The organism is Pedococcus sp. P2_E5, assembly GCF_056403895.1.
Genome location: NZ_JBFUEP010000020.1, coordinates 1 through 57,671 on the forward strand (window position 1 = coordinate 1; position 57,671 = coordinate 57,671).

Genomic DNA, 57,671 nt, shown 5'->3' on the forward strand with positions numbered 1-57,671 from the left:
GGACAGGGCGTCGAGCACCTCGTCGAGGTCGCCGTCGTCGGCAGCGRCACGGACGCGTTCCACGAGGGCGCCGCCGGCACGGACGAGGACGTGGATACCGCCGACCGACACAGTGGACCAACCCGGCTCGTCGGGCAGCTCGATGGGGACTGCCGTCATCCGTGTCCGCCCGCCGCTCCCGCGCTGCCGCGGGGAGCGGTGTCGACGTCGTCGAGGTCCTCGTCGCCGGAGTCGAGCGCGACCACGACGACCGACACGTTGTCGCGGCCGCCGGACTCGACGCCCGCGGCGACGAGGGCTTCGGCGCAGGCCTGCGGGTCGTCGTGCTCGGCGACGATCTGGCGGATGCGGTCCGTGCTCAGCTCGTTGGACAGGCCGTCGGAACAGATGACGAAGCGTTCACCCGCGTGCGGCGGGAAGACCCAGATGTCAGGCGTCGGCAGTGCCTCGGACCCCATGGAACGCGTGACGACGTTGCGCAGCGGGTGCCGCGCCGACTCCTCCTCGGTGATCAGCCCGGCGTCGATGAGCTCGCGGACCTCGGAGTGGTCCACGGTCACGAGCCGGAGCTGGCCGTCGAGGAAGCGGTAGACCCGGGAGTCGCCGACGTTGAAGACTGCCCAGTGGTCGGAGCCACCGGCCCTGACGACGGCCAGGCCCGCCGCCGTGGTGCCCATGCCGGTCTGCTCGGGGTGCTGGGCCACCGACTCGAGGATGCGACGGTTGGCCAGGGCCAGGGCTGCGACGAGGTCCTCGCGGCGCAGGGTCGGCGCCGCGGCGAGCTCACCCAGGGTGGCGGTCACGATGCCACTGGCGATCTCACCGGCGGCGTGTCCGCCCATGCCGTCCGCGACCACGAAGATCGTGCGGTCGGCCAGGAGGCTGTCCTCGTTGTGATGTCGCACGCGTCCGACGTCCGTGGCCGCACCGGCCCGGACGGTCAGGCCACCGCCCGGAGGCGCCGCGGGCGTGGTCACCGGGTGATCCGGACGGTCTGCATGAGCTCCTGCAGGGACTCGTACTCGACGTCCACCTGTTCGCCGCCGACCGACCCGGTCACCTGCAGCAGGTCGACGACCTGCCCCCGCCGGGCCCCGGCGAACAGGTGCGCCTGCACCACGTCACCGACCGCCTTGTCGGTCCACGAGACGTTGACCCCGACGAACGGCACGGACTCGATCTCGAGGGTGAAGGGCGCGTCCATCTCGCCATCGGTGCGCTCCCCGACGTAGGCCTTGAGCTCCGCGAGCGCCCGACCGATGGTGAAGTCGCCCGAGCGGGTGAAGCCACGGACCACGACGTTGGGGGCGAAGCGGCCGCCGGTGTCGCTGCGGCGGGCGGCGAGCAGGGTGCCTGGCACGCGCACGGGGGACCAGCCCTCGGGGATGTCGACGGTGACCGACGGCGGGCCGGGGAACTGCTCGCTGGGGTACTTCAGGGTGGGCATCGGGACCTTTCGGGGAACCTCACGACAACCGGGGGTTGCACCGACGAAGGCTAGGCCGGATGGTGACCGCGACCAATGGGGAGCACTCCCCTACGCCCACCCCGCCAACCCCCTGGCCGGCACAGTCAGGGCAACACTCCCACAGGTGGGCAAACGGGCGAAACCCCACCTCTGCGGATCAATCCGCCACCTCGTGGAGGAGCGCACCACACCACTCCACGACTTCTGGCCACCCATGCGCCTGCCAGGGTCCCGCATGGCCTCCCAGTGGGCCACCGGTGGCCAGGAGTGCGGCCTACTGCGACTCGGGCTGCTGCGCCCACCACTCGCGCAGCTCCTGCTCGGCGGCCTCGCGGCCGATCATCCCCCGGTCGAGACGCACCTCGAGCAGGTGGGCGTAGGCCCGGCCGAGGACGGGGCCCGGCTTGATGTCCAGGACCGCCGCGATCTCGTTGCCGTCGAGCTCGGGCCGCACCTTGGCCAGCTCCTCGGCCTCCATCAGCGCCTCGATGCGGACCTCGAGGGCGTCGTAGGTCTGCGAGAGCCGCGCCGCCTTGCGCGCGTTGCGGGTCGTCGAGTCGGATCGGGTGAGCCGGTGGAGGCGCTGGAGCAGCGGCCCGGCGTCGGTGACGTAGCGACGGACGGCCGAGTCGGTCCAGGCGCCGTCGCCGTAGCCGTGGAACCGCAGGTGCAGCTCGACGAGGCGCGACACCGCCTTGACGGTGTCCTTGTCGTAGCGCAGGGCCTTGAGCCGCTTGCCGGTGAGCTTGGCGCCGACCACCTCGTGGTGGTGGAACGAGACCCCGCCACCGGCCTCGAACCTGCGGGTCGCCGGCTTGCCGATGTCGTGCAGCAGGGCGGCCAGGCGCAGCACCAGGTCGGGTCCGGGCACCGAGGACTCCGGCCCGTCGGGTGGTCCCTCGAGCGCGATCGCCTGGTCGAGGACGGTCAGGGAGTGCTCGTAGACGTCCTTGTGGCGGTGGTGCTCGTCGACCTCGAGCTTGAGCGCCGGGAGCTCGGGCAGCACGTGGTCGGCCAGGCCGCTCTCGACCAGGAGCCGCAGTCCAGCCCGCGGCGACGGAGCGAGCAGCAGCTTGCTCAGCTCGTCGCGGACCCGCTCGGCCGACACGATCTCGATCGATCCTGCCATCGCGGTCATGGCCTCGCGCACCTCCGGGGCGACGTCGACGCCGAGCTGCGCCGCGAACCGGCAGGCCCGCATCATCCGCAGGGGGTCGTCGCCGAACGACACCTCGGGCGGCCCCGGCGTGCGCAGGCGACGCGCCGCGAGGTCGGCCAACCCGGCATACGGATCGACGAACTCCATCGAGGGGAGCCGCATCGCCATCGCGTTGACGGTGAAGTCGCGCCGCACGAGGTCGTCCTCGAGGTTGTCGCCGAAGGCGACGACGGGCTTGCGGGTCTGGCCGTCGTAGGCGTCCGCCCGGTAGCTCGTCACCTCGACCGTGTGCTCGCCGTGACGCGCTCCGATGGTGCCGAACTCGCGTCCGATGTCCCAGTGGGCATCGGCCCAGGGCTTGAGGATCGCCAGGGTCTGGTCGGGTGTGGCGCTGGTCGTGAAGTCCAGGTCCGGCGAGAGGCGGCCGAGGAAGGCGTCGCGCACCGGGCCCCCGACCAGGGCCAGCTCGTGACCCTGCGCCACGAACAGGTCACCGAGCTCGGTCAGCAGCGGCACCACCGGCGCGAGGTGGGCGGCGGCCCGGCGCATGAGCTCGGGGAGCAGCGGCGCCCGGGTCTCGGAGGTAGGGCCGGTCTGCGGCTCGCGGGGATCGGCGGTGGACACGGAGAACAAGGGTAGGCGCTCGTTAGAGTGGCACGGTGACCTCCCCCGCTCGCGACCCCGAGAGGCTGGTGCCCCACCGGCCCCGGCTGCCCGCGGTCGAGGAGCGCTCCGCAGGCGGGATCGTCGTCGACGTGCACGAGGGCGTCGCCCGGATCGCCGTCATCGCGCGGCGCAACCGGGCCGGCCGCATCGAGTGGTGCCTGCCCAAGGGGCACCTCGAGAACGACGAGACCCTCCAGCAGGCCGCCGCGCGCGAGGTCGAGGAGGAGACCGGCATCGAGGGCCGGGTCCTCACCGAGCTCGGCACCATCGACTACTGGTTCGCGACCGACCAGCGCCGGATCCACAAGTTCGTCCACCACTACCTCCTCGAAGCCACCGGCGGTCACCTCACCATCGAGAACGACCCTGACCACGAGGCCATCGACGTCGCCTGGCTGCCCCTGCGCGAGGCCCACGAGCACCTCACCTTCCCGAACGAGCGACGCATCGCGAGGCAGGCCTGGGCGCGTCTGGCCGGAGACGGGTGATGCACCGCGCATCCGTATGCCGCGTGCTCGCCGCGGCCGCGCTCGCGCTGCCCGCGTGGGCGGCCGGGTCGGGGCCGGCGTCGGCCGCGGGCGTCGACCTCGCCCTGTCGGCCGTGACACCCGCCGTCGTGATGGCCGGCCAGGACCTCGTCGTCACCGGCACGGTGCACAACGACGGCACCGGGCCGCTGAACCGGCCGACCGTGGCCGTCGTCATGCCCACCGCCGAGACCGCCCTCAGGTCGACCCGCGAAGCGGTCCAGAGCTGGGCGACGGCGACCGGCCCGGCAGAAGGCACGGTCGTCGGCCAGACCCGGCTCGCGGGGGCCGTCCCGCCGGGCGGCACGGCGTCGTTCTCGATCAGGGTGCCGAGACTGGCCTCGCTGGGAGGTGCGGCCTACGGCGCCATCCCGCTCAGCATCCAGACCGGCACGTCCAGCGTGCGGACCTTCGCCGGCTACCAGCGGACCAAGCAGTACGAACCGATGTCGATCAGCTGGGCCGTGCCGCTCACCCTCGACCCCGACCCGAACCTGTTCGGCGGCCGGGGCACGAGCCGCGAGACCGCCTGGGGCGAGGCCCTGGCAGAGGGCTCCCGGGTGAACCGGGTCCTCGACGCCACCCAGGACGCGCCGGTGACCTGGGCCATCGACCCGACCCTCCTGCCCGGCCTGCTGCCCGAGGGCGTCGACCTCGGTGACGGTTCCACCCAGGGTGACCAGGAGACGGCGGTGCGCGCCGCGACCCAGGCCCGCATCACCGACGCGGCCACGCGGCATACCCCGTGGGTGTTGCCCGACACCGACGCAGACCTCGCGGCAGTCGCCGGGGCCAGCACGGGCCAGTCCCTGATGCGCACCCTGGTGGGGCGCTCGCAGGCCGTGGCCGAGAAGGTCGGTGGGCGCGCGGACGTGGCGTGGCCGGCCGACGGCGGCTACACCGCGACCCGCGAGACGGCCCTGCGCAGGCTCTTCCGCGTGCCCGCGCTCGCCGGGCAGGTCACCTCCGCCGCGGTGCTCGGCACCCCGGGGGCCGCCACGACCCCGGGGTCGGCGCAACGCAGCACGACCGGGCTGCCGCTGCTGGCCTACGACGACGCCTTGAGCACGCTGTTGCGGCGGACCACCTCGGCCCCCGAAGGGGTCCTGAGCACCCAGCAGTTCGTCGCCGACTCGGTGGCGCTCCTCAACGAGCTCCCCGGCACGCAGGGGCGCAGCGTCTTCGTGGCGGCGCCCCGCTCCTTCAACCCCGACCCGACGGCCGCCCGGGCCTTCTTCGCCGCAGCGGGCAGCATCCCGTGGCTCACCCCGACCACGACCGACGCCGTGCTGGCCAGGGCAAGGCGGGCGGTGGGCACGGCCGCCGCCCCGGTGACCCGTCCCACGGTCGCGCCCAGCGGCGGGCGGGCAGTCCTCACCACTGCCCGGATCCGGCAGCTGGAGCAGACCGTGCGCACCGTCCGTGGGGTCGCCCAGATCCGCGACGACGGCGACGAGTTCCTGCGCACCTGGACCCGGGCCGCCGAACAGCTCGCCTCCACCCGCTGGCGCGCCGCCCCCACCGCCTGGGACACCCTGAGCGGCCGCGTCACCGAGGCCGCCAGGCAGACGACCACGTCGGTGAAGGTGTCGGCCAGCACGATCAACTTCCTCGCCGACTCCGGTCGCCTGCAGATCACCGTGACGAACGACCTGGCCGTGCCGGTCGAGAACGTCAAGCTCACGGTGGAGGCGTCCAACCCACGCCTGCGCATCGACAGCCAGCCGCCCATCCTGCGGATCGGCCCCAAGAGCAGGGCGACCGTGTCGGTGAGCGTCACGGCCCTCGCCGCCGGCTCGGTGCCGCTGCGGACCACGCTGACCACGCCGGACGGCACGGTCATCGGACAGGGCGCCGACGTGCAGGTCCGCGTCACGCCCACGGGCAACTGGGTCTACTGGGGGCTCGCCGGCGTGGGCGGCCTCATCCTGTTGGTCGGTATCGTGCGCACGGTCCGACGTCGCCCCGGCGCCCGGCTCCCCCGAGAGGCCATCCCCCCCATGACCACCACGGCATGAGCGACGCCACCACCGGAAGCGAGCGCAGCCTTGCCCGGTCCAGCGCCGTCATGGCCGCTGGCACGGTCGCCTCACGGCTGCTCGGGTTCGCGCGGGCCTCGATGCTCGCGGCGACCGTGGGCATCGCCCTGGCCGCCGACACCTTCCAGGTCGCCAACACCCTGCCCAACCAGTTCTACCTGCTGCTGGCCGGCGGGGTCCTGAACGCCGTCCTGGTTCCCCAGATCACGAAGGCCGCGAGCCACGACGACGGCGGTCACGAGTTCGTCAACCGGCTGCTCACCCTCTCGATCGCCCTGCTGCTCGGCGCCACCGTGATCGTCACGGCGGCCGCGCCACTGCTCGTCCGGCTGTTCTCCAACCGCTGGGACGACACGACCCTGGGGCTGGCCACCGCGTTCGCCTTCATCTGCCTTCCCCAGGTCTTCTTCTACGGCATCTACACCCTGTTCGGACAGGTGCTCAACGCGCGAGGTCAGTTCGCGGCATACATGTGGGCGCCTGCCCTGGCCAACGTGGTCGCCATCGGCGGCCTGCTCTGGTTCGGCGCGGCCTACGGCAAGGACATCCGCGTCGAGAACTGGTCGGGCACGATGGTCTGGCTGCTGGCGGGCACCGCGACCCTCGGCGTCGCCGCCCAGGCCCTGGCGCTGTGGTTCCCGCTGCACCGCAGCGGCTTCCGCTACCGGCCTGTGTGGGGCTTTCGCGGGGTCGGGCTGCGGTCGGCCTCCAAGGTCGCGCTGTGGACCTTCGCGGCCGTGGCCGTCAGCCAGCTCGGGTTCATCGTCACCTCGAAGGTCATGACCCGGGCCGGTGACCTGCTCGACGAGCGCGGCCAGGTCGGCGCGGGGGTCACGGCCTACGGACTGGCCTTCCTGCTGTTCATGCTCCCCCACTCCCTCATCACGGTGTCGCTTGTGACCGCCCTGTTCACCCGGCTCTCGCAGGCCGCACACCGCGATGACACGGTCGAGGTGGTCGCCGACCTCGGCCGGGGCATCCGGATGCCCGCGGTACTCCTTGTCCCGGGCACCTTCCTCGCCCTCGTCCTCGGCGCCCAGGCCGTCCGCGTCGCCTTCCCCGGCAACGACCACGCCGAGAGCCTGGCGATCGCGCACGTGATGATGGCGATGATGCTGGGACTGGTGCCGTTCGGCTGGCTGTACCTCGTCCAACGCGTGTTCTACGCCTACGAGGACGCCAGGACCCCGTTCCTGCTGCAGGTGGTCGTGACCGTCGTCGCCACCGCGGTGAATGTCACGGCCCTCACCGTGGATCCGGGCCGGGCCGGGATCGTCGTCGGCATCGGCCAGACGCTGAGCAACCTCGCCGCGGCGCTGCTGGGGTTCCTGCTGCTGCGCAGGCGGCTGGGCCAGCTCCGGCTCGGATCGAGCATCCGCACCTACGTCAGGCTCGCGCTGGCCGCGATGATCGCCGCCGCGGCCACAGCCTTCATGCTCGTCGGCCTCGAGGGTTTCGGCATCGACGGCGAACGCTGGTCCGGGGCCCTGGCCGAGATGGTGCTGGGTGGCATGGTGTTCCTCGTCCTGTGCTTCGGGACCGCCCACCTCCTGCGCGTCGAGGAGGTCGGCCAGCTGTTCGACCCCGTGGTGCGGCGTCTGCGGCGCCGCCCCTCCTGACCGGGCACGCCCTAGGATGAGCCCGCACCGTGCTGGTGCAACAGGGGCGACGCGTCCATCGACCGTAGGAGGCAGCGTGCACGGGGTAGGCCCATCGACGGTGCTGGGCGGCCGGTATGCCGTGCAGCGTCGGCTCGAGCAGCTGCCGAAGGCCGAACGCTGGTCGGCCCACGACACGACGCTCGAGCGCGACGTCGTCATCGTGTGCTTCTCGGAGCACGAGACGCACGCCGATGCCACCCTCGATGCCGCCCGTCGCGTCGCCGGCCTCGACAACCACCGCCTCGTCCGCGTGCTCGACGTCGGCCGGTCCGACGGCATCGCGTTCTTCGTCGAGGAAGCCATCCACGACGCCCACTCCCTCGCCCAGATCCTCGAGCAGGGCGGACTGCCCGCCGAAGAGGTCCGCCGCATCGTCGGCGAGACCGCCACGGGCCTCGAAGCGGCCCGCGGCCGGGGACTGCACCACCTGCGCCTCACCCCGCACTCGATCCTGCGCGCCCACGACGGCACCATCAAGGTGCGAGGGGTGGCCACCCTCGCGGCGATGGCCACCGAGGACGACCTCGACGCCACGCAGGCGGCTCGCCTCGACGCCGTGGGCGTCGTGGCCCTCACGTATGCCGCGTTGACCAGCCGGTGGCCGCTGCCCGGTTCGGTGGCCGGCCTGGAGTCCGCGCCGCACGTCGTCGGCGGCGTTCCCGCGCCGTCCGAGATCGCGGCCGGTGTCCCCGGGGACCTCGACGCCCTGTGCCGCCTCACCCTCAACGAGGACCAGGGCCCGCTCACGCCCGGCGACTTCGCCTCCCAGATCGCACCCTGGGCCATGGCGCAGGTCAGTGGCCTCGGCGGGACGACGCCGGTCGACGACGGCACGACCCGGACCATTCCGCTGGCCATGGACCAGCTGCGTGCGGAGCTCGCCGCGGTGCCCACACCCCCTGTACCCCCGCCTCCCGTGCCCCCGACGGGCCAGGACGAACCGGCGGACGCACCGGATGCGCCGGCAGACCCCCAGGACACACCCGACGAGCACCCCTCGACCGGTGCGGACGTGGCCACGGCGCTGCTCCCGGCCGCCGGTGGTCCTCGGGCCGCAGGTGGCGCCAGCCCGGCGACGAGCCCGACCACCACGCGGTTCGACCCGGCTCCCGCAGCCTCGCCCGCAGAGGGATCTGCCGACCCTGGTGAGCCGGGCGCCGGTGCTGCGGCAGCCGCCCAGGCCGCGGCGGCCGCGAGCGCGGTGGGATCCGCCCTCGGCACCGCCGGTCAGGCGGCCGGTCAGGCGGCCGGCGCCGCCGCCCACAAGGTGGGCAGCTTCGCCCGTGCCGCGGCGGACAAGGCCGCCGAGCGGCGGGCGCAGCGCCAGGCTGCCGAGGAGCGGGCCGAACAACGCCGGATCTCCCTCGACCAGGCCCTGGTCGAGGGCCAGGAGCCACTGGGCCCTCCCCTGCCCATGCTCCCGGCCGACACCGGCGCGGCACCCACCCGCGACCAGTCCAAGTTCGTCCTGGCCGTCGTGGCGGCGTTCCTCATCGTGGCCATCGTGGTCGGCTTCTACGGAGCGTCGAAGATCGGCTCCAACACCGACCTCGGTCTCGGCAACCCCCCCACGCCGAAGGGCACCGTCAAGGTGACGGCGCCTGCCGTGACCGTCACCCCGACCCAGCCGGACGACACCGGGAACCAGTCCTTCGCCGTCCTCAGCGCCACCGGTTTCGACCCCGAGGGCGACGGTGCGGAGCGCAACGGCGAGGCCGCCCGGGTGTTCGACGGCAAGGACAACACCTTCTGGAGCTCCGAGGGCTACGCGTCGGCCAACCTCGGTGGCCTCAAGAAGGGCGTCGGCGTGCGGCTCGACCTGGGCCAGAACCGCGAGGTGTCGACGGTCAAGCTGGTCCTGCCCAACGCCTCCGACGTGACCGTCTACGTCGGCGACGACCGCGACAGCCTGGGCGCTGCGCAGCAGGTCGGCTCCTCGAAGGGCAAGGAGGGCGCCATCACCCTGACCGCCCCCGCCCCCGTCAAGGGCCAGTTCGTGTTCGTCTGGTTCACCAGCGTGACGCAGGTCAGCGACGGGCGTTTCCGCGCCACGCTGGCCGAGGTCACGGTCAGCTGACCCGGAAGGTCGGCAGGCCGGCATACCCATGAGCACCCTCCCGCTGCGCGAGCGTGACGACCGCGACCTGCTCCGCGCCCACATCGCGGGCGATCCCGACGCCTTCGGCGAGCTGTTCCGCAGGCACCGAGACCGGATGTGGGCGGTCGCGCTGCGGACGACGCGCAACCGCGAACTGGCCTCGGACTGCGTGCAGGACGCCTTCATCTCGGCGTTCCGGCGGGCCGAGTCCTACCGGGGCGACGCGGCCGTGACGACCTGGCTGCACCGCATCGTCGTCAACGCCTGCCTCGACCGGCTGCGGCGCGACAAGCCGACCAGCCAGCTGCCCGAGTACGAGCTGTCCGACAAGCGCGACGCGCAGGCCTCGGTCGACACCAGGCTCGACGTGCGGGAGGCCCTCGACCGGCTGCCGGAAGGCCAGCGGATGGCGCTCATCCTCGTCGACATGCACGGCCTGTCCGTGGCCGAGGCCGCTGCGGTCCTGGAGGTCGCCGAGGGCACCGTGAAGTCGCGCTGCAGCCGCGGCCGTGACGCCATGGCGGAGCTGCTCAGGGAACCATCGGGGCAGCCGTGACGTCGTACACATGTCGCCCCTGCCGTGTGTCCACCGGCATTCGCGCGTCCCGAAAGCTGGTCCCCGACGTCTGGAGGTTCTCGTGGTGAGCACCCCACCCGTGCCCCCCGCAGACAAGGGCGCCCCCGAGCACGACCCCACCGGCATCCGCGAGCTGCTCTCGGCCCTGCCGGACCCCGGCCCCATGCCTGCCGACCTCGTCTCCCGGATCAACGCCTCGATCGCCGCCGAGCAGTCCGCTCGCGAGGGCGCCGCCGTCCTGCCCCTGCGACCGCGCCGCTGGGGCTGGCAGCACGTGGGAGTCGCCGCCGCTGCGGCCGCGATCCTCGGCTTCGGCCTCCCCGCCCTGCTCACCGGCACCGGGCCCGGCGACGTGATGGCCTCCCTGAGCGGCGGATCCGCCGCAGACAGCGCCAGCGGTGCGGCGGCCAGTCGCGAGAGCGGGTCGGACACGAACTCGGGGGCAGGCGTGGCGCCACGCACCCAGCCGTCCACCAACGCCGACCAGCGGGCCAGCGGGTCGCTCGGCCAGGTGTCGCTGGCGGCCAGCGGCACGGCATACACCGCGGCAGCGCTGGCCACCCAGGCGCGCTCCGTGCCCCACAGCGCCGGCGACAGCGCCGCTGCCCCCAAGGCGAGCCGCGGGGCCGCCGACACCGAGAGCGGACTGCGCGCCTGCCTCACCGCGATCGGCGTGCAGGCCTGGATGCCCGTCCGGGGCGACCTCGCGACCCTCGACGGCGCCCCTGCGGTGGTCGCCGTGGTGAGCAGCGACACCGGACAGACCGTGTATGCCGTGTCCCCGGCCTGCGACGCCACGCACCCCCTCGTGCTGGCCGGCCCCGTCGCCGTCCCCTGAGCGTGCGTGCAGCACCTCACGGCGCGTCGTGGCACACCGCACCGGTGGGGAACATCGAGGGCCTACGATCGGTTGCAGACACAGGCACCGTATGTAGCGGTGCACCGCCTTCTCGACCACAAGGGGCTGTAACCGCGTGAGCACCTCCGCACCTGCCGACATCCGCAGTCTGATCATCATCGGCTCCGGTCCAGCGGGCTACACCGCCGCCGTCTACGCGGCCCGGGCCAACCTCAAGCCGTTGCTGTTCGAGGGTGCCGTCACCGCTGGTGGCGCGCTGATGAACACCACCGAGGTCGAGAACTTCCCCGGCTTCCGCGAGGGCATCATGGGCCCTGACCTGATGGAGAACATGCGGGCCCAGGCCGAGCGGTTCGGCGCCGAGATCATCACCGACGACGTCGAGTCGGTCGACCTCGAGGGTGAGGTCAAGACGGTCGTCGACGCCGAGGGCAACACCTACCGTGCGCACGCCGTGATCCTCGCGATGGGTTCGGCCTACCGCGAGCTCGGGCTGCCCGACGAGAAGCGCCTCTCCGGCCACGGGGTCTCGTGGTGTGCGACCTGTGACGGTTTCTTCTTCCGTGACCAGGACATCGCCGTCGTGGGCGGTGGGGACTCGGCCGTCGAGGAGGCGACCTTCCTCACCAAGTTCGCCCGCTCGGTGACGATCGTGCACCGCCGCGACGAACTGCGGGCCTCCAAGATCATGGCCGAGCGCGCCCTGTCCAACGACAAGATCAGGTTCGCCTGGAACTCCGCCGTCGAGGAGATCCACGGCGACGCCAAGCTGACCGGCATCACGCTGCGCGACACCGAGACCGGTGAGACCCGCGAACTCCCCGTCACGGGCCTGTTCGTCGCGATCGGGCACGACCCCCGCAACGAGCTGGTCAAGGGCGTCGTCGAGCTCGACGACGAGGGCTACGTCCTCGTCCAGGGCCGGACCACGCTCACCAACCTGCCCGGCGTCTTCGCCTCGGGTGACCTGGTCGACCACACCTACCGCCAGGCCATCACCGCGGCCGGCTCAGGGTGTGCCGCGGCACTCGATGCCGAGCGCTACCTCGCCGACCGCGAGCACGCGGGCGCGCCCGCCAAAGAGGACGCCCTGACCCACTGACCTGCTGCTCCGCCTGTCAGACCCCGCTGGGATCCTGACACCCAGACCCAGCCACACGGCATACCCCCGCCCCACACCTGTCCAGCCCCAACCGCAGCACCACCGAAAGGAGCCCCCGAGTGGGAGCCATCAAGGACACCACGGACGCCACCTTCGAGGTCGACGTCCTCCAGAACGACAAGCCGGTCCTGGTGGACTTCTGGGCGCCCTGGTGCGGCCCGTGCCGCGCCGTCGCCCCGGTCCTCGAGGAGCTGGCGATCGCTCACGCCGACAAGATCGACATCGTCAAGCTCAACACCGACGAGAACCTCGCGGTGAGCAGCCGCTACGGCATCACCGGCATCCCGACCCTCAACGTCTACGTCGGCGGCGAGGTCGTCAAGACGCTCGTGGGTGCGATGCCGAAGCCCAAGCTGGTGCGCGAGCTCGCCGACTACCTCGGCTGAGCGACGCCGTGACCGTATGCCGGTCGCGCCCCGGTGTGGGCGCGGCCGGCATCGTCGTCTCGGGCTCGCGAGGGCGCCGACGTCGGTGCCCGAGCCGCTCAGCCGGCCGCATCCGGGCCGGGTGGTGTGCTCGGAAGCCGGGTTGGTCCACAGCCCGTTTCTGACTTAGGCTCAGTCGGCGGCGCAGATGGTCCCTGAKCCACCGACACCTCGCTGACCTGCACAAACGCCAGCTGTTTCCGGTTCGACGAACCGGCTGCCACACCCGGATTGCCGTCCCGGACCAGTCCGCGAACCAGTCGAAGCACCAGAGGAGGCCGAGTGTCCGACAGCAAGAGCGGCCTGCTCGGCCTCGGCAGCCACGGGCCGGCCGTCGTCGACGTACGAGCCCGGCTGGCGGCCCTCCCGCTCGACCAGCTGCCCGAGCCTCCCCACCTGGGTGCCCCCGGGGGCGAGGCCGATGCCGGCATGGACGCCGGCGACCGGGGCGACTTCGACCCTGCCCTGTTCGACGCGTCCCTCGAGCGCGCGGTGCGGGCCTTCCAGCAGCACAAGGGCCTGATCGTCGACGGGGTCGTCGGGGTCGAGACGTTCACGGCCATCGACGGCGCCCGCTGGGCCCTCGGCGACCGGATCCTCATGCACACGCCCGGCCACCTCCTGCGCGGCGAGGACGTCGTGACGCTGCAGGAGCGGCTCAACACGCTCGGCTTCGCGGCCGGCCGCGTCGACGGCCGGTTCGGGCCGGAGACGGAACGGGCGGTACGCAGCTTCCAGCGTGCCTACGGGCTCTCGGGTGACGGGTCGGTCGGTCCCGACACCCTGCGGGCCTTCAAGGACCTGCGTCGCTCGGTGTCCGGTGGCTCGGCCAACGTGCTCCGCGAGCAGGAGCTGGTCCGCCGCTCCGGGCACAGCCTGAGCGGTCGCACCGTCGTGCTCGACCCGGGCCACGGTGGCACCAACAAGGGCGCGGTGGCCCACGGGCTGGTCGAGTCCGAGCTGGTCATGGACCTCGCCCGGCGGATCGAGGGTCGGCTGACTGCCATCGGCGTCTCGGTCGTCTACACCCGCACCGAGCACACCTGCCCCACCGAGGACGAGCGGGCGGCGCTGGCCAACGACGCCGGCGCAGACCTCGTGCTCTCGCTGCACTGCGACTCCCACGACGCTGCCGGGGCCAGCGGCGTCGCCACCTTCTTCTTCGGCCGCGACCGCAAGACGTCGTGGTCGGCGGTCGGGGAGCACCTCGCCGACCTCGTGCTGCGCGAGGTCGTGGCCCGCACCGGCCTGGAGAACTGCCGCTCGCACGGCCGCTCCTGGGCCCTCCTCCAGCAGACCCGGATGCCCGCCGTGCGCATCGAGGCGGGCTACCTGTCGCACCCCAGCGACGCCGCACGCCTGACCGACCCGGCGTTCCGCGACACCCTCGCCGAGGCCGTGCTGGTCAGCCTGCAGCGGCTCTACCTGGGCGATGACGACACGGCCACCACCGGTGTCCTGCGGCTCGGCGACCTGCGCGCCTACCTCGCTTCGCACAGCTGAGCCACGCGGCGAATCAGTTACTCCCCCAACGCAATTCGCCTGCCCTGCGGTTTCCCCAACCTCTGCTAGCAGACCTTGGCTCGCTCAGCAGAGGTTGCACCGTCTGCTGAGCGAGCCAACCTGTGCTGAGTCGCGTGCTGAGCTCAGGCCCGGCGATCGAGGCCGAGCATGTCGACGATCCGGTTGAGGTCCTCGACCGAGGCGAACTCCACCGTCAGCTTGCCCTTGCGCTGACCCAGGGCGATGTTCACCCGGGTGTCGAACCGGTCGGACAGCCGGGCCGCCAGGTCGTCGAGCTGGGGGTGCCGGTTGCCGGCGCGCGGGCGACGCGGCTTGGCCACGTCGTCCGGGCCGCCCACCGCGACGATCTCCTCGACGTTACGGACACTCAGGCCCTCCGCCACGATCCGTTGCGCGACGCGCTCCATCGCGGCACCGTCGGGCAGGGACAGCAGGGCCCGCGCGTGGCCGGCCGACAGCACGCCGGCGGCGACGCGGCGAGCCACGAGCGGTGGAAGCTTGAGCAGCCGCAGTGTGTTGGAGATCTGCGGCCGTGACCGGCCGATCCGGGAGGCGAGCTCGTCGTGGGTGCAGCCGAAGTCCTCGAGCAGCTGCTGGTATGCCGCGGCCTCCTCGAGGGCGTTCAGCTGACTGCGGTGGAGGTTCTCCAGGAGGGCATCCCGCAGGAGGTCGTCGTCCTCGGTCTCCTTCACGATCGCGGGCACCGTGGCGCGACCGGCCTCCTGGGAGGCGCGCCAGCGGCGCTCACCCATGATGAGTTCGTAGAGGACGCCCTCGGGGGCATTGTCGAGCTGGTCAGGCCCCTGACCTGCGGGAATGGGCCTGATGACGATGGGCTGGAGCACGCCGATCTCGCTGATGGAGTGCACCAGCTCGGCCATGTCGTCCTCGTCGAACACCGACCGGGGCTGGCGCGGGTTGGGGCGGATCTGCTCGACGGGAATCTCGCCGTAGGAGACTCCCGGCACCGGCGCCAGGCCGTGCGGGTTGTCCGTCGCTGCCGAGTCCTCCGAGCCGCTCGCGTGACCGGAGCTGCTGGCACCATCGGTGCCGTTCTGCCCGGTGCCCGAGGCGACGTCTGAGTCGGTCGCAGACACCCCGTCCTCACGGCCCCTCGCGTCGGTGGTCGGCTCCATCGTGGTGGTGGCCGTTCCGCCCCCTTTAGCGGCGTCGGCGGCCCCGTCACGCCCGGCCGGTGACCCACCGGCATACGCGGTCGCGCCGGGGCGCTGGTCCGGGAAGAAGACGTCCACGGGACGGCCGTTGGGGGAGGTCGGTGCGTTGGGGATGAGGGCTCCCAGGCCCCGGCCGAGTGCGCGGCGCTTCTCGCTCATGGTGTCTTCTCTCAGTTCTGCGTGGACGCGGTCGAGTGGTCGGCGGTGGCGGCGCCGCGATCGGCAAGCTCGGCAGCGGCACCGAGGTAGGACAGTGCGCCGCTGGAGTTCGGGTCGTAGGTCATCACGGTCTGGCCGTGACTGGGCGCCTCGGAGATCCGCACGGAGCGCGGCACCGTGTTGCGCAGGACCTGCTCCGGGAAGTGGTTGCGCACCTCGTCGGCCACTTGGGCCGACAGGCGGGTCCGTCCGTCGTACATGGTCAGCAGGATGGTCGACACGTGCAACGTCGGGTTGAGGTGGTTGCGGATCAGCTCGATGTTCTTGAGGAGCTGCGACAGGCCCTCGAGCGCGTAGTACTCGCACTGGATCGGGATGAAGACCTCCTGGGCAGCGACGAACGCGTTGACCGTCAGCAGTCCCAGGCTCGGGGGGCAGTCGATCAGGACGTAGTCGGGGGCCGGGTGCTCACTGGTGGGCGCCTCCTGCAGGTACGCCGAGATCGCCTTCTGCAGGCGGGTCTCCCGAGCCACCAGCGAGACGAGTTCGATCTCGGCTCCGGCGAGGTCGATCGTGGCCGGAGCACACCACAGTCCCGGGATGTCGGGGCACTCCTGGACGACGTCCACCATCGGCGTCCCCTCGACGAGCACGTCGTAGATGCTGGGCACCTCCGCGTGGTGGTCGATGCCGAGGGCCGTGCTCGCATTGCCCTGGGGGTCGATGTCGATGACCAGCACGGTTAACCCTGCCTGAGCCAGCGCGGCGGCCACATTCACGGTGGTCGTCGTCTTGCCGACGCCGCCCTTCTGGTTGGCCACGGTGAGCACGCGCGTCGCCGGCGGCTTCGGGAAGACGCGACCCGTGAGGGCAATCCGCTTGCGTGCATCAGCCGCGACGGCCTGGGCCAGTGGGGTGTCCCGGTCGGCGGTCGGCAGCGAGGAGACCAGCTCGTCGCGCTCGTCCGTTTCACGTGAAACGACGGCGGCCAAGGCCTCCTCCGCGGCCGCGGCGTCGGCCAGGTGCATGGCCGGACGGGCGGGTTCTGGCTGGGCGCCCACCGGCTCGGCGCCCACCGGCTCGGTCTCGCCCTGTGTGAGCTCGTCGGTTTCACGTGAAACAGCGGCTGTGTCGTCAGCCGCTTCAATAGTGCCGGTCACGGCCGCGTCCCCTGTCATGAGCGTCGTACCGTTCACTGACGGCTTGTCCTCGTCCTGCGCCGTGGTGGCCGTGGTCGAGGAGAACTGTTCGGTTTCACGTGAAACAGACTGGCTGGGCGACGTCCCGTCACCGGTCGGCCATCCGAGAGCACTGCTGGGCCGGCCCAGCCGTTGTGGCCACCCGAGTCCCCTGGTCAGTTGCAGCGTTGCCGTGCTCACGCAGTCTCCTCGTTGGCCATGGGCATCATCCAACCCTAGTTCGCGCGGGTGTCACAACGCGGGAGGCGGCGCCCTGTGGACACGCTCCGATCAGGACCGGTTCTTGCCTCGTCGCGCAGCAGCGCGCTTGGCCGCCGGGCGAGCGCCCACCGTGATCTGCAGCGTGGTGGTGGCGACGGGGAGCAGCTCCGCTCCGTAGACCACGACCTGCGCCGAGGTCATCCCCAACCTGCGCAGGACCTTCTCCTCGGTGGCCAGCTCCTGGGCGGCTGATTCGCCCTTGAGGGCGACGAGCGTGCCGCCGTCGGCGAGGAGGGGAAACGTCCACCGGGCGAGCTTGTCGATGCGGGCGACCGCTCGTGCGGTGGCATAGGGCGCCGTCAGTACGCCGTCGAACTCCTCGGCCCGTCCCCGGTGGACCGTGCAGTTGGCGAGGCCGAGCTCGGCGACCGTGGTCGAGAGCCAGGTGGTCCGTCGCAACATCGGCTCGACCAGGTGCAGGTGCAGGTCCGGCCGCACGATCGCCAGCGCCAGGCCCGGCAGCCCTGCGCCCGAACCCACGTCAACGACGGCCGCCCCCACAGGGAACGCCTCGTGCGCCACCGCACAGTTCAGAATGTGCCGGTCCCACAGAATGGGAACCTCACGCGGACCGATCAGGCCGTGGGACACCCCGGTGTCAGCCAGGATCGCGGCGAACCGCTCGGCCTGGGCGAGGTGCGGGCCGAAGACCTCAGCGGCCGAGAGCGGAGCTGGGGGCGCGGCCGGGCCGGTGGACGACGCGACGGGCGCGGTCCCGGTCTCCCCGGTCCCGCGCCCGTCGTCAGTGCGTTCGTGCGGCGTCATGCGCTCTGTTTCACGTGAAACACGGCCGTCTGTGGCTCGATCACGCCGGCAGGACGACGACGAAGCGCCGAGGCTCGACGCCATCGGACTCGGACGTGAGACCGGCAGCGATCACCTCGTCGTGCACGACCTTGCGCTCGAAGGCCGTCATGGGCTCGAGGGAGGCCTGCTCGCCCGTCGCCTTGACCTGCTCGATGACGCCGCGCGCCACCTCGACCAGCGCTGCCCGACGTTCGGCCCGGTGGCCGGCCACGTCCAGCATCAGTCGGCTGCGTTCTCCGGTGGCCGCCTGGACGGCCAGCCGGGTGAGCTCCTGGAGGGCGTCGAGCACCTTGCCGTCCTGGCCGACCAGGCGCCGCGGCACCCGGCCCTCGTCGGAGTCGACGATGGACACGGCGGCGCGGTCGCCGTCAACGTCGACGTCGATGTCGCCGTCGAGGTCGGCGATGTCGAGCAGCGTCTCCAGGAAGTCCGCAGCCACCTCGCCCTCACGCTCGAGGTCGGCCACCTTGGCGGGGCGACGCCGAAGCGACCCCTGCTCGTGGCCAGCCGTCCCGTGGTCGGCCACCGCGTCGTCAGATGCCGCGTCGTCCGCGAGGTCCGCTGCGTCTTCGTCGTCGCCCGAGGTGGCAATGGACACGTCGGCCGCACGGCCAACGGAGTCACTCGCCTCGGAGCCGCCCGCCTCGGAACCACTGTCCGCGGCGTGAGTGCTCTGGTCGCTGCCCTGGTCAAGGCCCGCGTCGGTGGACGGCTCAGTGGTCTGGGTGTCGTCCACGACGGTGTTGTTGTGCTCGGTCATGGTGGTCACTCTCAGTTGTCGGTCTGGGGCTTGGGGTCTGTGGGGGAACCGGGCGCCGACTTCTTGGCCGGGCCTGCAGCGCCCTTCTTCTTCTTGTTCCGCGTCGGCTGCACGCGCTGGCCGCTCGCCTTGGGCGCCTCGGTGTCGTCCACCTTGTCGAGCCCCTTGACGGTGAACTCCTCGACTGGCTTGCCCTTCTTGCGGCGCCGGTCCTGCATGGCCTTCTCGGCCAGGGACCCCGGGGCGGGCATCTTGCGGATCACGTAGAACTGCTGGCACATCGACCACACGTTGGTCGTCAGCCAGTAGAGCAGGACACCGATCGGGAAGTTGACACCGGAGATGGCGAAGAAGATCGGCATCAGGTAGAGCAGCATCTTCTGCTGCTTGGCGAACGGGTTGTCCAGGGCCGAGGCCGGCATGTTCTTCATCATCAGCTGGCGCTGGGTGGTGAACGTGCTGGCAGACATCGCGATGATGAGCACGACCGTCACGATCTGGACGGTCAGGTTGTCGGCACCGATGAACCTGTCGGACAGCTGGGCACCGAAGAAGGTGGACTTCTCCGCCTCGGCCGCGAGCTTGGCGCTGATGGGGCCGATCGGCCGGTTCTCGCCCGTGGCGATCTTCTGGAGCCCGTTGAGCACGCGGAACAGGCCGAAGAAGAACGGCGACTGCAGCAGGATCGGCAGGCACGAGCTGAACGGGTTGGTGCCCGTGCGCTTGTAGAGGTCCATCGTCTCCTGCGTCATCGCCTGACGGGAGTCGGGGTCCTTCTTGTCCTTGTACTTCGCCTGGATCTTCTGCATCTCGGGCTGGATGAGCTGCATCCGCCGCGAGGCATGGATCTGCTTGACGAACAGCGGGATCATCGCGGCCCGCATCACCACCACGAGGCCGACGATGGACAAGGTCCATGCGAGGCCCGAGTCGGACGGGATGCCGATGGTCGTGAACAGGGTGTGCCAACCCCACAGGATCCACGACACGATCCACTCGAACGGGTAGATCAGGTCACTGAAGCTCATGTCGTCCTCAATCTGGTGGTGGGCCGTCGAGGTGACGGTTCACCGGTGGTTCCGGCCGCGCAGTGGGTATGCCGCGTGGCCGGCAGGTCTGGTGCCTGCCGCTAGGCGGCGTGGGCGGGTGGTGCTGGGGTCTGGCTCGCCGGGTCTGCTGCGGGGTTGCCGGCGGGGGTCGAGTTCTTGGCAGGAACGTGGTCGACCCCACCTGCTGCCCAGGGGTGGCACCTAGCCAACCGCTTGGCGGCCAGCCAGGTTCCCTTGACCGGGCCGAAGCGCCGGATCGCGGTGAGCGCGTAGGCCGAGCAGGAGGGGTAGTACCGACAGGTGGGGGGCGTCAGGGGTGAGATGAAGCGCTGGTAGAACAGCAACAGCCCGATCAGGGGCGCCGCGGTGACCCGTTTGACCGTCGTCACGTGCGCACCGCCCCGAGCTTTGCGGTCACCCGAGCGAGGAGACTGTCCAACTCAGCACCGAGTGACGACGAATTCGCCTGTGCCGCAACGGGATTCGCGCGGATGACCATGTCGACACCCGTCGGGAGCGAGTTCACCCGAGCAGCCATCAGCGCGCGCAGCCTGCGCTTGGTGCGGTTGCGGACCACCGCTCCACCCACGGCTTTGGAGACAACAAAACCGACCCGCGGCGGTTGTCCCGCACGCGCGTCGGCCTGGTTGGCGTGGACCACGATCAGCGTGGAGCCAGCTCGGGCTCCCCCGGGCCCCCGAAAGGTGGCCGCGAAGTCCGAACTCGCACGGAGCCGGTGCCCCGCGGGCAGCACGGGGTCGGCCTCAGGCGGAGAGCTCGGTGCGGCCCTTGGCGCGGCGGGCCGACAGGATGGCGCGACCCGCACGGGTCCGCATACGCAGGCGGAAGCCGTGGGTCTTGGCCCGACGACGGTTGTTCGGCTGGAAAGTACGCTTGCTCACGAGGATCTCCGTTACTGATCAGGCCCGGGTGGCCTGCTGAGTGCATGGGCGGCTTGGTGGTCGGCCGCAATCGACAGAGCCGTTGAACAGATGCCGCGCCAATCCTTGGGGGCTGGCACCAGGGAAGGCACCGACGATCCAGGGCGTCACGGGCATGCGAAAACGGCCGACAGGCCGGTTCCAAGGTACGCGAGCGCCCACCGCAGGGTCAAACCAGCGCCGGCCACGCGGCATACCGCGGGCCTCGGCTGGGCTGGTGAAGCCTTAATAGCACCCACTCTGGAGCATTTCAGCCCAGACACGCCGGGCTGCAGGGATCAATTTCCCCGGACGGGGCCCAATTTCCGTCGTTTCGGTTGCCGCGCTGCGTCGCTGTTGTTACCGTCCCTCCTCGTCCCATCCCTTGCCCACAGGTTGTGGATAACTATGTGGATAAGGCACAGTGTCGATCAGGCACAGGGGGTGGACCAGGCACCATGACCCTGCGACAGGGCAGCAGCACAACAGTCGAAAGGGATGTGGGACCGGTGAGTGACACAGATCTGGACTTCACGCAGATCTGGCAGAACACCATCGCCACCCTCGACGCCGACGGCCTCCCCGCCCGCGAACGCGCGTTCCTGACGCTGGCTCGCCTGGCCGGCCTGCTCGACGGAACCGCCCTGGTCAAGGTGCCGAACGAGTACACCAAGGACGTCGTCGAGCAGCGGGTCCGCGACGCCGTGACCCAGGCGCTGTCCTCCCAGCTCGGCGAACAGGTGCAGCTGGCCGTCACGGTCGACACCTCGCTGGACGAGTCGCACCACGGCGAGGACACGACGGGCTACGTCGAGGAGCCCCTCGTCGCACCACAGGGCCAGCAGCACGGGCAGTTCAGCCTGCAGCAGGTCCAGGGGCAGGGGCAGGCGACCGTCCACCACTCCCCGGTGGACAACGTCTATGCCCTGACCCCGGCCGCGGAGCCGCAGCGCCGTCCGCGCGACGAGGTCCTCAGCGTCACCGACGAGTCGGCGACCCGGCTCAACCCGAAGTACACCTTCGACACCTTCGTCATCGGCGCGAGCAACCGGTTCGCCCACGCGGCCGCCGTCGCAGTGGCCGAGGCGCCGGCCAAGGCCTACAACCCGCTGTTCGTCTACGGCGAGTCCGGACTGGGCAAGACCCACCTGCTGCACGCGATCGGGCACTACGCGCGCAACCTCTACCCGCACGTCAAGGTGCGCTACGTGAACTCCGAGGAGTTCACCAACGACTTCATCAACAGCATCCGCGACGACAAGGCCAGCAACTTCCAGCGCCGCTACCGCGATGTCGACGTGCTCCTCATCGACGACATCCAGTTCCTGCAGGGCAAGGTGCAGACGCAGGAAGAGTTCTTCCACACCTTCAACACGCTGCACAACGCCAACAAGCAGGTCGTCATCACCAGCGACCTGCCGCCCAAGCTGCTGTCCGGCTTCGAGGAACGCATGCGCAGCCGGTTCGAGTGGGGCCTGCTGACCGACGTCCAGCCCCCCGACCTCGAGACCCGCATCGCGATCCTGCGCAAGAAGGCCATCCAGGAACGCATGAGCGCGCCCGACGACGTGCTCGAGTTCATCGCGAGCCGCATCTCGACGAACATCCGCGAGCTCGAGGGCGCCCTGATCCGCGTCACCGCCTTCGCCAGCCTCAACCGGCAGAGCGTCGACATGGGCCTGGCCGAGATCGTCCTCAAGGACCTGATCCCCAACGAGCAGGGCTCCCAGATCACCAGTGCGACGATCATGGCCCAGACCGCGGCCTACTTCGGGCTGACCATCGAGGACCTCTGCGGCACGTCCCGCTCGCGCGTCCTGGTGACGGCGCGCCAGATCGCGATGTACCTGTGCCGCGAGCTGACAGACCTGTCCCTGCCCAAGATCGGCCAGCAGTTCGGCGGGCGCGACCACACGACCGTCATGCACGCCGACAAGAAGATCCGCCAGCTGATGGCCGAACGCCGCGCGATCTACAACCAGGTCACCGAGCTCACCAACCGGATCAAGCAGCAGTCCCGCTGAGCCGTTCCACCGCACGTACAGCCCCACGTTCCGCCCCACGCTCTGGGCCCCCACACCTCGTCCACACCGGCGGATCGACCTTCCCCACCCGTGAACCGGTTGTCCACAGCCTTGTGCACAGGTGTGGGGGCCTGTTCACCTCCGCGACACCTCCCCCGCCTGCGTGCTCGGCTGAGCACGAATCCGTGCGTCCCAATCCGACATATCCGGAACCCGACCCATGGTCCACACCTGTGGACAACTCTGTGGGTATGTGTGCTGCCCCCACCGCCATCCACCAAACGGATGATTTCTGTTCTCCTGGCGTTTGCCCTCGGATCCACCCCTGTGGACAACCGGTGGACAACCCGTGCACGACCAGGGCGCAACTGGGGACAACAGGGGTATGCCGTGTGGAGACCGTGTGGGCGCCGCCGGCGCCTCCACAGGACGACCCAGGTTGGGCACTCGGTTGTCCACCCGGCATCCACACCGGACGCGCCGCGCTGACCTGCGGCGATGTCGGTCGTCCACAGGATCCACACCCCCTATGACAACGACTACCCATCTCCCATCAGCATCCAGCCCCGAGTACCAATCCTGACCCAGCCCACCCCCAGGCCCCACGACTGTGCCCACCCAAACGACAGGGACAAACAGCTGGGACGGATTGYCCCATCCGGGTTGGCCGAGTGCACCGTGAGCACTAGGGTCAGTGCGCAATCACATTTGTGAAGTCACATTCTTGAAGTTCGGCGGCGGGGCCGCGTGCGAAAGGGCAGGTAGTCACGGTGAAGTTTCGGGTCGAACGTGAGGTCCTCGCCGACGCCGTGACCTGGGTGGCCCGTGGCCTCCCAGCCCGCCCCCCGGTGCCGGTCCTCGCCGGTGTGCTCATCGAGGCGAACGACGAGGGCACCCTGACCCTGTCGGCGTTCGACTACGAGGTCTCCGCCAAGATCACCGTCGCGGCCGAGGTCGCCGAAGGTGGCACGGTGCTCGTCCTGGGCCGGCTGCTCGCCGACATCTCCCGCAACCTGCCCGGCAAGCCGGTCGACATCGCCACCGAGGGCAACAAGGTCTCCGTGGTCTGCGGCTCGTCGCGCTTCAGCCTGATGCAGATGCCGGCCGACGACTACCCGACGCTGCCGACCTCCCCCACAGTGAGCGGCACCATCGCCGGCGACGTCTTCACCCAGGCGGTGGCCCAGGTCGCGATCGCGGCCGACCGCGGCGACACCCTGCCGATCCTCACCGGCGTCCGCGTCGAGATCGAGGGCGAGAAGATGACGCTCCTCGCGACCGACCGCTACCGGTTGGCCATGCGCGAGCTGACCTGGAACCCCGGGGCCACCGACGCGAGCCACCTGGCCCTCGTCCCGGCGCGCACCCTGTCCGAGACGGCCAAGGCGCTCGGCGCCTCTGGGTCGATCGAGGTCGCCCTCGGGTCCTCGGCCGGTGGCGACGGGCTGGTCGGCTTCGAGGCCGGTCAGCGCCGCACCACCACGCGCCTGCTCGACGGCGAGTACCCCAAGGTCACCTCGATCTTCCCCACGACGGTCGACACCGAGGCCGTCCTCAAGACCTCCGAGCTCATCGAGGCCGTGAAGCGCGTCGCCCTCGTGGCAGAGCGCAACACCCCGGTGCGACTGAAGTTCTCCGACGGACAGGTGGCCATCGAGGCCGGCACCGGCGACGACGCCCAGGCGTCCGAAGCCGTCGAGTCGACCCTCACCGGACCCGAGATCGAGATCGCGTTCAACCCGCAGTTCCTGCTCGACGGGCTCGGCGCGGTCGGCACCGACTACTCGCGGTTCTCGTTCACGCAGCCGTCGCGCCCGGCGGTGCTGTCCGGTCAGGACGAGCTGGACGGCGAGGCCGACAGCTCCTACCGCTACGTCCTGATGCCCGTTCGCTTCGCGAGCTGACCGCACCCGGGCGTAGCCTGAGCACGCGCACAGCGAGGTATGCCGCGAAGCCAGCTCTGCGGCATACCGCACCACCCACACGAACGGGAGTCGTCACATGCAGCTCGGTCTGATCGGTCTCGGCAAAATGGGCGGCAACATGCGCGAGCGGATCCGCCGCGCCGGCCATGAGGTGGTCGGCTTCGACCGCAACCCCGCGGTGGCGGACGTCAAGACCCTGGCAGCACTGGTGAAGGCGCTCGACGCCCCGCGGACGGTGTGGGTGATGGTCCCGGCGGGCGCGCCCACGACCGAGACGGTGGCCCAGCTGGCCAAGCTGCTCGACAAGGGCGACATGGTCATCGACGGCGGCAACAGCCGGTTCACCGATGACTTCGAGAACGAGAAGCTCTTGAAGGCCAAGGGCATCGGCTACCTCGACTGCGGGGTGAGCGGCGGCATCTGGGGCCTGGAGAACGGCTACGGCCTCATGGTCGGTGGCTCGGCGGCCAACGTGCGCAAGGCGATGCCGATCTTCGACGCGCTGCGGCCCGAGGGTCCGCGCGAGGAGGGCTTCGTCCACGCCGGCAAGGTCGGCGCCGGGCACTACACGAAGATGGTCCACAACGGCATCGAGTACGGCCTGATGGCGGCCTACGCCGAGGGCTACGAGCTGCTCGAGGCCAAGGACATCGTCACCGACGTCCCGGGCGCCTTCAAGGCGTGGACCCGTGGCACGGTCGTCCGCTCCTGGTTGCTCGACCTGCTGGTCGACGCCCTCGAGAAGAACCCGCACCTCGAGGACGTCTCGGGCTACACCGTCGACTCGGGCGAGGGTCGGTGGACCGTCGAGGAGGCGATCGCCAACTCGGTGCCGATGCCGGTCATCTCGGCGTCGCTGTTCTCCCGGTTCGCCTCGCGCCAGCAGGAGTCCCCGACCATGCAGGCTGTGGCGGCTCTGCGCGGCGGGTTCGGTGGACACCAGGTGATGTCGGTCGCCGAGGGTGAGAAGCTCCGCGCAGACGGTGCTCCGAAGCACGAGTCGGCGGTGGCGGCCAAGGCCGCCACGAAGGAGAAGCCCACCAAGAGCCCGGCCAAGGCTGCCGCCAAGGGACGCAAGGCGGCCACGGCCGGCCCGTCCTCGGGCACCGGCTCGACACGTTCTGGGTCTGGGCGGTCGGCGTCGGCGAGCAAGCGCGCAGCGCGATGAGCCTGCAGCGCGACGAGCACTCCTGACCGCCTGTGTACGTCCGGCACCTCACGGTTGCCGACTTCCGCAGTTACACCGCCGCTGACCTCCCGCTCGAGCCCGGTGTCACCACGCTGGTCGGCCTGAACGGCCAGGGCAAGACCAACCTCGTCGAGGCCATCGGCTACCTCGCCACGCTGTCCAGCCACCGGGTGTCCACCGACCAGCCCCTGGTGCGGTTCGGTGCCGAGCAGGCGGTGATCCGCGGCGCCGTGATGCGGGGCGGCCGCGAGACGATGCTCGAGCTGGAGCTCAATCCGGGCCGGGCCAACCGGGCCAGGCTCGGCCGCTCCCCCGTGTCGCGGCCGCGCGAGGTGCTGGGCACGCTGCGCACGGTGCTCTTCGCCCCCGAGGACCTCGCCCTCGTCAAGGGCGACCCCTCGGAGCGCCGCCGCTTCCTCGACGACCTGCTCGTGGCCCGCCAGCCCCGCTGGGCCGGAGTGCGCAGCGACTACGACAAGATCCTCAAGCAACGCAACGCGTTGCTGAAGTCCGCGCAACCGTTGCTTCGCAAGGGATCCCGGCGCAGGCCGCCCTCGCGACCGAGCGACGAGCCAGTCGACGACGCTCGCGCCACCGCCTTGCACACCCTCGACATCTGGAACGACCACCTGGCCACGGTCGGGTCCCAGCTGCTCTACGCCCGGCTGCGGCTGCTGCGCGACCTGGGTCCCTATCTGGCCAAGGCCTACGACGAGGTGAGTGCCGGTCAGTCCGACGCACGGGTCTCCTACAAGAGCTCCCTTCGCGAGGCCGCCGCGGCGTCCCTGGCTGCCGGTGAGGTCCCCGAGATCGACGCGCTGCGGGCCGAGCTCCTCGGCACCCTCGAGGATTCGCGGGACAAGGAGGTCGAGCGGGGCATCTCGCTCGCCGGCCCGCATCGCGACGACCTCGTGCTGTCGCTCGGCGAGCTGCCGGCCAAGGGCTATGCCAGCCACGGTGAGAGCTGGTCGTTCGCGCTGGGACTCAAGCTCGCGGCATACCAGCTGTTGCGGCACGACCTCGGTGAGGACCCGGTCCTCATCCTCGACGACGTCTTCGCCGAGCTCGACACCGGCCGTCGCGAGCGGCTCGCGGCCATGGTCGCCGACTGCGAGCAGGTGCTCATCACCGCCGCGGTCGACGCCGACGTGCCGAAGAGCCTGGTGGGCCAGACCTTTGCGGTGAGCCTCGGGGAGGTGACCAGGCGTGAGTGACGAGACCCTGCCTGACCCGGGACCTGAGCCGGACGTCGAACCGGGCAGCGAACCGGCTCCCGGAGTCGAGCCGGACCCCGCTGCCCTCGTCGACGACGCAGCCGAGGCCGCGCTGTCGCGGGCCCGGGCGGCCGCGCGCGAGAAGGGCCTACGACCGGGCCTCAAGCCGATGCGGCGACGGCAGATCGGCGTGCAGTCGTCGGGATCGAAGCCCGACCGACGCGACCCGCTGCTGCTCGGCGACCAGATGGACCGGTTGATGGCGGACCGCGGGTGGAAGGTCGACGTGGCGGTCGGGTCGGTGATGGGCCGGTGGCCGGACATCGTCGGCCCGGAGGTCGCCCAGCACTGCACGCCCGTGACGTTCGAGTTCGGGATCCTCACGGTCCGGGCCGACTCGACCGCCTGGACCACGCAGCTCAAGCTCCTGGAGTTCTCGATCATGTCGCGGCTCGAGGGGGAGGTCGGCAAGGGCACCGTGACGGCGCTGAAGATCGTCGGCCCGAGCGCGCCGTCCTGGTCCAAGGGGTTTCGTCGCTCCACGGGACCCGGCCCGCGCGACACCTACGGCTGAGCCGGCCGCTCCCTAGGATCGACGCATGACGGCCGAGGCTGACCGAACGCTCACCCGCGCGCACTTCGACCACGTCGTGCGGGTCACGACCCGGTGGTCGGACAACGACATGTACGGCCACCTGAACAACGCCGTCTACTACGAGCTGTTCGACTCAGCGATCAACGGCTGGCTGATCACCGGCGGCGAGGCCGAGGTCGACGTGACGGCGCTGCCCGAGCTCGGCGTCGTCGCCGAGTCCGGCTGCCGCTTCTTCCGTGAGCTGGAGTACCCACGCCCGCTCGACGTCGCCGTCCGGGTGGAGCGCCTCGGACGCAGCAGCATCAGGTACAGCCTGGGCCTCTTCGACGCGCACTCCGACGAGCTCGCTGCCCTCGGACACTGGGTGCACGTCTACATCGACCGGGACTCGCGGGCCAGCGTCCCGATCCCGCCGGCCGTGCGGGCCCAGCTCGAGTCGGCAGTCGCCGCCCGCTGAGGTCACGAGGCCACCTCTGTCCCGAGGCAACCCTCGTCGCGCCCGGGGCTGACGGTGGGCCAGAAACGCCAGAATCGGGCGCTCAGGGGGCGGTCCGCGTATCCCCACCCGTGTGAGGGCACTTTTTTGTCCCAAATCCGCGTTCCCGGGCCTCCTGACGTGAGATCTGACAGTCCCGACAGGTAGACTCTGAGGTGAATTCGCGACCAGCTGGTCTCCAGTCTGGTCGCGTGCCATGAGCGGGTTCAGCGAGCACGTCGGGGACACCCCGTGTTCGCTGTGCCACCGGAGAAGGAGCACCGTGTCCGAGGCTGACCACACGCCAGACCAGAACGCCCCCGCAGACAGCACCACACCCAGCACCCCGGCAGCCAGCCCAGCACCCACCACGGAGAACCTCACCGCCGCCCAGGCCGAGGCCGCCCGCGAGGTGGCCGAGGCCGACCTCGCCGGCGCTGCTCCCGGGTCGGACTACGACGCCAGCCAGATCACGGTCCTCGAGGGTCTCGAGGCGGTCCGCAAGCGCCCGGGCATGTACATCGGGTCCACCGGCGAGCGCGGTCTGCACCACCTCGTCTGGGAGATCGTCGACAACTCCGTCGACGAGGCGCTCGCCGGCTTCGCCGACACCATCGACGTGACGCTCCTGGCCGACGGCGCGGTGCGCGTCGCCGACAACGGCCGCGGCATCCCCACCGACATCCACCCGGCCGAGGGCAAGTCCGCGGTCGAGCTCGTGCTCACCCAGCTGCACGCCGGCGGCAAGTTCGGTGGCGGCGGCTACAAGGTGTCCGGTGGCCTGCACGGCGTCGGCTCCTCCGTGGTCAACGCGCTCTCGACCCGGCTCGACGTCGAGGTGTTCCAGAAGGGCCACGTCTTCCGGGTCACCTTCGACCGCGGCGAGGCCGTCGCCCCCCTGGAGAAGATGGAGGCGTCCGACCGCACCGGCACCACCATCACCTACTGGGCCGACGGCGGCATCTTCGAGACGACCACCTACGACTTCGAGACGATCCGCGCCCGGATGCAGCAGATGGCGTTCCTCAACAAGGGGCTGCGGATCAACCTCACCGACGAGCGCGAACCGGAGCGCGCTGCCGACGACGACACGGACACCGTCGACGTCAGCGAGAAGAAGCAGCGCAAGGTCTCCTACAAGTACGACAACGGGCTCGTCGACTACGTCACCCACCTCGTGACCTCGAAGAAGTCCGAGCCGGTGCACGCCGAGATCATCTCGATCGAGTCCGAGGACAGCGAGCGCCAGCTCTCGCTCGAGCTGGCCATGCAGTGGACCACCTCCTACTCCGAGTCGGTGCACACCTACGCCAACACGATCAACACCCACGAGGGCGGCACCCACGAGGAGGGCTTCCGCGCGGCGATGACCAAGCTCATCAACGACTTCGCGCGCAAGCAGAACCTCCTCAAGGAGAAGGACGACAACCTCACCGGCGACGACATCCGCGAGGGCCTGACCGCCGTCGTGTCGGTCAAGCTGGGCGAGCCGCAGTTCGAGGGCCAGACCAAGACCAAGCTGGGCAACTCCGAGGTCAAGGGCTTCGTCCAGCGCGCCATGACCGACGAGTTCGGCCACTGGCTCGAGGCCCACCCGGTCGAGGGCAAGGACATCGTCCGCAAGTCCGTCCAGGCCGCGGCCGCCCGCATGGCCGCCCGCAAGGCGCGCGAGGCGACCCGGCGCAAGGGGCTGCTCGAGTCCGGTGGCCTGCCGGGCAAGCTGCGCGACTGCCAGAGCAAGGACCCGGCCATCTCTGAGGTCTTCATCGTCGAGGGTGACTCGGCCGGCGGCTCGGCCGTGCGAGGTCGCAACCCGCACAACCAGGCGATCCTGCCGATCCGCGGCAAGATCCTCAACGTCGAGAAGGCCCGCATCGACAAGGTGCTCGCCAACAACGAGGTCCAGGCGCTGATCTCGGCGTTCGGCACCGGCATCGGCGAGGACTTCGACAAGACCAAGGCGCGCTACCACAAGATCGTGCTGATGGCCGATGCCGACGTCGACGGCCTGCACATCCGCACCCTCCTGCTGACGCTGCTCTTCCGGTTCATGCGCCCGCTGATCGAGGAGGGCTACGTCTACCTCGCGCAGCCCCCGCTCTACCGCCTCAAGTGGAGCAACCACCCCCACGAGTTCGCCTACTCCGACCGTGAGCGCGACGCCATGGTCCAGGCCGGCCTCGCCCAGGGTTGGCGACTGCCGAAGGACGCCGGCATCCAGCGCTACAAGGGTCTGGGCGAGATGGACTACCAGGAGCTGTGGGAGACCACGATGGACCCCGACCACCGGGTGCTCCTCCAGGTCACCCTCGACGACGCGGCCGCCGCCGACGAGATCTTCGCGATCCTGATGGGCGAGGACGTCGAGTCCCGGCGTGGCTTCATCCAGCGCAACGCCCGCGACGTGCGTTTTCTCGACATCTGAGGATCAAGCGAGGAACGAGCGTTGACGAAGATGTCCCAAGAGACACAGCTGGACATCTAGGTATGCCGCCTGGTGAGGGTTCCACGTGAAACCCGCCGCACGGCATACCACCCGAAGTTTGAATGGCACGCTGTTGAATGGCATTGACGGACAAGGGAATTCATGACTGAGATACCGCCGATCGAGTACGACCGCACCGAAGCGGTCGACCTCAACACCGAGATGCAGCGCAGCTACATCGACTACGCGATGACGGTGATCGTGAGCCGGGCGCTGCCCGACGTGCGCGACGGCCTCAAGCCGGTGCACCGTCGCGTCGTCTACGCGATGTTCGACGGTGGCTACCGCCCCGACCGCGGCTACAACAAGTGCAGCCGCGTCGTCGGTGAGGTGATGGGTCAGTACCACCCGCACGGTGACTCCTCGATCTACGACGCCCTCGTCCGCCTCGTGCAGGACTGGTCGCTGCGCTACCCGCTCGTCGACGGCCAGGGCAACTTCGGCAGCCCGGGAGACGACCCGGCTGCCGCGCCGCGGTACACCGAGTGCCGGATGGCCCCCTTGGCCATGGAGATGGTGCGCGACATCGACCAGGACACGGTCGACTTCCGCGACAACTACGACGGCAAGACGCAGGAGCCGGTCGTCCTGCCGAGCCGGTTCCCCAACCTGCTCGTCAACGGCAGCTCCGGCATCGCGGTCGGCATGGCCACCAACATCCCGCCGCACAACCTGCGCGAGGTGGCCGACGCCGCGCAGTGGCTGCTCGCCCACCCGGACGCCACCCGTGACGAGACCTTCGACGCCGTGTTCGCGCGGATCACGGGCCCCGACTTCCCGACGGGTGCGCTCATCCTGGGTCGCAAGGGCATCGAGGAGGCCTACCGAACCGGCCGCGGCTCGGTCATCATGCGCGCGGTCGTCGAGGTCGAGGAGATCCAGGGCCGGCAGTGCCTCGTGGTCACCGAGCTGCCCTACCAGGTCAACCCCGACACCCTCGCCCAGAAGATCGCCGAGCTCATCAAGGACGGCCGCCTCTCGGGCATCGCCGACATCCGCGACGAGACCTCGGGTCGCACCGGCCAGCGCCTGGTGATCGTGCTCAAGCGCGACGCCGTGGCCAAGGTCGTGCTCAACAACCTCTACAAGCACACCCAGCTGCAGAACAACTTCGGCGCCAACATGCTCGCCCTGGTCGACGCGGTGCCGCGCACGCTGCCGATCGACGCCTTCATCCGGCACTGGGTCGAGCACCAGATCGAGGTCATCCAGCGCCGGACGGCGTTCCGGCTGCGCAAGGCCGAGGCCCAGATCCACGTGCTGCGCGGTCTGCTCAAGGCGCTCGACGCCCTCGACGAGGTCATCGCCCTCATCCGGCGCTCGCCCACCGTCGAGTCGGCCCGCGACGGCCTGATCGAGCTGCTGGGCATCGACGAGCTGCAGGCCCGCGCCATCCTCGAGATGCAGCTGCGGCGCCTGGCCGCCCTCGAGCGCCAGAAGATCATCGACGAGCACAACGAGCTCGAGGCGATGATCCTGGACTTCGAGGACATCCTCGCCAAGCCCGAGCGGCAGCGGAGCATCGTGTCCACCGAGCTGGGCGACATCGTCGACAAGTTCGGCGACGACCGACGCACCCGGATCGAGTTCTTCGACGGCGACATGTCGATGGAGGACCTCATCCCCGAGGAGGACGTGGTCGTCACCATCACCCGTGGCGGCTACGCCAAGCGCACCCGGGTCGACGCCTACCGCTCGCAGGGCCGGGGCGGCAAGGGCGTTCGCGGCGCCTCCCTGCGTGGCGACGACATGGTCGACCACTTCTTCACCACGACGTCACACCACTGGCTGCTCTTCTTCACCAACCTCGGCCGGGTCTACCGCGCCAAGGCCTACGAACTGCCCGACTCCGGGCGTGACGCCAAGGGCCAGCACGTCGCCAACCTTCTGGCGTTCCAGCCCGACGAGAAGATCGCCCAGGTCCTCGACGTGCGTGACTACGCCCAACAGCCCTACCTCGTGCTCGCCACCAAGAACGGCCTGGTCAAGAAGACCCGGCTCGGCGACTACGACTCGCCCCGCACCGGCGGCCTCATCGCCGTCAACCTCAAGGAGGGCGACGAGCTCGTGGCCGCGGACCTCGCGTCCCCGACCGACGACCTGCTGCTGGTCTCGCGCAAGGCGCAGTCGGTCCGCTTCCACGCGACCGACGCCCAGCTGCGGCCGATGGGTCGCGCGACGAGTGGTGTGACGGGCATGCGGTTCCGCGGCGACGACTCGCTGCTGTCGCTGAGCGTCATCCACGAGGGTGAGGACCCCGACGTGTTCGTGGTCTTCGAGAACGGCATGGCCAAGCGCTCGCCGGCCTCGGACTGGAACGCCAAGGGCCGTGGTGGCCTCGGTGTCGCCGTCGCCAAGATCACCGAGCGCAACGGCGACCTCGTCGGGGCCCTCACGGTGAGCGAGGACGACGAGGTCCTGGTCATCATGGGCAAGGGCAACATCGTGCGTATGCCGGTCAGCCCGGTCACGCGGCGCGGCCGCAACACCCAGGGCATGAAGTTCGCCAACCCCGGCACCGGTGACTCGGTCGTCGCGCTGGCGAGAAACCCCGAGCGGGCGGTGGACGAGGTCGACGCGGGTGACGTGCGTGATGCAGTTGTTGCGTCCGACGCGACCAGTGAAGACGCCTCAGCGGGCGTTGATGCCGTACCGTCGTCTGGAAACGAGCAGGTTGCCGGGGGTGCCGAGCAGGCGTCCGAGGCACCTGAGAGCGACGCCAGTGGAGGTAGCGAGTGAGCACGGCAGGCCAGACCAGCAGGTCGGCCCTCCCCCAGGGAGGTTCCGCCCCCACTGTGAGCACGGGCCAGGCGGGCTCGACCCCGGGCGCCTCACGTCCGACCGGTGCTCCGGGTCGTCCCACCGGCGGCCAGTCCGCTGCCGCGGCCGCCCGCGCCCGTCGGGTCAAGCTCACGGTCTCGCGCGTCGACCCCTGGTCGGCGATGAAGATGTCGTTCCTCATCTCGGTCGCCCTGGGCATCGCCGGCGTCGTGATGGTGGCGGTGCTGTGGATGATCCTGTCCGGCATGGGCGTCTTCAGTGAGGTCAACCGCCTGGTCGGCACGATCATCAGTGACTCGGAGAACCCGTTCGACATCATGGACTTCCTCGGCTTCGGCCGGGTGCTGTCCCTGTCGATCGTCATCGGGGTCATCGACGTCATCCTGCTGACCGCCCTGTCGACCCTCGGCGCGTTCCTCTACAACATCTGCTCGGCCCTGGTCGGCGGCCTCCAGCTCACCCTGACCGACGACTGAACCGGCCCCGAAACCCGGCCCCACGGCATACCGGAAACCGCCCGCTGACCTGCACAGGTCGGCGGGCGGTAACCGTTTTGGTTGTGCGGATGTCGGTGCTGTAACCTCGTGCCTCGCGCCACCTCCCGTGGCGCAGCGGAGATTGGGCTCACGGGCCTATAGCTCAGACGGTTAGAGCGCTTCCCTGATAAGGAAGAGGCCACAGGTTCAAGTCCTGTTAGGCCCACCAATCCCGATCCCCGCGGTTGCTCAGCGAGGGAAGGCGACGGCCCATGAAGAAGCTCCTGCTCCTCATCGTGACGGCCATCGGCGCCACGGCAATCCAGCGGAAGCTCAAGGCCCAACAGGCCGAGAAGGACCTCTGGGCCGAGGCGACGGACTCCCCGAAGTAGGCAACCAAACCCGGTGACCGGGCCGGCCTCGTGCCGGACCGTGATCCGACGGGGCCATGGCGCAATTGGTAGCGCACCTGCTTTGCAAGCAGGGGGTTAGGGGTTCGAGTCCCCTTGGCTCCACCACTGTGATCTCTCAGGAGATCCCGGACAGGCCGGACCCAGGATTTTGGTCCGGCTTTCTGGTTCTTGGTTTGGGGCCGGGTGGTCTGCCGAGGGGCTGGTAGTTCCTGGTTGGGTCGAGGGTGAGCTCGCGGAGCCGTTCTCCGGTTGCGGCGTTGATGATCCGGACGTGGAGTCCGTCGACGAGTTTGAGGACCTGGGTGCCGGCGTGTTCGGCACCGACGCCGATGTGGTGCAGCGGGTGGGTGACGATGCCACGTATTGCCGCTTCACGGACTCACGAATCTCCGCAGCAATCAACTGTGCTTCCTTCATCAAGGTCACGATGCGTGCGTGGTGATCCCAATGTGCGGACCACAGTTCCGGACCCGCCAGTGCTGCAAACTCCAGGCGGGTTGGCTCGGCCCGGGCCTCGAAGGCGCTCAAGCGCTCCGGTCTGATTTCAAGCCCTGCGACGCCTCTGGTGGCCGGAGATCGCTTCGCGGGGCCAAACATCCACTCTCGCCAATCTTTGTTTCCCTTGGACTGATTGCACTTCCCACACGCGGGGACGAGGTTATGACTCGCTGATGTAGCCCGTTGGCTGCTTCCCCAGGACGAGGGGACGAAGGTGGTCCCATTCCGTGTGCGGATCGCCGCAGTACGCGCAGTGAACTCCATCCGTCATCTCCAAGATCGAAAGGGCCTTGCTCACCTCGTTCACGGTTGGCACGACCACAGGGATGATCGAGTTGATGAAGGAGTTGGTGGTACTCGAGGTTCGGCCTGTGATCGGCACCGCCTTCGGCATGAACTGCGAAAGCACGTCCCCAACGACGGTCTGCACGCGTGCAGACCGTCGTTGGTCGATGGGCCACCCCCCCGAGATCTCTGATCCGCCCGGTGTTCCCAGGACGTCCCTTGCTGAACACGGCCCTCTCAGATACTAAGGCGCTGGGTCCGCCGACGAGGCCGTCTGCGGGCGGTGATGGCCGGCCGTCCTCGGCCCCACACCCCAGCTAGCCATGGGCTATTTCGACACATTCCCGTGCACGCGCCCAAAACCTGTCATACCGTGCATTGCGTTGGTCTCGCGATGAGACGGCGCCTCCCGAAACGCGACCGGTGATCTTCCAAACGGTCAAGGGAGCCGGGGGCAGGGGTAGTAAGAGTTGTGCGCGCTGCCATGGGGTAGCAGACCGCAAGATCAGGATCGAGGAACCAGGGTGGATCAAGGCGACTGGTCTGAGTACGACCGCTGGAATGAGGCACTGACGGCCCAGTTCTTCGGAGGTGATCAGGCGGACCTCCCGGCATACATCGATGTCGACTCTTCCTTCATTGAGGACTGCGCCAAAGGGATGGGTCTTCCAGCCAAGGGAGCAACCGACGCATTGGTGGCCTCGGTTCGCCCAACCCTGGGGCTGGCTAATGGCGAGTCAGTGCTATCGCAGCACGTCCTTCGGTACAACCGCTGGCGACGACAGTCCCTGCGCTCTGCTGGGCCCCGGGGCAAACGGTTGGCCCAGGAACTCACCCCGCCGCCCGTCGTTGCGCTCCTCACGACGTTGGTGATTGCTGCAGAGAAGATGGGCTCCGATGGCAGCCTTGCCGCTCATGCTTACTACCCTCGACTCGGCCAGCTCTTCAGCTTGGATGCCAAGGACACAAGGCGGCTTGTTACGAAGTTTCCTATCACGGAGTCATTCTGGCGAGGCTTAAACGAGTACCTCGAAGCACGCGAGGGCCGTCACGGCCTGCCGACTGCCTATGCACTTGGTCATCGTTATGTCGGCATACCCCAGTCTCAGGCACTGGTCCGGGCAACTGATCGTGGCCGCCTGCCCAACTTCTTTAGGCAGTTCGGACTGGCGCCAGGTTCCGAGCTGATCGCCGCGGACCTGGAGAGGCTGCTGGACGTTTGGATCCGGCAGTCGCCGACACCAGTCACGGCGAACCTTCGGAAGTTGTGGGAGGGCAACAAAGCACGCGAACGTATTGCGGGAGTCGTTGCGGTCGAACTTGCGCATTGGGACGGCACGGCGCGCGACGCATCCGACGGAGCCGTCAAGGGGTCTGGCGAGGTCCAACTAACCGCACTGATGCGCCAGCAGTTCGGGTCGCGCAGTCTGGAACTGTCGTTCGCGGCCCGGCTACCGACCCCTATGCCGGTCGGCTCCCTCCGAATCAAATCCGCGGAGGGGGCGCCATTCATCGGAGTCATCCCCGCCGCCGGCGCCCGCCTCCGCCCCACCCCCGGAAGCAGGTTGGACCCAAGTTCCCTTGTTGGGGCCGTCCTGACCTTTGAGGAGCCCGGCTCTGGCCAGACCATAACCAGGCGGCCGAGACGAGTCGTCCCCCTTAGGAAGGATGAGCTGCTGGGCATCCTCGTGGAGGTCGACCGCGTTCAGCTGGCCGACGACGCATTGGTGCTCGTCAAGGACGACAAGACGCTAGTCGCCGATGTCCTCGATGTGATTGCGAAATACGGACATCACGGCACCGTGTATAGATCCTCGGCCGACTCGGAACAACCGGCCCTGACCGGACTGCCCGAAGGTTGGGCCCTAGTCGACGACGTGCAGCTCTACGCCATACCCCAAGGTGTGCAGCGACTGGACCTCCACGCTCTTGTTCCACTGACAACGGCGCAATTGAACATGGCTGGCGGCCTGAAGATGCCCGGACGGATCCGCAAATGGTCGAGCTTGCACCCACCCGAGATCCGGGCGGTAGTCGCTGACGCTGAGGAAATGTCCATCACGCTCACGGAACTCCGCGACGACCGTGTGCAGCGTGGCTCGTGGACAGACGCGGTGTCGGCCATGGTTGTGCCACTTGCCGACTTGGGTCTGACCGATGGGGATTACGAGGTCGAACTCGCCGTTAACGGCAGCGCGATCGCGCTCAGCACATTGCGCCTGCGATCGGCTGACACGCCCGACGCAGTCAGTTGGGAGACGTGTGCTCGCCTCAATTACGAGATCGACCGCAATGATGCCGGCCCGTTGTCCGCGGTAGAAGCTGGAGAAGACAGCACCATCATCGTTGACGGCCTGAACACCATTGGAGAGCGTGCTGGCATCCTGGCCACCGTCCCAGCGCGCGACGGCGCAGGCTGGAGCATTCGCCGGTCGTCGTCATCCGCCGCGCCGGTGGTGGTGCTCGGCGTTGCCGACCCCAAGTCGTGCATTGTCACTGGAGCGCACTATCTGGAACTCCCCACCTTCTACGGGGGCAAAGTTAGGGGACAGATACTCGGGGTGTGCAAGACATGCGGCCTCAAGAAGTCGCTTCCCGCGACACCCCGATGGAAGAAGCCCGGAACCCAGACCCAGGACGCTCCGACGATCCACTTCTCCCAGTTGCCCAGCCACACAGAGCTCGGTGCGACGTGGGACGAGTGCATGGATGCCCTGGTCCACGTCGGGGGAGGCAGCATCGGCTCATTTGAGAGGGTGGCGACCCAAGCGGAGGGGTCGAGCCTGTTCGTTGACGGGTTCCTTCGCACCCTTGAGACCTTGGGCCAGATCGACGTGCGTCGAGACTCAGGGCTACAGCCACGAGACTGGGAAGCGAACCCCGCCTACCTGGCGGAGACTTTGCAGTCGGGGTTTGTCCTGGCGGGGGTGTGGTCGTCGGGCTCTCGAGGTGCACTCGGGAAGGGACTGTTGGACCGAGGGGGTGAGCTAGTTCCCGAGAGAAAGGACGACCAACTCACCAGCTGGTTCGCCCGGGGGGTCGACGCGGACACGTTGACGGACCTAGTGAACGAGCTCGGCGTCGAGGCGTACGTGGTTTCCGATGCCGTCAGACGAATGATGGCTGCACTGCCTCCGTTGAGCGAGGTGGAGGAAGGGCTGACGGAGATCCCCATTCCTGACTACACCAAGGCAGCGATCTTCAATGTCCACGACGCCGCCTGGAGGCCGGTACCGGGAGTGGGCGTCCCCGGCGCTTACCGCTTGGAGCAGTCGTTCCGCACCACAACCCTTTGGGTCGATCACCGAGGAGCGCTGGATCGCTGTGCCCGCATTGGCAGCATTCAGCTCGTGAAGCATCTGGCCGCGCGCGCGTCTAAGACACCGTTGCTTGGCTACCTCGAGCGTCAGTCCATGCTGCTCGTCCCGCTCGGCGCTGACCTGCCGGGACTCTACGGACGCGTCGCGTCGTTGTGTTCAGGCCGAGCGCCCGTCATCTCCATCAAGACGCGCTCCATCGGCTACCGAGACGTCCCCCGCTGGGTCGCTGACGACCTCAACTCCTTGCTCGCCTCCTGAACTGAGGTTTCATGAAGACCACCCCGCTCACCCTTCGTGAGGACTTGGCATCCGCCTACCTTCGCTACGTTGACACCGCCTTCTGGCTTCGCAACGAACAGCTCATGCGAGAGCGCCGTCAGGTCCTGCAGTCCAGGGACATGCTGCTCAGCGAGTGCCTCCTCGAGCCGGTGCTGCCTTATCCTCCGACGGATGATCTCCTAGACACGACCCGGCAGGCTGGGATCTCTGACGAGACGGCGCTGATTGTCGGGAAGGCCCTCTTCGGATCCTTCCTCAAGCCAGGCGAGACCATCAGGTTGCGCGAGCACCAAGCCAACGCTGTCCTGCACCATTTCAAGCCCGGGGCTCACGACGGTCGGAACGTTGTGATCACCTCGGGAACGGGCTCGGGCAAGACGGAAGGGTTCCTCTTGCCGACCCTCCTGCGTCTCACCGAGGAAGCTCAAGCGTGGGAGCCTCAGGCCGCGCCAGATCTGTGGTGGCGGGGGAAGCCGGATCCCTCTAAATGGCGGCCGATGCGCGCTCCTGAAAATCGGCAGGCAGCAGTTCGAACCCTGATCCTGTACCCCACGAACGCGCTGGTCGAGGACCAGATGACCAGGCTGAGGCGCGCGGTGCGTCGGATTGGCGACGAGCTACCCTCACGCCCCCTGTGGTTTGGCCGCTACACGGGCGTGAGCCTAGGAAGTACGAAGCGCCCTCAAGCAGGTGGCCTCGCCTTCGAGGACGTGCTTAGCCAGCTCAGGGACCAGACCGACGAGTTCTCACGGCTGCGCGGCGAGAGAACGATCACCGAGGAGGACCTCGCACAGTTCCCCGATCTAACTGCCCACGAGCTCCTAGTGCGCTGGGAGATGGTCGAAACTCCACCTGACGTCCTCGTGACCAACTACTCGATGCTAAACGCGATGTTGATGCGCCACCACGAGGAGGCTGTCTTCGAGAAGACACAAGCTTGGCTTGCGAGTTCCACCGCCAATGTCTTCACCCTCGTGGTCGATGAACTCCACCTGTACCGCGGCACGCAGGGCAGCGAGGTCGCGATGGTGGTGCGCAACCTCTTGGGAAGGCTTGATCTCGCGCCCGACTCGCCCCAGCTTCGAGTAATCGCCACAAGCGCCTCGCTCTCCGAGGACTCAGGCGGGCTGAGCTATCTGGAACAGTTCTTTGGCTGCGACCGCTCAAGCTTCTTCGTGACCGCAGGCAGGCCCCTGGCGCTCCCGCCCCTGCGAACCCTTGACCGTGACAACTCGGTGCGGCGGTCGGGTCTGCCCGCGTCAGGACCTCTCTCACAAGCCGTGGCCGCTGCTTGTGTGGACCCGGACACCGGACGTGCCCGAGCCACTGAGGCTCCGGTGGTCGCACAGCGTCTCTTTGGGTGCGTCGACGAGAACCTTGAAGGACTGGCGGGAGTCCTTGCGGAACTAGCCGAATCCGAGAAGACGCACGCCGGTGTGCCCATACGTGCGCATCAGTTCGTTCGCACAATGCGCGGCCTCTGGGCGTGTAGCAACCGAGAGTGCAGTGGCGTGGAAGCCTCTGCTCAACAGGGTCGCACGGTGGGCAAGGTTTTCGGCATCCCGACATTGGCGTGCGACGCCTGTGGGTCACGAGTCCTTGAACTGCTGTACTGCTACTCCTGTGGTGACGTCAGCCTCGGCGGATTTGTCGTGGACCGGGCCAATCCCAACGCCGGGGAGGGAGACGGCGTCGTCATCGGTTCAGCAAATGTGGGTGTGGTCAGCGCGGAGGCGCCTCCCGTGTTCCGGCGGTTGCATGGGGACTACGTCTGGTTCTGGCCAGGGGACAGACCAATCGAAGCGGATCCGTCCTGGACGAAGACGATCCCAGAAATCAAGAAGACGGTCGCCTTCTCGTTTGCTCCGGCACGACTGGACCCCGCGGTCGGCCTGATCAGTCCGACGCTCGGTGATGGGAACGGGTGGGTTCTGAGAGTGGACTCTCCAGTCCAAGACGGCCCAGTCAAGATACCTGCGCTGCCGGATCGATGCCCCCGCTGCGACAGCGAAGGTTGGAACCCAGGCGGGAAGTTCTTCTCCGGCACCGTTCGTAGCCCTATCCGTGCCCACACTTCGGGGGCGTCACAGTCCACCCAGCTGTACCTATCTCAACTGGTAAGGAGCATGGGTGAGACGGCGGCCGAGAGCCGGACGATCGTGTTCACGGACAGCCGGGACGACGCTGCTCGCACAGCGGCAGGCGTCGGCCTCAATCACTACCGAGACGTGATCCGGCAGGTGACCCAGCAGATCCTCGCTGAGGGGCCGATGGACATGGGGGAGCTCGTTCCGAGGGCCGCGCGTATGGAGCCTCTCGACGCCGCCGAGCAGCTGGCGTTCGAGGACTTCAAGGTGCGCTATCCCGAGGCGACACAACTGATGGCCAAGGCAGTCTTTGTGCCGCTGAATACGAGCGAGCAGTCCGTCGTCGAGGAAGCGCTCGGCGCAGCCAAAGGGAACTCGCGCGTTCAGTGGGGTGAGTTGAGGCAATCACTTGTAGGGCGGCTGGTCTCTCTGGGAATTCCGCCAGCGGGCTCCGGCCCTTCGGCGGCCAAGAACCAAGATGAAAGCCCATGGTGGGAGGCGTTCGCCCCGCCGAGGCCCGGGCTATGGACCCCCCTTCCGGCAGGTGTCCGGGAACCCCAGGCAGCTATGCACCGAGAGCGGCTCGCGACGGCCCTTGCGACCGCGCTATTTGGTCGAGCTGGCCGGGATCTTGAGGCCATGGGAATCGCCTACTTCGCCAGCGGACGCAAGCCCACAACGCGAGGCCCCCTGAGTAGCGAGGGCCTCGATGGTCAGGTGCTCAGCTCGGTCATCAGGATCCTCGGCATACGTCGCCGCTGGGTCGGAAGCGACGCCAACCCAGCCGCTTCGCCACCGCCGGCTGTGAAGGGCTACCTCAAGGCAGTTGCGGAGTCGCATGCAGTCGACACAGGCGAACTGCAGGAATGGGTTTCGACCGAGCTGGTCAAAGCCGGCCTCGTCCAAGACTGGCTTCTTGACCTGAAGTCGCTGGCAGTCCCCCTCGTGCTCGTTCCCTGCAGCATGGAGGAGTTCGTATGCGAAGTGTGTAGCTTCTCCCACGGTCACGGTTCGGCTGGCGTGTGCGCGAACCATGGCTGCTACCGACCTAAGCTAGCCGCGCGAGCGAGGCGCGATGATGACCTCGAGACCGACTATTACGGCTGGCTTGCCAGGCAGCTGCCCCGACGCATGGCGACCGCTGAGCTCACCGGACAGACCAAACCGCTAAGTGAGCAGCGTCGACGTGCGCGGGTCTTCAAGGAGGTACTCCTCCCGAACCCGATTGAAAACGACCTGACGGTTCCCTTGGACGTTCTCAGCGTCACCACGACGATGGAGGTCGGCGTCGACATTGGCTCGCTCCGATCGACCCTAATGGCCAACATGCCGCCGCAACGGTTCAACTACCAACAGCGCGTGGGTCGAGTCGGTCGCGCGGGGCAGGTGTTCTCGTATGCCGTCACGGTATGTCGGGACCGGACGCATGATGACGACTACTACGCCAACCCGCAAAGGATGACGGGCGACGACCCACCGCAGCCGTTCCTCGACCTGCAGCGTCCTAGGATCGTGCGCCGAGTTGTTGCGGCGGAACTGCTCCGGCGCGCATTCCTAGCGCTCGCAGACTCACCTCAATGGACCCGCAGCAGCATCCACGGAACATTCGGCGCAACGAATGACTGGCCGGCTTATCGATCCGAGGTCGACGGGTGGATGCGCGGGAGCGGAAACGTCGGCTCGACGGTGGGGCGGTTCTGCGCCTACACGGGGCTGGACCAGAAGCAGCGCGACGAGATCGTTTCGTGGGCAGCCAACGGAGTACTCATTCATGAAGTCGACGATGCGATACAGCGTGATGGTGGGGCTACGGCTGAACTCAGCGAACTCCTTGCGACGTACGGAGTCCTCCCGATGTTCGGCTTCCCGACACGCGTGCGGAGACTAGTCAGGAAGCGTCCCAAGGCACTCAGTGAGCTCGACACGGTGTCTGTGTCCGACAGGCCCCTCGATCAGGCTGTCTCCATGTTCGCCCCCGGTGCGAGGGTCGTTCGTGATGGTGCTCTCCACACCGTCGCCGGCTTCGCTGACTGGACGCCTACATGGAAGGGAATGGCCCCGGTCGATCCGATCGGTCCGGAGGTACGAATCGGTGCCTGCGACGCCTGCGGTGCGACCTTCGTCGAGCCAACCACGGAAATCTGTCAGATCTGTACCGCAACCTTGCGGCTTATCCCCATGCACCAACCGTCGGGCTTCCGGACCACGTACCGGCAAGAAGACTTCGACGACGAGAACGACGAGTCGCCCAGCGCTGGCGCGCCCTCCATCTCCGTGAGTGGGCCGCCCGACCGCGAGCTAACCATCGACGGAGCCACGCTCTTGTCGTACGACCAGGCGCAACTGGTACAGATCAACGACAACAACGGCGCGCTCTTCCCCGTCGCCAGAGATGGTGATGGCAGCTACCTCGTCACCGACCCGTCCCTTTTCCCGGACGTCAAGGGCTGGCCTCCGAACCTCACGCCGCTCAAGGAGATCGCGATCGGCGAACTACGAACTACAGACGTCCTGACGGTGGGACTTCAGAACCCAAATCTGCCGGGTGGTCTGGTGCCGTACTCGCCAAAGGTGCTGCCGGCAGGCATGGCTGCCTATTGGTCCCTGGCGGAGGTCCTGCGTCGAAGCGCCAAGCGCCTCCTTGACATCGACCCGCAGGAGCTCGAGTTCGGTCTCTACCCGACGAGTCAAGGGTCGATGACGGTGTTCATCGCTGATGCCCTCGACAATGGCGCGGGGTACGCGGCGGAACTTGGCAGCGAGGGCAACTTCAGAGAGCTGCTTAGCACCACCCGAGGGGCGTTGGAGCGGGATTGGAACGAGAAGGTTCACTCAGCCTGCGCCTCCTCCTGTCTCGACTGCCTCCGCTCTTATGACAACCGCCGGCTCCATGGAGCTCTCGACTGGAGGCTCGCCCTGGACATGCTGGACCTCCTTGCAGGTGACGACCTCGCCGCATCTCGGTGGTTCGACCTTGGGCTCGAGACCGCGCGAGGGATTGCCTCTACGCGCCTAATGAGCCTCGAGGCGGGGCAGACAGACGGTGGGGTGCCGTACCTCGCGCATAGAGACCAAGGCAAAGCCGTGCTGCTGGGCCACCCGCTCTGGCAGCGCAACGAGGACTACGCCGTTGACGAACAGATCGTCGCCATCGACGAACTCGCGGACTCGCGTGGCTCGAAGGGAACCACGCAGAGTGACGTATTCGAAGCGCTCCGGAGGCCCCTCTCCCTGCTGAGGTGGCTCATGTGACGTCCCTGGCCTGGCCGGAACCGGGTGGCGAGCCGCTAAATCAGATCTCGCCTTCGGCTTTCAGCGTCCTCCTGACATGTCCGAAACGTCTGGCGTTTCAACGAGATCCGCGGACCAAGGACTGGGTCGCTCGATCCACTCGGACAGCCCTGGGACGGGTGGCTCACCGACTCACTGAACTGGTTGCGCGTGGCGCCGCGCCCCCACCTCCCGATCGGAAGGCGTGGCTGGAGGCGCAGTGGGAAGCCTTGGTCCAGCAAGAGAACCTCCTCATTGAGCAAGCCTGGCCCGACCGACAGGTGCCCGCTCCGAAGGACTGGCCAGGCTACGTCGCAACGCGAGTTCGTCTGATCCGACGGCTCGCCGACCTCCCAGCGGAGAGGGTTGGCCCGCCGGCGCGTGGGAACGCCCGAAAGTCGACAGGGAAGGCCGCGCTGCCTTGGGTTGAGCGGTACCTCGAAGACAAACCCACTCGGCTATGCGGAGCTCCTGATCGCGTCGAGATCCGGGACGGGAGGATCCGGGTTGTCGACCTCAAGTCGGGCGTGGGCCAAGCAGGGGTTTCTGAAGACCAACAGCGCCAGCTGCTGATCTACGCGCATTTGGTCCTGACGGCCTATGGCAGCCCCCCGAATGACGTCGTTATTCAGGATGTGCGAGGACGCGAGGAAAAGAGAGAGGTCGAGCGCGGCCAGGTTGAGCAGACCGTTGTCCAGGCCAACGAGGCGATCGACTCCTTCAACGAGATGCTCGATACCGGACACGTCGATGCGCGCCCTAGTCCTGAGACCTGTATGTGGTGCCCCTTTCGCGTCGTGTGCGCGGACTACTGGAAGAGCCGCAACGACGCCTGGCCGCGCCTTGACGTCCGCGGTGTTGTAGTTGAAGCGGTCGGACGAGACAGCGTTCGACTGGAGCTTTCCAGTGAGCTGTCGGGCTCGACGTCGTTCCGGCTCTTGCTGACTCCGGGGGTTCAGGCCGAACTGGGCGACGAAGTAGTCGCTGTCGACCTCGAGCGGGCGGGACCCGCGACGGGGCGCATGCGCTGGAACTCACGCATACGGTCCCGTGGGCAGATCCAGCCGTGCGGCTCCGTCCATTTCCCAGGGCGTGAAGATAGCCGCCGCCCCTCCACCGCCGGTGGCTGACGACTCGCGGGCATCAGCCGGCCGGTCATTGACTGCTGGACTGGCGTGTCGGAGATCAGGACACCGCGTCGCGGCGCCACGGCCTGGGGGCGCCTCTGGCGCGTCGTGCTAGGCCGTCACCTCATAGTGCTTCCGCCAGTTGCAGATCACACGAGCCGCCGACGTCATTGCGCCCTTATAGCCCAAGAACCTTATCTATGGCGGCTGACGCCTGAACCTCAGTCAGTGCACCGGTGCTTGCCATTCGCTTGATCTCTTGAAGTCGATCGACGACGTCGGACTGGGACCTGGCCGCCTGTTGACGGAACGCTGAGCCGAGTCGCTGAAAGTGTGGCTGCATAACGAATGCGCGGATGATGTCCATGGCGGGGTCCACCTCCTTGGCCCCGGGATTGGGAGGCACGACCAACGGGATGACGTGTTCGGGCCACGTCGCGGCATGGACTTGAAGAGCTTGTAGCGGCAGGACCCATGCGTCACCGTCGAACTTGAGGGCGGCGAGGACCTGCTGATGTTCTACAGGATCCACGTGCACGATCCCAGGGAGCAGTGGGTGGAGGAAGAGTGTCTCCTCCATCTTGCGCTCAGTCGTGCCGTCTTCCCTTCGACCGCGGACGTTTTGAATGATGAACTGGTAACTGCGCTGCTTGGAGAACGATGACTTCACCGACCAGCGGTACTTGGCAGCATCACGCAGACCTGCGACGTCGTCGCCGTCAGCGTCATGACCTTGCGGAAGGGTCAGGATGCCCGCCGAAAAGGCGGCCAGAGCGATACCCCACTCGACCAGAGCCCCGATGATGAATCGGTTAGCGCGACTGGACGGGTTGAAGTTCTCAACAGCGATATGCAGCAGCCATTGGAGTTCTTGGGCGAGCTGTTGGTCGGCGGCAAATGCCTGCCTCAGCTGCGCGAAGTCCGAGGGTGAACCGCCGAGTGCTGTTGGGTGGCCAGGATGGTCTCGGCCGACAGCCAGCTCGACCGGCATGCTCGGGATGCTGATGTCGATCGGCAGGGGCGGGTCGTCAGACACCCTCGCACCCTAACTACCTGTGTCCTCTATGTCCTCGAAACAACCGATGAGGACACGTCCCCTGCCCACGAACTAGCCCACGCGCTGGGTAAGCACCGTGCGGCCTGCGGACATGGTCGACTCGTGTAGGTGCGCGGCGGGAGACAAAGCATCACCGCTCGGGCTCATGGTGGCGCTCAGGACAGCCTTGACGAGTCGGCTGGGTAGATCCGGAGCACTCTGCTCGACGTGTGTGCGAAAGACATGCCAAGCTGCCCCTACCGCCACTCCGTTCCCCACCTGCTTGTACGACGCCTGGTCCCGCTGCCCTCCGAAGGAGAATGAGCGCCGGAAGCCTTGGAGACGAGTGGCCTCGTGGGGCGTCAACCTGCGAGCACGGCTCCCGACGATTGACGTCTGAGTGATGGCAACAAGCGCCGGCAAGTAGGTTGGAGCCTTGGCACGGATACCTGAGGGCCGGAAGTGCATGACTGTGTCCCACAGCGAGCCGGTGTCCTGCGCCTGCCACTCCAGCTTGCGGCGCGATTCAGGGAACTTCGCAAACCTAGGGTTTGCCCTCTTCCAAGCCTTAATGATGTCGCGGTGCTCGTCGTAGAACCGCGCGTTCTTGACGAGGAAGTCGGCCTTCCATCGCGGCAGGGCGTCGAGCTCTATGGGGTCAAGGCCGCGTTCGGGGATCCAAGCATCGGCCCATAGAGGGAAGCCCGGGAGACGCGTGCCCCGAGCCGACCACATGCGCTGCACCAAGTCGTCCCAGACGTTGATCCACTCGGTCTCGTCGGCCGTGAGCTGGTACTTGGACAGGTTCGGGATGGAGGAGTCGTCATCGAGGATCCAGTCGACGTCCCAGTCCTGCACGTTCCAACCGGACACCGGGCCACGTACGACGGTTGGCGGCACGTCCACCTCGGCCATCGCCCGTTCAGGTCCAACGTAGGTGCCCAGGATGAATACGCGGTCACGCACCTGCGGCGTGCCACCCATGGACGGGGGTAAGAAGTGCGGTGAAAACACTGACGGGGTCGACGAAACGCGGTAGCCGAGTTCGCGCAGCGTCTGGATGATGACGTCCCACTCGTGACGGTGGCGAGGACCAGCCAAGTTGCGCACGTTCTCCAAGAGCACGACCGCAGGAGAGCGCTCCTCCAGGATCCGGGCAATGTTCCAGAACAGCGTGCCGCGGGCCTCCTCCATGCCGCGCTGATAACCGGACTTGGAGAAGGGCTGGCAGGGGAAGCCGGCGGCAAGGACATCGTGGGCTGGGACGTTCACGGCCCCGTCCTCTGGTGTGTCCAGGGTGATGTCAGTGTTGACCTGCGGTTGGAACTGTTCTGGAAGTGGGTCTACCCAGTTGTGGACATAGGTCTGGCGGGCCTCGCGGTCGATCTCGGACACGTAGACGCATCGGCCACCCGCGTGATCGAGCACCGCGTGAAAGCCCCCGATTCCGGCAAAAAGGTCCACGTACGTGAAGGGGGACCGCTGCTGTTGGCGGCCATGCGAGCTCGAACCCATGTGCGAAAGCTTAACAGCTTAGCACGGAGAAAGCTAGCACCGGGGTACGCGAATCGCGGTGCACCCGCTGTACGGGGCCGTGCGACCGGTGCGACTCATCCAGGGGACGAGTGTCCGAGCCGGTGCGCACCAAGGATCTCGGCTGCAACTTCGGCGGAGCCTCCGCGAACTTGGCACTCCCACACGCGGACGACGAGCCATCCCTTGTCCTCGGCGAGCTGAGTTGACCGGCGGTCGCGTTCGGCGTTGCGGCGCATCTTCTCAGTCCACAGGGCCGCGTTCGGCCCCGTCCATGGGGTGCTACGGCCGTGCTCGGGGCACCCGTGCCAGAAGCAGCCGTCGACGAACACCGCGACGCGTCTTTTCGGCAGCACGAAATCGGGTGTGCATCCCTTGGCGATTCGAGGATGTAGGCGGAATCGCCCCCCAGCGGCATGCACCGCCTTGCGCAGAAGTACCTCCGGCGCGGTGCTCTCCTTACGCCGCCCAGCCAGGTGGGAGCCGGCGCGCGTGCTGACCCACTGCTCCGCCACCAAGCCAACCCTACGATGTCGCGCCTGGTCCTGCGACCAGTACTGCAGCGAATGCTGCAACGGGACCCGCGATCGAGGCTGTTAGTGGCAGATCCCCGGCGCTTGCCAGGCACACATGAGGGGTTCCGACGACCTCGCGCCGACTTTGCAAGCAGGGGGTTAGGGGTTCGAGTCCCCTTGGCTCACCCACGATTTCGCAAGACCCACGACCAAGGCCCACCGGTAATGCCGCGCAGGGCCTTCGCCATTCTTGTGCAGCAGCTGGCCGGCCGTCTCGACGCAAGCAGGGTGACCTGGGCGTTGGCCGAGTCGACCGGATCTGGCTGCTAGTGCTCGACGATGCGTGAGCGATACATTCAAAATCGTCGTTGCTGGCAGAGGGAGGCAATCGTGGCGAGATCCGGCGACGAGCTCGAACACCCGGTCACTGGCGAGCGCCTGGTGTGGCGACAAGTCGCCAGGGACACGAACGGCGAGCTGGTCGAGGGTGACCTGTTCGCCCGCCCCGGGGGGCATCCCGCAGCGGCCCATGTGCACCCGAACCAGCAGGAGAGGTTCGGCGTCCTGGCCGGCAGCATCAAGCTCCGGGTGGACGACGAGGAGACCACGCTCGGTGTCGGCGAATGGGCCGAGGTGCCGGTGGGAAAGCCGCACACGTGGTGGAACGACAGCCATGAGGACGCGCACGTCCTGCTCCAGCTCGCGCCTGCCTTGCGCACCGAGATGTTCTTCGAGACGTTCTTCGGTCTGGCGAAGGACGGCAAGACCAACAGCAAGGGTCTGCCGAACCTTCTCAGCATGGCAGTGATCCTTCGGGAGTACCGCGACGAAGTGCGGCTGGCTCGCCCCCCGGCTGCCGTTCAGAACGCGATCTTCGGGCCTCTCGCGGTCGTGGGGCGGCGCGTCGGCTACCGGGGCTGGTACCCCAGGTACAGCGCCGAGCCGATGCAGAGGTCCCCGGTGCCGCGATAGGTGTCAGCGACGAACGGGGTCGGCGTCATCTGCCCGCCACTTCTGGCCGGGTATGCCGCGTGGCCGGCCTGTTTCTGGCGCCGCACCCCACATGGGTGGCCAGAAGTGCCGATGGAGACGGAGTCAGAGCCGCTGATGGGCCCTCCAGGTCGTCATTCGAGGGGCGCCACCCAGGCGCTCAGTTCGGCGCGGACGGCGGAGCCTCTCAGGGGACGTACAGTTAGCACATGAGCGATGACTGCCGACATGGAATGAACCCTGCATGGTGCTCTTCCTGTCTCGGTGATGACGATCGCGCATTCCCCGGCCTGAACGGCAGCGGCACTCGCGGTGGCGTGTCCGAACAGGAGCAGGTCGACCGCCTCTGCCGGCAGCTCGGCGTTCCCACGCAGCCCGTCGGCGAGGGAGTCCAGCTGCCCCTGGACGTCTTCGAGAAGGCCGCGGTGCGGTGCGGCGTCAAGGTCGGGACCGTGCCGGCCATGGGTCGCGCCCTGGCCAAGCAGGCAGGACTCCCGTGGGGCGCCGCCTGTCACAACCGCGCCACCGCCACCAGCGGCGGCCCGACGGTCACCCGCGAAGGACTCGACGTCATCAACCGGGCCGTCACCCAGATCCTCGCCCACGCGTAGTCGGCGCCACCTGCGCTCTGTCGGTTTCGGTCAACGACCGAACCCGCACCCTGGGTGCTCGCGTGGTGCATCATCTGACTGGTGACACGCACTTCATCTGACTGCCCGACCTGCTCGACGCCGGACATGAGCGAAGGCGTCGTCGTGGGGCGCTCGCCCGGCGTGAAGTTCAAGCAGGCGCGCGGACTGGCCGGTGACCTCACCGGCACCCTGCTGACAAGGGGCTTCTTCAACCACAGCGCCCCCGCCTTCCGCTGCGAACAGTGCGGAACGGTCGTCATCCCACCCGTGCGCTGAGCCACTTCTGGCCAGCGATATGGCATCCGAAGCGCATTTCGGGCCGCGAGTGCCGCACCAGTGGCCAGAAGTGCGGGAAAGCTAGGGAGCGAGCAGCACCAGCGGAACCCGGCAGTTCAGGCCCACGTTGTTGAGACGCTCGACCAGTCCTTGGCCCCCGATCGTCGGCCGTGCCATCGGCGTGGGCTTGCCGGCAGCCAGCGAGCGCGCGTAGGCATCGCGCGCCGACACCAGCCGCTGCCAGTCCTCGAGCCACTGGGCCGCGGGCTGGTCGGCCTCGAGCCGCCCGTGTCCGAGCCCGTTCATCGTGGTGACGAGCTCGACGACGGCGTCGTTCTGGGCGTTGATGGCGCCGACCCGCTGCGCGATCGGCGCGGTCGTGGCCACTGCGGCAGCCGACGCCGTGTCGCGCATCCGTGCACACGCGCTGGCCGCGACCCGGGCGATGGCGCCGTTCTCGACCAGGTCGGGGTCGTCGGTGTTGGCGAACGTCCAGAGCCGCGACAGCGCGACGAAGACCACCACCCCCGCCACCACGACGGCGACGCGAGCCGTCCAGGCCCTCCACTGCTCCCCGCTCACCGGGCCATCCTCGCGGCATCAGTGCCGTCCGCAACTCCGGCGAACGCAGGAGCGCACCGCCCACGCAAACGCCGTGGCCCCGCGCGGCATACCGAAATCGGTGCAGCGCGGGGCCAGGTCGATGGAACGGGCCGCAGCCCGCCGACCTCGACGTCTAGCTGTCGACCTCGACGGTGGGGGCGCCCGGGGCGCTGTTCTGCACGGAGGCGATGCCGCTCTGCGCCGCCGCCTTCGTCTCGTAGGCCTCGCCGGTGGCGATGACCTGGCCGTTGCCGGCCTTGAGCCGGAAGCGGTACTTGCCGGCCTTGTCCTGGTAGAGCTCGAACTTCCCCGCCATCAGTGCACCTCCGTGAGTGGTCCGACACCAGCGAACGTCTTGCAGCCTAGGCCCGCAGGTATGCCGCGTGCACCCCTTCTCGGGGCAAGCTCAGGAGGCCTCCGCCATCGCCTTGAGCTTGGTCATGGCGTCCATGGTCTGCTTGGGCAGGTCGCGCTTGATGAGGGGGGTGAAGACCTTGCCGAATCCCTTGGTGGCGATGTCGATCGAGTGGGTGAGCGTGGAGCCCACCCCGTCGGAGGCGGCCACGAAGTCGACCGTCACGTCCATCATCTTGTCGGTGAACTTCATCGCGAAGTGCCGATCGGGCTCGCGCGCGATGATCTGGCCGTCCATCGTGCCGCTGCGGCGACCGTCGTCGTAGTGGTACTTCAGCCGCGTGCCGACGTCGTTGCCGCCCTCGTCGAGCTTGTCGATCCCGGTGCAGCGGGACAGCCACTGCGGGGTCTTGGTGAAGTCGTCGACGATCGCGAAGATGGCTGACGGTGGGGCGCTGACGGACAGCGTGTGGGCGAACTGCGGCATGGTGGCCTCCGGGGGAAGTGAAGTGGGCACACGCTACTGCCTGCGAGCCCGCCCGAGGAGTGCCCTGACTCAGTTGTCCGGGTATGCCGGCAGCTCGGCCTCCGCGCGCAGGCTCGGCGGCGCGGGGAGCGGGCGCCGGGGTTCGCGGACCCCTGCTGTCCCGAACTCCGGACCGTCGGGTGAGAAGGCCCCCACGAGTCGGCGCCCGCGGACCCGGCGGTGGCGGTACACGGCATACAGGTCGGCGTGGACGTGGTCGCGCTCGATGACGCGGCGCAGTGTCGGAGCGCCGAGCATCACCGCCTCGCCCGGGCTGTCCGCCGTGACGAAGACCGGACGCCCGTGTGGCTGTCCGGCCCGGGTGTGCGCGATGAGCTCGTACCTGGCCATGACCCCAGCGTGCGCCGAACCGCACTCACTCACAAGGCGTTCAGTGAATCGCGCTCAGCAGATCGCGTTCAGCGGATCTCGATCCGCGGGGGCCCCGCCACGGTGTGCCCGATGACCGGCGCTCCCGGCACCTCGCCGACGACGAGCAGGCCCCCGCTGGTCTGGGCGTCCGCCAGCATGAGCAGCACCTCCTCGGAGGCTCCGCCGTCGAGGTGCGGGAGCACCCACTCGAGGTTGCGCCGGGTGCCCCCGCTGACGAAGCCTGCGCGCAGGGCCTCCCACGCGCCGTCGAGCACCGGCACGGCCGCCAGGTCCAGCACGGCCCCCACCCCTGAGGCGCGGAGGAGCTTGAACAGGTGGCCCAGCAACCCGAACCCGGTGACGTCGGTCGCCGCCTCCACCCCTGCCGCCAGTGCCGCCGCGCTCGCCGTGTCGTTGAGCGCGACCATCGAGGCGATGGCCTGGGGAAACACCTCTCCGGTGGCCTTGTGGCGGTTGTTGAGCACTCCGACACCGATCGGCTTGGTGAGCGAGATGGGTAGCCGGGCGCGCGCTGAGTCGTTGCGCAGCAACCGATTCGGGTCAGCGATCCCGGTCACGGCCATGCCGTACTTGGGCTCGGGGTCGTCGATGCTGTGCCCTCCTGCCACGGGGCAGCCCGCCTGCGCGGCCACGTCGAGACCACCGCGCAGCACCTCACGGAGCAGCTCGAGCGGCAGCACCGACCGCGGCCAGCCGACCAGGTTGATCGCCAGCACCGGTCGCCCACCCATCGCGTAGACGTCCGACAGCGCGTTGGCGGCGACGATCCGCCCGAAGTCGTAGGCGTCGTCGACCACCGGCGTGAAGAAGTCGGCGGTGCTGATCACGGCCGTGCCGTCCGAGACCCGGATGACCGCACCGTCGTCGCCGTCGTCGAGGCCGACGAGCAGCTCGGGCGAGCTCTGCCCCCCGAGCCCGCGCACGACCTCCTCGAGCTCGCCCGGCGGGATCTTGCAGGCACAGCCGCCGCCCGCGGCATACTGCGTCAGCCGCACGGGCTCGCGCGGGTCGGTGAGCCTCGGGTGCACGCTCGGATGGGTCACGGTTCCTACGCTAGCCTCGCCAGCGGAGGCGTACAGGCGCCTGGTGGCCCTCCCGGTCTTCAAAACCGGTGCAGCCGAGCACCTCGGCTGGGCGGGTTCGATTCCCGTCCGCCTCCGCCAAGGGACAGGAGGTCGTATGCCGCAGCCGCAGTCCAGTCGCGAACCCAGTCACGACCCGGACCCCCGTCGCCTCGTGCCGCGCACGGACAGTGTCCTTGCGGAACCAGCTGTGGCACAGGCGATTTCGCGGTTCGGCCGCGACACGGTGCGGGCCGCCGTCCGGGCCGCCCAGGACGAGGCGCGGGCCGGGGGCATCGCGCCAGACCAGGTCGCTGCGGCGGCGCTCGCGGCCCTGCCGGCCCGGTCCACGACGCTGCGCCCCGTCCTCAACGCGACCGGCGTCGTGATCCACACCAACCTGGGTCGGGCGCCGCTGTCGGAGGCCGCCGTCGAGGCGATGACAGCGGCCGCAGGCACCGTCGACGTCGAGCTCGACCTGGCGACCGGTCAGCGCTCGACCAGGGGCCGTGGCACCATCGCCGCGATCCTCGAGGTGCTGCCCGAGGCCGAGGCCGCACTGGTGGTCAACAACGGGGCGGCGGCGCTGGTCCTGGCCACCACGGCCCTGGCTGCCGGACGCGAGGTCGTCGTCAGTCGCGGAGAGATGGTCGAGATCGGCGACGGCTTCCGGCTGCCCGACCTCATCGCGAGTGCCGGCGCCCGCCTGCGCGAGGTGGGCACGACGAACCGCACGACCCTGGCCGACTACGAGACCGCCATCGGCCCGGACACCGGCTGCATCCTCAAGGTGCACCCCAGCAACTTCCGGGTCGAGGGGTTCACCTCCTCCGTCCCGGTGGCGGACCTCGTCGCCCTGGGCCCGCCGGTGGTGCACGACATCGGCAGCGGCCTGCTGCGACCGCACCGCCTGCTGCCCGACGAACCCGACGCGGCGCGCTCCCTGGCCGACGGCGCGGCGGTCGTGACCTGCAGCGGTGACAAGCTGCTCGGCGGCCCCCAGGCCGGGCTCGTCCTCGGCCGAGCCGACACCGTGACCCGGTTGCGCCGCCACCCCCTGGCCCGGGCGGTCCGCGCCGACAAGACGACGCTGGCCGCACTCGAAGCCACCCTGCGCGGTCCACGTGCCCCGGTGTGGGACGCCCTCGAGGCGGACCCCGAGCGACTTCGATCCCGCTGCGACGCACTCGTCGTCGCCTTGCCCGTGGGCCTGGCCACGACGGTCCCCGCCGACGGCGTCGTCGGTGGCGGCGGTGCCCCGGGCCACACCCTCCCCGGGTGGGCGCTTGCCCTCCCCGAGGGGTATGCCGCGGCCTTGCGCCTCCAGGCCCGTCCCGTGCTCGCACGGGTCGAGCGGGGGCAGTGCCTGGTCGACCTGCGTTGCATCCCCGAGTCCGCGGATCCGTCGGTGGCACAGGCGATCCGCGACGTCGCCGGTTAGCGGGTGTGGCCCTGATGGCCGTCATCGCGACGGCAGGTCACGTCGACCACGGGAAGTCGACCCTGGTCCGCCTGCTCACCGGGCAGGAACCGGACCGCTGGGCGGAGGAACGCCGACGCGGGCTGACGATCGACCTCGGCTATGCCTGGACCGAGGTCGACGGGCGCCGGGTCAGCCTCGTCGACGTGCCGGGTCACGAGCACTTCACGGGCAACATGCTCGCGGGCCTCGGTCCGGTCACGGCGGTGATGTTCGTCGTGGCGGCCGACGACGGATGGTGTCCACAGTCGCAGGAGCACGCCCGGGCGATCGCGGCACTCGGCATCGCCCAGGTCCTGCTCGTCGTGACCAGGTGCGACCTCACCCCCGGCGAGGCAGCCGCCCGTGAGGCGGTCTCCCGCTTCGGCTCCATGGGGGTCCCCGTCGCGGAGACCGTCCTCGTGTCCGGCCTGACCGGCGAGGGGCTGACCGACCTGCGAGCAGCCCTGGGCCGCCTGGCCGCGGCTGCGCCTGCGGGACAACCCGACGCCGGGTCGCCCGTGCGGCTGTGGGTGGACCGGTCCTTCACGATCCGGGGCGCCGGGACCGTCGTCACCGGAACGCTCGAGGCCGGGACGATCGGGGTGGGCGACGTCCTCGTCCTGCGCGGTCGACAGGTCACCGCCCGCGGCCTGCAGTCCTGCGGCGAGCAGGTGGAGGCGGTGACCGGCCCGGCCCGGGTGGCGATCAACCTGAGGAGTGTGGCTGCCGCCGACGTCTCCCGCGGCGATGCGCTGCTGGACCCCGCGTGGCCCCCCTCGACGACCGTCATCGACGTGACCGGGCCAGGCGCCGTGACCGGGCCAGGCGACGAGGCGCGGCTCCCGAGGAGCCTCACCCTGCACGTGGGCACGGCTGCCCTGCCCGTCCGCACCCAACGGCTCACCGACGGACGCGTCCGGCTGCGGTTGCCTCGGCCCGTCCCACTCGTCCCCGGCGACCGAGCGGTGCTGCGTGACCCCGGTCTGCGCGAGGTGCTCGCCGGCGTCGAGGTGGTCGTGGTGGACCCACCCACTCGACGCGAGAGCCGCCACCCACACCCGCAGGCCTCCGCCGAGCCGGGCGCCGCCGCACTGGAGGAGGCAGCGACCGGGACGGACGACCCGAGGGCACCTGACGGCATACGGGCACTGAGGGGTTGGTTGGCAGCCCACCCGATGGGGGCCCCGTCGCGTGACCAGCTGGAGGGGTGGGCGCTCACCGCCCGCGATCTGGCCGACGCCGCCGAGCGCGGCGAGATCGTGCGTCTGGGTGGGGTGGTCCTGGCCGGTGACGCCGTCGGGGTCGCCGAGGAGGTCGTGCGCCGACTGCCGCAGCCGTTCGCCGTGGGCGACGCCACCAGGGCGTTGGGGACATCGAGGCGTGTGGCGGTACCCCTGTTGGAACGCCTCGACACCGCGATGGTGACGCGACGCCTGGCGGACGGGCGTCGGGAGGTGCGCCCGGCGCAGGCCGGGCGGCAACCGGTCACGCCGTGATGGTGCCGCCCTCGAACGTGCAGGACAGCCGTCCGCCACCGTCCGCCAGGGTGCGGCTCACCGGGTATCCGTAGCCGCCCGTCGCGCCACCCGCCTGCTTCCACTCGGTGAGGACGTTGCCGTAGACGTCATAGGCCTTCGCTCCGTTCAGCCCCCAGATCTCGCCTCCCTGGAAGCCCTGAGTCGACCCGCGTGCCGTCGCCACCGCCGCGGTCGTGGGGTACTTCAGCGGTCCCACGTACCGGTCCGCGAGGTACCAGGCGTCGTAGATGGCTCCGGTCACCAGCTGGGTCGACGTCGATGCGGAGTCGACGATGGCGCCCTTCTGGAAGCGTTGGATCCACGCGCCCCCGCCCAGGTCTTGGAAGGGGCCGATGGGGTAGCCGAGGACTCCGGTCTCGCGGCCGGCGTTCTTCCAGACGGACCAACGCCATCCCCAGACGATCTGGGTCGACGTCGCGGAGCTGTCGACGACGGCGCCGTTCTCGAACGCCTGGATCCAGCCACCCCCCGTGAGTCCGGTGAACAGATCGGAGAACGGGTAGCCCAAGTGACCCCTGGGCCCCCCGTCGCCGACATAGACCGAGTTCACCCACGACGTCATCGACCGTGCACCGGTCTTCGAGCTCCACCAGATGCGGCCGCCCTGATAGGCGATGTACTGTCCGCGACCGTCGCCCACGGCGCGCTGTGGTCCGATCGACGCCCTGAGGAACGATCCCTGCTCCCCCATGGCCCTGTACTTGGCTGACAGCGGGCTCCACTTCGGCAGGCTCGGAGCGCTGTGCTCGCTCGTGCGGTTGTCGACCAAGGACGTGGTGGTGCAGTTCTCCCACTTGTAGGGCGCCACGCAGCTCACCACGCGACAGTGGACGCCGCCGCTGCACTTGACCTGGGTGTTGCACTGGCCGTAGCGGAACGCGTTGCAGCAGACGCGTCGCTGGTCGCAGGTCGCCGACGACCCGGTGCCGCACGAACAGCTCCAGCACCTGGAGTCGCACATGTTGTCGCTGCAGCCGGTCGTGCACTTCGAGCAGGTGGCGTTGCAGTCGACGATGTAGCGGTAGCCGCCCCCACACCACGACGAGTCGGCGGCCTTCCACCACCCCGCGGCGAAACTGCCTGGCGGGCAGGTGTTGACGCCCTTGTTGATGGTCGCGCAGAAGACCGTCCACCCGCTGCCCGCAGTGTTGCCCGGCCCGCAGATGGTGGCGTATGCCGCGACGGGAGTGAGGGCGTACTGCCTGGGTTTCGTGGCGAGCGCGGTGGCGGCAACGGTGGCGCCGACGAGCACGTCGCGGCGTGACACCGGACGCAGCCGCCGGGCCAGGGTGCCCACGAAACCGGCCATCCCGCCGGGCCCGGCATTGAGGTCGTCCAGGGTGCTCATGGTCGTCCTCCCTGTCTGGTGAGGGTGGCCCGGTCGGTGATCCGGATCGTGGCGACCAGGGCCGCGGCGCGTGGCACCGAGGCCATCCGTCGGGCGTGGCTGCCCACGACGGTGAACAGGCAGAAGGCCCGCCCGCCCGAGCTGAAGAAGTGCTGCGAGGCGCTCATCCCCGGCAGGGGGCGCTGGAGCCGGTTGGGACCGAACTGGGAGGGCGCCAGGCGCGGCATGCCCTGGTTCTCGAACAGCCCGTGGTCGGCGACCTCGGCGCCGTAGTCGACCAGCGCCACGAAGACGTCGTCCGGACCCAGCAGGTCCACGACGTTGCTGCCGAAGTCGCCGCGCTCGGCGGGCATCGGCCGGGTGCAGGCGTGCAGCACGGCTCGGGTCACGTCCGCCTGAGCGCTCTGGAGGGCCTGGGGGTGCTCGGGCGTCTCGGGAGCTGCGGCGCTGCGGGCGCTCGTGGGCG

At 68.9% G+C, this 57,671-nt stretch carries 49 protein-coding genes, 3 tRNA genes and 1 pseudogene (1 of these 53 running past the window's edge); 31 read left to right on the plus strand and 22 right to left on the minus strand.

What is annotated here, in order from left to right; all coding sequences use genetic code 11:
• Positions 1-155: 155 nt before the first annotated feature.
• From AC1DVZ_RS08450 to AC1DVZ_RS08460, 3 genes are all read right to left on the minus strand, one after another.
• Positions 156-977, minus strand: coding sequence for a PP2C family protein-serine/threonine phosphatase (locus AC1DVZ_RS08450; protein WP_477617743.1), 822 nt, complete (start codon positions 975-977; stop codon positions 156-158).
• Positions 974-1,447 carry a hypothetical protein gene (locus tag AC1DVZ_RS08455; protein ID WP_477617744.1) on the minus strand — a complete coding sequence of 158 codons (474 nt, stop codon included), beginning with the start codon at positions 1,445-1,447 and terminating at the stop codon, positions 974-976. Before AC1DVZ_RS08455 ends, AC1DVZ_RS08450 begins: the two co-directional genes overlap by 4 nt.
• Before the next feature lie 295 nt (positions 1,448-1,742).
• Complete coding sequence (locus AC1DVZ_RS08460; RefSeq protein WP_477617798.1) at positions 1,743-3,176, minus strand: CCA tRNA nucleotidyltransferase; 1,434 nt, start codon at positions 3,174-3,176, stop codon at positions 1,743-1,745.
• A 110-nt stretch (positions 3,177-3,286) separates the two neighbouring features.
• On the opposite strand from AC1DVZ_RS08460, the gene AC1DVZ_RS08465 reads away from it, so the two are divergent.
• The 9 genes from AC1DVZ_RS08465 to AC1DVZ_RS08505 all read left to right on the plus strand — a co-directional run bounded on the left by AC1DVZ_RS08465 (position 3,287) and on the right by AC1DVZ_RS08505 (position 14,144).
• On the plus strand, positions 3,287-3,781 hold the full coding sequence (locus AC1DVZ_RS08465; protein WP_477617745.1) for an NUDIX hydrolase: 495 nt from the start codon (positions 3,287-3,289) through the stop codon (positions 3,779-3,781).
• Entirely contained in the window at positions 3,781-5,838 is a 2,058-nt protein-coding gene (locus AC1DVZ_RS08470) for a DUF6049 family protein (protein ID WP_477617746.1), read from the plus strand. Before AC1DVZ_RS08465 ends, AC1DVZ_RS08470 begins: the two co-directional genes overlap by 1 nt.
• On the plus strand, positions 5,835-7,478 hold the full coding sequence (murJ, locus tag AC1DVZ_RS08475) for a murein biosynthesis integral membrane protein MurJ (protein WP_477617747.1): 1,644 nt from the start codon (positions 5,835-5,837) through the stop codon (positions 7,476-7,478). The genes AC1DVZ_RS08470 and murJ overlap by 4 nt, the downstream gene beginning before the upstream one ends.
• A gap of 76 nt (positions 7,479-7,554) precedes the next feature.
• Positions 7,555-9,597 (plus strand): protein kinase family protein, encoded by a 2,043-nt coding sequence (locus AC1DVZ_RS08480; protein ID WP_477617748.1) that lies wholly within the window; start codon positions 7,555-7,557, stop codon positions 9,595-9,597.
• Positions 9,598-9,625: 28 nt separating this feature from the next.
• Positions 9,626-10,174, plus strand: a complete 549-nt coding sequence (gene sigM, locus AC1DVZ_RS08485; protein WP_477617749.1) for an RNA polymerase sigma factor SigM — start codon at positions 9,626-9,628, stop codon at positions 10,172-10,174.
• Between the two features lie 85 nt (positions 10,175-10,259).
• The gene (locus AC1DVZ_RS08490) at positions 10,260-11,033 is read left to right on the plus strand and encodes a hypothetical protein (RefSeq protein WP_477617750.1); all 774 of its coding nucleotides are present in this window, start codon (positions 10,260-10,262) and stop codon (positions 11,031-11,033) included.
• 136 nt (positions 11,034-11,169) lie between these two features.
• Positions 11,170-12,156, plus strand: coding sequence for a thioredoxin-disulfide reductase (trxB, locus tag AC1DVZ_RS08495; RefSeq protein ID WP_477617751.1), 987 nt, complete (start codon positions 11,170-11,172; stop codon positions 12,154-12,156).
• 119 nt (positions 12,157-12,275) lie between these two features.
• The gene (trxA, locus tag AC1DVZ_RS08500) at positions 12,276-12,602 is read left to right on the plus strand and encodes a thioredoxin (RefSeq protein WP_477614208.1); all 327 of its coding nucleotides are present in this window, start codon (positions 12,276-12,278) and stop codon (positions 12,600-12,602) included.
• A 321-nt stretch (positions 12,603-12,923) separates the two neighbouring features.
• Entirely contained in the window at positions 12,924-14,144 is a 1,221-nt protein-coding gene (locus tag AC1DVZ_RS08505; RefSeq protein ID WP_477617752.1) for an N-acetylmuramoyl-L-alanine amidase, read from the plus strand.
• Between the two features lie 143 nt (positions 14,145-14,287).
• Here AC1DVZ_RS08505 and AC1DVZ_RS08510 read toward each other — a convergent pair whose 3' ends face one another.
• The 8 genes from AC1DVZ_RS08510 to rpmH form a co-directional block, all read right to left on the minus strand.
• Positions 14,288-15,499: a ParB/RepB/Spo0J family partition protein gene (locus tag AC1DVZ_RS08510; protein ID WP_477617753.1), complete on the minus strand. Its 1,212-nt coding sequence runs from the start codon at positions 15,497-15,499 to the stop codon at positions 14,288-14,290.
• A gap of 11 nt (positions 15,500-15,510) precedes the next feature.
• A complete protein-coding gene (locus AC1DVZ_RS08515) occupies positions 15,511-16,659 on the minus strand; it encodes a ParA family protein (RefSeq protein WP_477617754.1) in 1,149 nt (382 codons plus the stop codon).
• Positions 16,660-16,968: 309 nt separating this feature from the next.
• Positions 16,969-17,724, minus strand: a complete 756-nt coding sequence (gene rsmG / locus AC1DVZ_RS08520; RefSeq protein WP_477617755.1) for a 16S rRNA (guanine(527)-N(7))-methyltransferase RsmG — start codon at positions 17,722-17,724, stop codon at positions 16,969-16,971.
• Positions 17,725-17,764: 40 nt separating this feature from the next.
• On the minus strand, positions 17,765-18,292 hold the full coding sequence (locus AC1DVZ_RS08525) for a Jag family protein (protein WP_477617799.1): 528 nt from the start codon (positions 18,290-18,292) through the stop codon (positions 17,765-17,767).
• 245 nt (positions 18,293-18,537) lie between these two features.
• On the minus strand, positions 18,538-19,554 hold the full coding sequence (gene yidC / locus AC1DVZ_RS08530; RefSeq protein ID WP_477617756.1) for a membrane protein insertase YidC: 1,017 nt from the start codon (positions 19,552-19,554) through the stop codon (positions 18,538-18,540).
• 101 nt (positions 19,555-19,655) lie between these two features.
• Complete coding sequence (gene yidD, locus AC1DVZ_RS08535) at positions 19,656-19,964, minus strand: membrane protein insertion efficiency factor YidD (RefSeq protein WP_477617757.1); 309 nt, start codon at positions 19,962-19,964, stop codon at positions 19,656-19,658.
• Positions 19,961-20,401 carry a ribonuclease P protein component gene (gene rnpA, locus AC1DVZ_RS08540; protein ID WP_477617758.1) on the minus strand — a complete coding sequence of 147 codons (441 nt, stop codon included), beginning with the start codon at positions 20,399-20,401 and terminating at the stop codon, positions 19,961-19,963. Before rnpA ends, yidD begins: the two co-directional genes overlap by 4 nt.
• Positions 20,340-20,477 carry a 50S ribosomal protein L34 gene (rpmH, locus tag AC1DVZ_RS08545; protein WP_140739978.1) on the minus strand — a complete coding sequence of 46 codons (138 nt, stop codon included), beginning with the start codon at positions 20,475-20,477 and terminating at the stop codon, positions 20,340-20,342. Before rpmH ends, rnpA begins: the two co-directional genes overlap by 62 nt.
• A 527-nt stretch (positions 20,478-21,004) precedes the next feature.
• Here rpmH and dnaA point away from each other — a divergent pair.
• The 12 genes from dnaA to AC1DVZ_RS08605 all read left to right on the plus strand — a co-directional run bounded on the left by dnaA (position 21,005) and on the right by AC1DVZ_RS08605 (position 34,177).
• On the plus strand, positions 21,005-22,519 hold the full coding sequence (dnaA, locus tag AC1DVZ_RS08550) for a chromosomal replication initiator protein DnaA (RefSeq protein ID WP_477617759.1): 1,515 nt from the start codon (positions 21,005-21,007) through the stop codon (positions 22,517-22,519).
• 770 nt (positions 22,520-23,289) lie between these two features.
• Positions 23,290-24,423, plus strand: coding sequence for a DNA polymerase III subunit beta (gene dnaN, locus AC1DVZ_RS08555; RefSeq protein WP_477617760.1), 1,134 nt, complete (start codon positions 23,290-23,292; stop codon positions 24,421-24,423).
• Between the two features lie 97 nt (positions 24,424-24,520).
• Positions 24,521-25,612, plus strand: coding sequence for a phosphogluconate dehydrogenase (NAD(+)-dependent, decarboxylating) (gene gnd, locus AC1DVZ_RS08560; protein WP_477617761.1), 1,092 nt, complete (start codon positions 24,521-24,523; stop codon positions 25,610-25,612).
• A 32-nt stretch (positions 25,613-25,644) separates the two neighbouring features.
• A complete protein-coding gene (recF, locus tag AC1DVZ_RS08565; protein ID WP_477617762.1) occupies positions 25,645-26,847 on the plus strand; it encodes a DNA replication/repair protein RecF in 1,203 nt (400 codons plus the stop codon).
• Positions 26,840-27,421: a DciA family protein gene (locus tag AC1DVZ_RS08570; RefSeq protein ID WP_477617763.1), complete on the plus strand. Its 582-nt coding sequence runs from the start codon at positions 26,840-26,842 to the stop codon at positions 27,419-27,421. Before recF ends, AC1DVZ_RS08570 begins: the two co-directional genes overlap by 8 nt.
• 25 nt (positions 27,422-27,446) lie before the next feature.
• On the plus strand, positions 27,447-27,899 hold the full coding sequence (locus tag AC1DVZ_RS08575) for an acyl-CoA thioesterase (protein ID WP_477617764.1): 453 nt from the start codon (positions 27,447-27,449) through the stop codon (positions 27,897-27,899).
• A gap of 430 nt (positions 27,900-28,329) precedes the next feature.
• Positions 28,330-30,342, plus strand: a complete 2,013-nt coding sequence (gene gyrB / locus AC1DVZ_RS08580) for a DNA topoisomerase (ATP-hydrolyzing) subunit B (protein ID WP_477617800.1) — start codon at positions 28,330-28,332, stop codon at positions 30,340-30,342.
• A 162-nt stretch (positions 30,343-30,504) separates the two neighbouring features.
• Complete coding sequence (gyrA, locus tag AC1DVZ_RS08585) at positions 30,505-33,141, plus strand: DNA gyrase subunit A (protein ID WP_477617765.1); 2,637 nt, start codon at positions 30,505-30,507, stop codon at positions 33,139-33,141.
• A 56-nt stretch (positions 33,142-33,197) separates the two neighbouring features.
• Complete coding sequence (locus AC1DVZ_RS08590; RefSeq protein ID WP_477617766.1) at positions 33,198-33,659, plus strand: DUF3566 domain-containing protein; 462 nt, start codon at positions 33,198-33,200, stop codon at positions 33,657-33,659.
• Positions 33,660-33,811: 152 nt separating this feature from the next.
• Positions 33,812-33,888: transfer RNA gene (locus AC1DVZ_RS08595), tRNA-Ile, on the plus strand.
• A 43-nt stretch (positions 33,889-33,931) separates the two neighbouring features.
• Positions 33,932-34,051: a DLW-39 family protein gene (locus tag AC1DVZ_RS08600; protein WP_241668311.1), complete on the plus strand. Its 120-nt coding sequence runs from the start codon at positions 33,932-33,934 to the stop codon at positions 34,049-34,051.
• Positions 34,052-34,101: 50 nt separating this feature from the next.
• Positions 34,102-34,177, plus strand: a tRNA-Ala gene (locus AC1DVZ_RS08605).
• Positions 34,178-34,187: 10 nt separating this feature from the next.
• Here the strand turns inward: AC1DVZ_RS08605 and AC1DVZ_RS08610 are convergent.
• A pseudogene (locus tag AC1DVZ_RS08610) lies at positions 34,188-34,412 on the minus strand (hypothetical protein); the annotation flags it as partial.
• Here AC1DVZ_RS08610 and AC1DVZ_RS08615 point away from each other — a divergent pair.
• The 4 genes from AC1DVZ_RS08615 to AC1DVZ_RS08630 all read left to right on the plus strand — a co-directional run bounded on the left by AC1DVZ_RS08615 (position 34,344) and on the right by AC1DVZ_RS08630 (position 44,941).
• Entirely contained in the window at positions 34,344-34,514 is a 171-nt protein-coding gene (locus tag AC1DVZ_RS08615) for a hypothetical protein (protein WP_477617767.1), read from the plus strand. The pseudogene AC1DVZ_RS08610 and the gene AC1DVZ_RS08615 sit on opposite strands and share 69 nt — an antisense overlap.
• A gap of 865 nt (positions 34,515-35,379) precedes the next feature.
• A complete protein-coding gene (locus tag AC1DVZ_RS08620) occupies positions 35,380-38,433 on the plus strand; it encodes a hypothetical protein (protein ID WP_477617768.1) in 3,054 nt (1,017 codons plus the stop codon).
• Positions 38,434-38,444: 11 nt separating this feature from the next.
• Positions 38,445-43,793 carry a DEAD/DEAH box helicase gene (locus AC1DVZ_RS08625; RefSeq protein WP_477617769.1) on the plus strand — a complete coding sequence of 1,783 codons (5,349 nt, stop codon included), beginning with the start codon at positions 38,445-38,447 and terminating at the stop codon, positions 43,791-43,793.
• Positions 43,790-44,941, plus strand: coding sequence for a PD-(D/E)XK nuclease family protein (locus AC1DVZ_RS08630; protein WP_477617770.1), 1,152 nt, complete (start codon positions 43,790-43,792; stop codon positions 44,939-44,941). The genes AC1DVZ_RS08625 and AC1DVZ_RS08630 overlap by 4 nt, the downstream gene beginning before the upstream one ends.
• Before the next feature lie 175 nt (positions 44,942-45,116).
• Here the strand turns inward: AC1DVZ_RS08630 and AC1DVZ_RS08635 are convergent, their stop codons facing one another.
• From AC1DVZ_RS08635 to AC1DVZ_RS08645, 3 genes are all read right to left on the minus strand, one after another.
• A complete protein-coding gene (locus AC1DVZ_RS08635; protein ID WP_477617771.1) occupies positions 45,117-45,974 on the minus strand; it encodes a hypothetical protein in 858 nt (285 codons plus the stop codon).
• 72 nt (positions 45,975-46,046) lie between these two features.
• Positions 46,047-47,489: a DNA cytosine methyltransferase gene (locus tag AC1DVZ_RS08640; protein ID WP_477617772.1), complete on the minus strand. Its 1,443-nt coding sequence runs from the start codon at positions 47,487-47,489 to the stop codon at positions 46,047-46,049.
• A 95-nt stretch (positions 47,490-47,584) separates the two neighbouring features.
• Positions 47,585-48,022, minus strand: coding sequence for a very short patch repair endonuclease (locus tag AC1DVZ_RS08645; RefSeq protein ID WP_477617773.1), 438 nt, complete (start codon positions 48,020-48,022; stop codon positions 47,585-47,587).
• Positions 48,023-48,412: 390 nt separating this feature from the next.
• On the opposite strand from AC1DVZ_RS08645, the gene AC1DVZ_RS08650 reads away from it, so the two are divergent.
• The 3 genes from AC1DVZ_RS08650 (at position 48,413) to AC1DVZ_RS08660 (ending at position 49,920) form a co-directional block, all read left to right on the plus strand.
• A complete protein-coding gene (locus AC1DVZ_RS08650; RefSeq protein WP_477617774.1) occupies positions 48,413-48,994 on the plus strand; it encodes a cupin domain-containing protein in 582 nt (193 codons plus the stop codon).
• Positions 48,995-49,329: 335 nt separating this feature from the next.
• The gene (locus tag AC1DVZ_RS08655; RefSeq protein WP_477617775.1) at positions 49,330-49,623 is read left to right on the plus strand and encodes a hypothetical protein; all 294 of its coding nucleotides are present in this window, start codon (positions 49,330-49,332) and stop codon (positions 49,621-49,623) included.
• Positions 49,624-49,704: 81 nt separating this feature from the next.
• A complete protein-coding gene (locus tag AC1DVZ_RS08660; RefSeq protein WP_477617776.1) occupies positions 49,705-49,920 on the plus strand; it encodes a PF20097 family protein in 216 nt (71 codons plus the stop codon).
• A gap of 81 nt (positions 49,921-50,001) precedes the next feature.
• On the opposite strand, the gene AC1DVZ_RS08665 is transcribed toward AC1DVZ_RS08660, so the two are convergent.
• From AC1DVZ_RS08665 to selD, 5 genes are all read right to left on the minus strand, one after another.
• Complete coding sequence (locus AC1DVZ_RS08665) at positions 50,002-50,502, minus strand: hypothetical protein (protein WP_477617777.1); 501 nt, start codon at positions 50,500-50,502, stop codon at positions 50,002-50,004.
• A gap of 154 nt (positions 50,503-50,656) precedes the next feature.
• Positions 50,657-50,839 carry a YegP family protein gene (locus AC1DVZ_RS08670; protein WP_477617778.1) on the minus strand — a complete coding sequence of 61 codons (183 nt, stop codon included), beginning with the start codon at positions 50,837-50,839 and terminating at the stop codon, positions 50,657-50,659.
• Positions 50,840-50,929: 90 nt separating this feature from the next.
• A complete protein-coding gene (locus AC1DVZ_RS08675; RefSeq protein ID WP_477617779.1) occupies positions 50,930-51,364 on the minus strand; it encodes an SRPBCC family protein in 435 nt (144 codons plus the stop codon).
• A gap of 69 nt (positions 51,365-51,433) precedes the next feature.
• Positions 51,434-51,754, minus strand: coding sequence for a hypothetical protein (locus tag AC1DVZ_RS08680; RefSeq protein ID WP_477617780.1), 321 nt, complete (start codon positions 51,752-51,754; stop codon positions 51,434-51,436).
• A 68-nt stretch (positions 51,755-51,822) separates the two neighbouring features.
• Complete coding sequence (gene selD / locus AC1DVZ_RS08685) at positions 51,823-52,839, minus strand: selenide, water dikinase SelD (protein WP_477617781.1); 1,017 nt, start codon at positions 52,837-52,839, stop codon at positions 51,823-51,825.
• Positions 52,840-52,863: 24 nt separating this feature from the next.
• On the opposite strand from selD, the gene AC1DVZ_RS08690 reads away from it, so the two are divergent.
• From AC1DVZ_RS08690 to AC1DVZ_RS08700, 3 genes are all read left to right on the plus strand, one after another.
• A tRNA-Sec gene (locus AC1DVZ_RS08690) sits at positions 52,864-52,959 on the plus strand.
• Between the two features lie 16 nt (positions 52,960-52,975).
• Positions 52,976-54,298: an L-seryl-tRNA(Sec) selenium transferase gene (gene selA, locus AC1DVZ_RS08695; RefSeq protein ID WP_477617782.1), complete on the plus strand. Its 1,323-nt coding sequence runs from the start codon at positions 52,976-52,978 to the stop codon at positions 54,296-54,298.
• Between the two features lie 14 nt (positions 54,299-54,312).
• Positions 54,313-55,815 (plus strand): selenocysteine-specific translation elongation factor, encoded by a 1,503-nt coding sequence (locus AC1DVZ_RS08700; protein ID WP_477617801.1) that lies wholly within the window; start codon positions 54,313-54,315, stop codon positions 55,813-55,815.
• Here AC1DVZ_RS08700 and AC1DVZ_RS08705 read toward each other — a convergent pair.
• Both AC1DVZ_RS08705 and AC1DVZ_RS08710 read right to left on the minus strand, forming a co-directional pair.
• Positions 55,805-57,205, minus strand: coding sequence for an LGFP repeat-containing protein (locus tag AC1DVZ_RS08705; RefSeq protein WP_477617783.1), 1,401 nt, complete (start codon positions 57,203-57,205; stop codon positions 55,805-55,807). The genes AC1DVZ_RS08700 and AC1DVZ_RS08705 overlap by 11 nt on opposite strands.
• Positions 57,202-57,671 carry the 3' portion of a hypothetical protein gene (locus tag AC1DVZ_RS08710; RefSeq protein WP_477617784.1) on the minus strand. Its footprint extends 91 nt past the window's final position, so only the last 470 of its 561 coding nucleotides appear in the window; the start codon falls outside the window, past its right edge; its stop codon occupies positions 57,202-57,204. The genes AC1DVZ_RS08705 and AC1DVZ_RS08710 overlap by 4 nt, the downstream gene beginning before the upstream one ends.

Excerpts from the sequence above, each read along its gene's own strand:
- AC1DVZ_RS08455 (WP_477617744.1), bottom strand. The coding sequence starts at position 1,447 with ATGCCCACCCTGAAGTACCCCAGCGAGCAGTTCCCCGGCCCGCCGTCG.
- AC1DVZ_RS08460 (WP_477617798.1), bottom strand. The coding sequence starts at position 3,176 with ATGCGCCGGGCCGCCGCCCACCTCGCGCCGGTGGTGCCGCTGCTGACC.
- AC1DVZ_RS08470 (WP_477617746.1), top strand. The coding sequence starts at position 3,781 with ATGCACCGCGCATCCGTATGCCGCGTGCTCGCCGCGGCCGCGCTCGCG.
- murJ (WP_477617747.1), top strand. The coding sequence starts at position 5,835 with ATGAGCGACGCCACCACCGGAAGCGAGCGCAGCCTTGCCCGGTCCAGC.
- sigM (WP_477617749.1), top strand. The coding sequence starts at position 9,626 with ATGAGCACCCTCCCGCTGCGCGAGCGTGACGACCGCGACCTGCTCCGC.
- AC1DVZ_RS08510 (WP_477617753.1), bottom strand. The coding sequence starts at position 15,499 with ATGAGCGAGAAGCGCCGCGCACTCGGCCGGGGCCTGGGAGCCCTCATC.
- rsmG (WP_477617755.1), bottom strand. The coding sequence starts at position 17,724 with ATGACGCCGCACGAACGCACTGACGACGGGCGCGGGACCGGGGAGACC.
- yidC (WP_477617756.1), bottom strand. The coding sequence starts at position 19,554 with ATGAGCTTCAGTGACCTGATCTACCCGTTCGAGTGGATCGTGTCGTGG.
- gnd (WP_477617761.1), top strand. The coding sequence starts at position 24,521 with ATGCAGCTCGGTCTGATCGGTCTCGGCAAAATGGGCGGCAACATGCGC.
- AC1DVZ_RS08575 (WP_477617764.1), top strand. The coding sequence starts at position 27,447 with ATGACGGCCGAGGCTGACCGAACGCTCACCCGCGCGCACTTCGACCAC.
- gyrA (WP_477617765.1), top strand. The coding sequence starts at position 30,505 with ATGACTGAGATACCGCCGATCGAGTACGACCGCACCGAAGCGGTCGAC.
- AC1DVZ_RS08600 (WP_241668311.1), top strand. The coding sequence starts at position 33,932 with ATGAAGAAGCTCCTGCTCCTCATCGTGACGGCCATCGGCGCCACGGCA.
- AC1DVZ_RS08625 (WP_477617769.1), top strand. The coding sequence starts at position 38,445 with ATGAAGACCACCCCGCTCACCCTTCGTGAGGACTTGGCATCCGCCTAC.
- AC1DVZ_RS08640 (WP_477617772.1), bottom strand. The coding sequence starts at position 47,489 with ATGGGTTCGAGCTCGCATGGCCGCCAACAGCAGCGGTCCCCCTTCACG.
- AC1DVZ_RS08670 (WP_477617778.1), bottom strand. The coding sequence starts at position 50,839 with ATGGCGGGGAAGTTCGAGCTCTACCAGGACAAGGCCGGCAAGTACCGC.
- AC1DVZ_RS08675 (WP_477617779.1), bottom strand. The coding sequence starts at position 51,364 with ATGCCGCAGTTCGCCCACACGCTGTCCGTCAGCGCCCCACCGTCAGCC.
- AC1DVZ_RS08680 (WP_477617780.1), bottom strand. The coding sequence starts at position 51,754 with ATGGCCAGGTACGAGCTCATCGCGCACACCCGGGCCGGACAGCCACAC.
- selA (WP_477617782.1), top strand. The coding sequence starts at position 52,976 with ATGCCGCAGCCGCAGTCCAGTCGCGAACCCAGTCACGACCCGGACCCC.
- AC1DVZ_RS08700 (WP_477617801.1), top strand. The coding sequence starts at position 54,313 with ATGGCCGTCATCGCGACGGCAGGTCACGTCGACCACGGGAAGTCGACC.
- AC1DVZ_RS08705 (WP_477617783.1), bottom strand. The coding sequence starts at position 57,205 with ATGAGCACCCTGGACGACCTCAATGCCGGGCCCGGCGGGATGGCCGGT.